Origin of the sequence: Paraplanobispora takensis (assembly GCF_016863195.1) — a bacterium.
GTDB classification, from domain to species: domain Bacteria; phylum Actinomycetota; class Actinomycetes; order Streptosporangiales; family Streptosporangiaceae; genus Planobispora; species Planobispora takensis.
The window spans coordinates 57,672-113,087 of the sequence record NZ_BOOK01000001.1 but is presented as its reverse complement, the minus strand read 5'-3'; the positions used below and the strand labels follow the sequence as shown (position 1 = coordinate 113,087).

Here is a 55,416-nt window from a genome sequence, read left to right as displayed (position 1 = left end):
TCGCGAGCGGATCATGCCCGCCGACGTCCGCACTCGGGTCAAGATCATGCGGGCCCGGCAGATCGAGCGCGCTCCCATCCCCGCGCCCTCGGGTGACGACCCCGTCCGCTACCGGAAGGAGCTGCTCACCAGGATCCAGGCCATCGCCGACGGCAAGCAGGTCGGCCTGGCCATCACGCGCGGCGGCAACTCCCGGCCCGCTCCCGCCTTCCTCGACGCCCGCGGTGACCGGAACCCGGCACGGCTCGACGCGCTGCAAGTCCGCTGCCCCTGGGAGCCCTGCCACGCGGCCGTCGGCCGCCACTGCGTCAACCCCGACGGCGGACCCCTCCGCAGCTCCCCCGCCCACCCCGGGCGTATCCAAGCCGCCAAGCAGCAGCGCGGAGCGGCATGACCGAGACCCTGTGCGAGGTGCCCGGCTGCGACAGGCCGAGCCCGGACGGCGCCCCGGTCTGTGCGAGCTGCGGCACCGAGCTCCACCAGCACCTGGTGGAGGTGGTCGACGGCCTGGCGGCCGACCTCGACGCAGCCCTGGCCCGCCAAGCCCGGCTCGGCGGAGTCGGACGCCGCGGCGCCGAAACGCCCCTGCCGTACGGCGAAGCCTCCGCCGAAGCGATCTGGGTGCTGCGCACGGCTCTGGTCGGCTGGGTGCGGATTCTGGAGGCGGAGGACCAGCCCTTCGGTCCGACGTGCCCGGGACGGTGTGAGCACGGATCCTGCACGTGGGTGACCACGCAGACCCTGCCCGACGACACGCTGCCGTCGATGGCGAGCTGGCTTGCCCGGCGCGTCCAGGGCATCCGCTGGCACCCGGCGGGCGGCGAGGCGGTCGACGAGCTCATCGACGCTGTACGGCAGGCGCGTCGTGCGATCGACCGCAGAGCCGACCTGGTCTACTGCGGGCCGTGCGGCTCCCCCGACGAGGACGGGCAGACCTGCATGGCCGACCTCTACGCCCGCCCCGACGCCCCGGTGGTCAGGTGTCGATGCGGTGCGGCCATCGACGTCCACGACCGCCGCATGTGGCTGCTGCGGCAGGCGGAGGAGGCCCTCGGTACCGCGGCCGAGATCGCTCGGGCTCTGACCCGTCTGGATCAGCCGGTGACCCCTGAGCGCATCCGGCAGTGGAACCGGCGCGACCGGCTCATCCCGCGCGACCACGACGCCCGCGGCCATCCGCTGTACCGGGTCGGCGATGTCCTGGCCCTCCTGTAGGACCTCGAACGCTTGGTCTCATGCCTGCCCTGCACTGTGTGCAGGGCAGGCATCCTCCTCGCCGACCCGGAGTTCGTCTCCGTCCGAGCTGAATGGCGGAGGCTGGATAGACGCCTTGAGCTGCGCGCTTGCAAAGGAAGATCGCCACCTGTCACACTAGAGATCTGCGGGGATAACTGTGCCCGCGATCAGAGAAGCCCCGCCATGTGCGGGGCTTTCGCATGTTCTGGGGATGTGAGAGGGACGTTCTCCATGTCGCCATCCCAGCCCGGAAGACCATCGGCAAGCAGCAGTCGGCATCGGTCGGGGCGGCCGTACCTACGAGCCCGACGGCAGATGTTCGCCATGTTCGGCGACCTCTGCCACCTGTGCGGGCACCACGGCGCAGGCGAGGCCGACCACCTGGTGCCCGTCGCCATCGACGCCGACCAGCCCATCGACCCGTACGGCATGCGGCCGGCGCACGGTTCCAGTTCGCCCTGCCCGGTGTGCAGCCGCAAGTGCAACCAGGAACGCGGCACAGGCACGATCATCGCTCCGCTGTACACATCCCAAGACTGGTAGCCCTCAGGGAACGAGCAGGTTGATAGCAACGCCGATCGGGATGGACGCGAGCACGCCGAGGGCGAAGAACATCCACTGCTGACGACGCTCGGCGCGGATGGTGGCCTTGGTCTCGCCGACGAGGATCTGCCGGATCTTCTCGGCCTGCTCCTGGTTGAACTCCAGGAGCCGCTCCTGTTCCTCAGCCTGAGCGAGGAGCGCTTCCCGTGCGGCCTGCTGGGCGGCCAGGTCGCGCTTGAGGTCGTCCATGAGACGGGCAGCCTCAGTAAACGCCGTGTTGACCGCGTCGATGCGGTAGCGAAGCGCTTGGCGGGGGTCCTCGGTTCCTTTGTCGACTTGGGCAAGACGCTGCCTACCCTCACGTCTCATGCCTTCGGCGATCAGTACACCTATACCCAGGCTTAAGAGAGTAAGGACCAGTTGTCCAGGAGGCAGAGAACCCCCGTCCTCGTAGATGGCGGCATTCACAAGTACCAAGAGGAGGATCGTGATGCCTCCAACGACGAGGATGGTGACTCGGATCTTGGTCCAGAGCGAGGTACGCGGTGGCAGCTTCTTCGGATCCATCCGGCTATTTCACCCTCGTGCGGCTTTAGCCAGTAGGCCTGTGATCGAATCGCGATTCACTCTCGGGTGATCACGAATTGAGTTCAAGCCTCAGCTCAAGATCATTAAATCATGGTCATAATTCGAGTTATATTCCTGCACAAATCCCCCGGCCTCGACGACTGGCCTCATTTGAAACCGCCCCCATTGGATCGGAAGACACCCAAGAAGCGTCACGGATTTTTAGGGCATGCGCCCGACTCACCCCGCGCCCCCCTTTCCGCCTCTCTCTCCGCGTCATGTGAACGAAGATCATCGGGGGTGCCTGGTGACGGAGGACCTGCTCAGCGCCGTACGGAGCGGCGATCGGCGTGCGTCGCTGGAGGCGATCCGCGACCGCCTGGCCGCTGAGCTGGTCGAGGCGGACGGCAAGAACGCGGCGAGCATCGCGAAGGAGTTGCGGGCCACGCTCGCCGAATTGGACGCCCTGCCGGGCGGTGAGGAGTCGAAGCTTGATGACCTCGCAGCACGGCGTGCGGCTCGGCGCGCAGACGCCACGGGTCGGGAGATGGCCTGACTATGTCTCGTCGGCCAACGCCGAGGTGATCGAACTGGCGGAGTCCGCCGGGCTGGTCCTGGACCCGTGGCAGCAGTTCGTCCTGACACACGGGCTCGGCGAGCAGCGCGACGGCCGCTGGTCGGCCTTCAAGGTCTCCTGCTGGGTGCCGCGCCAGAACGGCAAGGGCGGCATCATCGAGGCCCGCGAGCTGGGCGGGCTGTTCCTGCTCGGCGAGAAGCTGATCCTGCACTCGGCGCACGAGTACAAGACCGCGCAGGAAGGGTTCCTCCGGATCAGGGGCCTGATCGAGGGCACTCCAGACCTGGACCGGCGGGTGAACCGGTACTGGCAGGCCAACGGCGAGCAGGGTGTCGAGCTGACCCGCGCCGCGGGCGGCGGCCGGCTGCGGTTCATCGCCCGGTCCAAGGGTTCGGGCCGGGGTTTCTCCGGGGACTGCAACATCCTGGACGAGGCCCAGGAGCTGACCGGCCCGCAGATGGCCGCGCTCCTGCCGACCATGTCGGCCCGGCCGAACCCGCAGCTGTGGTTCTTCGGCACCCCGCCGGACGACCCGGCCGCGTGGGCGTACGGCCTGCGCGAGGACGGCGAGGCCGGAACACCGCGCATGGCGCACTTCGACTGGGGCGCCGACCTGGACCTGTCGAACCCGGAAGACCGAAGGCGCGCCCTGGTCGACCGGGACCTCTGGTACGCCTGCAACCCCGCGCTCGGGCGGCGCATCACCGAGGACTTCGTCACCGACGAGGCCAAGCCGTCCGGCCTGGGCGACCGGTTCGCCGTGGAACGGCTGGGCGTGTGGCCGCCGCGGGCCGCTGATGGCCCGTCCGTGCTGGACCTCGCGGCGTGGGAGGCGCTGGCTGATCCGGAGTCGCGCCGTACCGGCGCGGTCTCCTTCGCCATCGACATCACCCCGTCGCGGGACTGGGCGTGCATCGCAGCGTACGGCCTGCGCGACGACGGCCTGGGCCACGCCGAGGTCATCGACCGGCGGCCGGGAACCGACTGGCTCGTGGAGCGCCTGGTCCAGCTCGCCGACCGGTGGCGGCCGGTGGCGATCGGCCTGGATCTCAAGGGCCCGGCCGGATCACTGCTGGTGGACCTGGAGAAGGCCGGGATCGTCCGGCCTGACGACCCAGATCGTCCGGCGCGCGGCCAGCTGGCCATCCCCGGCGCCCAGGAGGTCGCGGCCGCCTGCGGGCAGCTCGCCGACGCCGTCACCCAGGGCTCTCTCCGGCACATCGGCCAGGACGTGCTCACCGAGGCGATCCGCGGGGCGAAGACCCGACCGCTGGGTGACGCCTGGGGCTGGGGCCGGCGGATCTCCTCCGTCGACATCTCGCCGCTGGTGGCGGTGACGCTCGCCCGGTGGGCGTATGAGACCCGCGCGCACCTGGTCAGCACCGACTATGACCCGCTCGCCAACATTTTCTAACCCTGGGAGGGCCCATGGAGTCGTGGCTGTTGCGTGCCGCCGAGTTCGGGGGCACGGCGGCCCGCAACGCCCGCGCGGTGCTGCCGGGCCTGGCCGGGGCCGCCCTGGTGTGCTGGGGCGTCGCCCTGATCTACGTCCCGGCGGCACTCATCCTCGCCGGGGTCTTCCTGCTCCTGCTCGACGGGAGGGCCTGATCGTGGGCGTGTTCTGGCGTCGCCGGTCCTCACCGGAGCGGCGGCAGGTCATGCTGCCGCCCGCGTTCGTCCGATCCAGCTTCGACCAGGTGGACCTGTCGCGGACGGAGACCAGCCTGCAGAAGGTCGCGGTCTGGTCGTCGGTGGACCTCATCGCCTCGCTGGCGTCCGAGCTGCCGATCGACGTCTACCGGGGCGAGGGCACCGACCGGACGCTCCTGAAGACCCCTACCTGGCTGCTCGACCCCGGCGCCGATGAGCACGGCGTGGAGGACTGGCTGTTTCAGCTCCTGATGTCGCTGCTGCTGCGCGGCAACATCTACGGCATCATCAGGGACCGCAACCGGCGGGGTGATGCCTTCCCTACGGCGGTGGAGCTGCTGCATCCCGACCACGTGACCGTGCGCCTGGTCGACGGGGAGCCGGTGTTCGCCTTCGACGGCCGGGACATCCCGAAGGCGGACCTGTTCCACCGCCGCGCCTACCCGCTGCCGGGCGTGGTCCTGGGCCTGTCGCCGATCGCGAACCACGCCACGACGATCGGCCTGGGCATCGCCGTGACCCGCTTCGGCGCGCAGTGGTTCACCGACGGCGCGCATCCCGGCGGGATGCTGACCAACACCGAGGTCGACATGACCCCGGACCTGGCGCGCACCGCCAAGGAGCGGTTCATGGCCGCGCTGCGGGGCACCCGCGAGCCGGTCGTGCTGGGCAAGGGCTGGAACTACCAGCAGATCCAGATCGCGCCGGAGGAGTCCCAGTTCCTGGAGACCCACCAGTTCACCGGGGCCGAATGCGCCCGGATCTTCGGGCCGGGCCTGGCCGAAGTGCTCGGCTACGAGTCGGGCGGGTCGATGACCTATAGCAATGTGGAGTCCCGCAGCACCCACCTGCTCGTCTACGCGCTGAACCGGTGGCTCCGGCGCACCGAGCGAGTCCTGACGGCGATGCTCCCGCGCGGCCAGTACGCCCAGTTCAACCGGGACGCCCTGCTCCAGACCACGACCTTGACCCGCTTCCAGGCGCACGAGATCGCGCTGCGCAACGGCTGGTCGACGGTCAACGAGGTCCGCGCCATCGAGGACAAGCCCCCGGTCCCCTGGGGCGATCAGCCGATCCCGGCGGGCTCGCCGGCCGCGGGCGACGACAGCGAGAGCGAGAAGTGATGGAGACGTTGCGGGACCTGGACGTCGTGCGCGCGGCCGCGGGCACAGTACGGCTGACCAGGGCGGAGGCGGACGGCGCGATGCCGACCATGGTGGTGCGCTTCTCGCCGTTCGGCGTCTGGTACGAGATCAACTCCTACTGGGAGGGCCGGTTCCTGGAGCGCACCGAGCGCGGCGCGTTCACCAAGACCATGACCGAGCAGGGCTCGCGGGTGAAGGTGCTGTTCAACCACGGCGGGGACTTCCAGATCGGGGACAAGGTTCTCGGCATCGCCGAGAACCTGCGCGAGGACATCGACGCGGCCGCCGGGGACGTGCCGCTGTTCGACACGAGCTACAACCGGGACCTGCTGCCTGGCATCGAGGCCGGGGCCTACGGCAGCTCGTTCATGTTCCGCGTCATCAAGGACGAGTGGAACGACGAACCCGGCCGGTCCGAGCACAACCCGGACGGCATCCCCGAGCGCACGATCCGGGAGGTCCGGCTGTTCGAGTTCGGGCCGGTGACCTGGCCCGCGAACCCGGAGGCGACCGCCGGAATCCGCTCCCTGACTGACGACTTCTATGCGCGGCTGCGTGACCGTGACCCCGGACGGGTCGCCGACCTGGAGGCCCGCGTCCAACGACTTCGCACTCCCGATCTGGGAGCCGCACCCACACCATCCGGCGAGCCGGCCGCGGGCCACTCGGGCGGACTGACGCCACGCGAACGGCGCTGGCGTCGCTACCCGTACCTCAAGGAAGGAGTGTCACGATGACGCTGGAGGAGATCCGGGCTAGGCTCGCCGCCATCGAGGACGAGCGCCGGGACCTGGACGAAGCCGCCGGAGACGCCGCCCTCGGCGAGGAGGCGCAAACCCGCTGGGACGCGCTGGACACCGAAGAGACCGACCTGCGCGGCCAGCTCGACGAGGCCGAGCGGCGCGAGCGCGTCGCCGAGTCCCGCCAGCGCTGGCAGACCGTACAGATCGGCCAGCCGGTCACGCCGTTCGACGGCACGGACGTCACCCGCATGGGCGGCCGCGAGCTGGTCGACCGGGCCCGCGCGGTGCTCGGCGACGACGGCGCGGGCGGCCACCTGGCCGACGCCCAGCGGACCCGCCTGGAGCGGCTGCTGCAGACCCGCAACGACAACGTCGACGGCGCGCTGCTGGCCCGCCGTCTGCTGGTCACCGAGGACCCGGACTACCGTGAGGCGTTCATGCGGCTGGTCAGCCGGGCGACGCCGGTCCTGACCCCGGAGCAGTCCCGCGCCGTCCAGCGGTTCGAGGAGTTCCGCGCCATGTCGATCGGCGTGGACGCGGGCGGCGGCTACGGCGTGCCGGTCCTCATCGACCCGACGATCATCCTGACCGCCCAGGGCAGCCCGAACGACTTCTTCAACCTGGCGCGCATGGAGACCATCACCACCGAGGCCTGGAAGGGCGTCTCCTCCGCCGGGGTGACCTGGCAGTTCCGGGCGGAGGCCGCGGCCGCGACCGACAACTCCCCGGCGCTGGCCCAGCCGACCGTGCCGGTCCACCGGGCGGACGGCTACATCCCGTACTCCCTGGAGGTCGACCAGGACTATCCGGGGTTCGCCGCGGAGATGTCCCGCCTGCTCGGCGAGGGCTACAGCGAGCTGCTGGTCAGCAAGTTCACCACCGGCACCGGAGTCAACGAGCCGACCGGCATCGTCACCGCCCTGGACGCGACGCCCGCCTCGGAGGTCGCGACCGGCGTGGGCGGCACCCTGGCCGCCGGCGACATCAACAAGGTCTGGGCGGCGCTGCCGATCCGCTACCGCAACGCCCGTTGCGCGTGGATGACCTCCACGAACGTCAACAACCTCATCCAGCAGCTCGGCGCCGGCGGCAACGACAGCGCCTTCACCGTGTCGTTCACCGAGGAAGGCGTGATGGTCCTCAAGGGCCGCCGGGCCTACCTCAACGACTACATGGCGGCCATGCCCGCCGGAACCGCCGCCGGGAACATCGCGGTCGTCGGCGACTGGTCCAACTACCTGATCGCGCAGCGCGCGGGCATGTCGGTGGAGCTGGTGCCGCACGTCTTCGACGCCACGAGCAACATGCCGACCGGCCAGCGGGCCTGGTTCGCCTGGGCGCGCGTGGGCGCCGACTCCATCAACGACGCGGCCTTCCGGCTGCTGCAGAACAAGACCACCTGAGAAGGGGTGACCCATGGGAGTCGTCTACGCCACGACCGACTGCGTGGTGGCCTGGTCTCAGGGCCAGTCGCCGCTGTCCAAGGGCGATGTGTGGGACGAGAGGGCCCCGCGCGTGCGGGAGCGGCCGGACCTGTTCTCCTCCGAGCCGACCCGCGTCCGCGGCCGCCAGGCCATTCCCGAGGTCGGCGACGGGCCGCCCGTGGAGACGGCGGCGGCCGCGCCCGGTACGGCCCGCGCCACCAAGCGCCGGATCACCAAGGAATAGGCGGGTGGCCTACATCGAGCTGGCCACGCTGAAGACCGCGCTGGGCGTCACGGACACCTCCCGTGACGCCCTGCTCCAGCAGGCCATCGCCGCCGCGACCTCGTCCATCAACGAGCGGTGCGGCCGGACCTTCGGCCGGACCGGCATGGCCTCGCCGCGGCTGTTTCGTCCCTATGGCCGGGCCACGCGCACCGCGTGTGGGGAATCGCTGGTGGTGGATGACATCGCCACCGATGCGGGCCTGGTCGTGGAGGTCGGCGACGGCACGGCCTGGACGGAGGTCCACGCGAGCAGGCTGGAGACCGAGCCGGACAACGCGCTGGCCAAGGGCCGCCCGGTCACGGCGCTGACGCTGCGCTACTCCTGGTGGAGCCTGTACCGGCAGGTGCGGGTGACCGCCGAGTGGGGATGGCCGGCTGTACCGGACGGCATCGCCCAGGCCACGCTGATCCAGGCGTCCCGGTTGTACCGGCGCAAGGACTCCCCGGAGGGCGTCGCCGGGTCCTCCGAGTGGGGCCTGGTCCGCCTGCCGCACCTGGACCCCGACGTGCGGGCGCTGGTCGACCCCTACCGCCTGCCGGGCTTCGGGAGCGCGTGATGGATATCGGCGCCGTCCGCGACGCCATCGCCGAAGCAGTCCGGAACGCGATCCCGCGCCTGAACTGCTTCGGCTACTGCCCGGACTCGATCCCGGAACCGTGCTTCTACGTCGGCGAGGTCGACATCGACTTCGACCAGGCGTTCGGCCGGGGCCTGGACGAACTCATGGTCACCTGCCGTCTCCTGGTCAGCCGGTCTGACGACCGCGCCGGGCAGGCCGCGCTGGATCGGCATCTGGCCGGGTCCGGCCCGCACTCCATCAAGGCCGCGCTGGAGGCCGCCCGCGGCGCTCCAGGGGAGATGGCGCTCGGCGGCCTGGCCGACGACCTGCACCTGCAACGGGTCCAGGGCTATCGCATGTACCAGGTCGGTGACACCTACTACTACGGCGCTGAGCTGGTCGTCCGCGTCATCGGGGGAGGCTGAGCATGGCCACGCTGGTGCTGCTGGACACGCGCATCTTCGCCGGAGCGGCGGACCTGACCGGCTACGGCAACCGGGTCGAGCTGACCGCCGAAGTGGAGGAGAAGGCCACCACGCCGTTCGGCAACGGCGGCTGGCGGACCGTCCTGGGCGGGCTGTTCTCCACGGCCGTCTCGGCTGCGGGCCAATGGGAAGCCTCCAGCGTGGACCTGCACGCCTGGGCGGACCTGACGGGGCTCTCGCCGAAGCCGTGGACCTTCTGTCCGGAGGGCGCGGACGTGAACGACCTGGCGTGGTTCACGTCCGCACTCCGCACGTCCTACACGCTCGGCGATGCCGTGGGAGAGGTCGCTCCCTGGGACGCTTCGGCGACCGGCTCGGCGCCGCTGCTGCGCGGCCGCGTGGCGCATCCTCCGGGGACGGCACGCACGGCCAGCGGGTCCGGCACGGCGGTCCAGTTGGGCGGCCTGTCGTCGGCTCAACGGCTGTACGCGGCGCTGCACGTCCTGTCGGTGGCGGGGACCGGTTCCCCGTCCATCACGGTCCGGGTCGAGTCCGACGACTCCGCGGGCTTCGCCTCGCCGACCACCAGGGCGACGTCCTCGGCGGCCACCGCATCGGCCGGCCGGGGCCAGTTCGTCTCCGTGGCGGGGCCGGTCACCGACTCCTGGTGGCGCGTCGCCTGGACCGTCTCCGGCACCTCACCGTCGTTCCTGTTCCTCGCGGCGCTCGGCGTCGCCTGACGTCGTGACGTCACGACGCCATGACTTCACAAGGAGGCCACCGTGCCCAAGATGGTGCTGCTCGCCAGCCACCTCACGATCGCCGGGAACGACGTCAGCGACCGGTGCGCCAAGATTGAGCTGACCGCCGAGGTCGAAGAAAAAGACGTCACCACCTACGCCTCCGCGGGCTGGAAGGAAGTCCTGGGTGGCCTCGCATCGGGCACGCTCTCGGTGCGGTTCAAGCAGGACTACGCGGCCGCCGAACTGGACGCGACCATGTGGGCGCTGTTCCTCACCCGGTCGCCGCAGACGTTCGCGGTCCGCGCCGACCAGGCGGCGGTGGGCGCGTCGAATCCCTCCTACAGCGGCCAGGCGCTCGTCAAGCAGTGGAAGCCGCTGTCGGGCAACGTCGGCGACGTCGCCGAGGTCGACGTGTCCTGGCCGACGTCGGGCGCGATCACCCGCACGACGTCCTGATGGAGATCCGCGCCGACGTCGACGGGCTCAAGGCGCTGGGCCGCGCGTTGAAGAAGGACGCGGACGGCAAGGCCCTGCGCCGGGACCTGATCCGGGAGCTGAAGAAGCCGCTGGTCCCTGCGGTCGCCGAGATCAAGGCTGGGCTCATGTCGATGGGCGCCGGCGGCCTGCGGCCCGGCGGTGAGGCCCTACGCACGGCCGTGGCGCGGCGCATCCGGCCCGAGGTCAAGCTGTCCGGGTTCCGCGCCGGAGTGCGGGTGAAGGCCCGCAAGGTCCCGGCGGCGCGCGGGTTCGCCAACGCCCCGAAGCGCCTCAACTCCTCCAAGGGATGGCGGCACCCGGTGTTCGGCCACCGCGACCGCTGGGTGGTCCAGTTCGGCCGCCCCGACTACTTCGATGCTCCGCTGCGCGACCGCCGCGACGACTTCCGCCAGGCCGTGACCGAGGCGATGGAGGCCACGGCCCGGCGCATCACCGACAACGCAGAAAGAGGCTGACCAGAGTGTTCGTCACCTACCGCCCCGAGGACGGAACCGAGCAGCGGTGGACGTTCGACCCCGGCCGGGTCCGGGCGTCGCAGGCCGAGGCGATCGAGAAGCGCGCCGGGGAGCCCTGGGATGCCTGGCTCTTCGCCGTCCAGGCCGGGAACATGCGGGCACGCCGGGTCCTGCTGTGGCACCTGCTCCGCCTCGACCACCCCGCGCTCAAGTTCGAGGACACCCCGGACTTCTACGCGGGCGAGCTGGTCGTGGAGCACTCCGTCGCCGAGCTGACCGAGATCCGCGGCCGCGTCGCCAAGGCCACCCTGCCCGCCGTCCAGCGTGACCAGGTCCTGGCCGCGCTGGACACCGCGCTGGCCGAGGCCCGCCAGCGTGAGCAGGGCACCGAGCCCGAGGGAAAAGCCCGCTCGCTCAGCGCCGCGAGCGCTACGCCTTCGCCATAGCCGAAGTCCTGGGCATCCGCCCGTGGGAGCAGCGCGAGCTGCTGACCGCTGACGAGCTGGTCGCCGCGTGCGACTACATCGACCAACTGAACAGGCGAGCCGAAGAGGCAGCGCAGAGAGCGGGGTGACCTCGTGGCATCGGACACCTCGCTCCTGTTCAACATCCTCGCCAGCTCGAACCTGGGCCCGGTCCTGGACAAGGACGCCGAGGCCACGAACCGGCTCCGGGGCTCCATCGCGTCGATGGCCGGCGGCGGCACGGCGGCGCTGGGCGGCCTGTCGACGGCGATGCTCGGGCTCGGCGTCGTCGGCGCGGCCGTGTTCGCCGGGCTCGGGCTCGGCGTCGCCGCGCTGGGCCTGGGCATCGTTGGGATCGGCGTCGCGGCGGCCGCGCAGAGCGCCCAGGTCAAGAGTGCGTTCTCCGGTCTGGTGGCGGAGACGAAGACGGTCCTGCAAGAGGTCTCCGCGCCGCTGGTACCGGTCCTGACGAGCCTCGCCGCGCAGGCCCGGACTCTGCTCGCACCCCTGGCGGCATCGCTCGGGCAGGCGTTCTCCGCGCTGGCGCCCGCCCTGTCCAGCTTCTTCTCCTCGGTGATCCTCGGTCTGCAACCGGTGATCACCTCGTTCGGGCAGATCGGCCAGGCCGTCGCGCCGCTGATCGTCGTGCTCGGCACGGGCCTGCAACCGGTCCTGGCGGCCGTGTCCGGCGTGCTGGTCCTAGTCGCGCAGACCGCTGCCCAGTTCGCACCCCAGCTCGAACAACTGTTCGTGGGGGTCGGGCAGCTCGTGACCGCCCTCGGCCCGCTGCTGGCCGGGCTGATCCAGCTCGGCGCACCCGTCCTCGGCCCCCTGCTCGGCCTGGTCGCCCAGCTCGTCGGGCAGATCGGAACCCAGCTCCAGCCGATCCTGGCGCAGCTCGGGACCATCCTCGGCGAGGTCCTGGTCTCCCTATCGCCGTTGGTCCCCGCGGTCGGGCAGCTCCTCACCGCGCTGCTGCCACTGCTGCCGCCGGTCGCTGAGCTGATCGCCGCTCTGGTGTCCGGGCTGGTCCCGATCCTGGTCCCGGTGATCGAGCTGGTCGCCCGGCTCGCCGGGCACCTCGTCTCCCTGCTCGTGCCCGCTCTCCAGGCAGTGACAGGCGGCTGGCAGTCCGTCGCCTCCGGAGCCGAAGCGCTGTGGCGAACCGTGACGGGCTGGTGGGACTCCCTGGTCACGTTCGTCTACGGCCTGCCAGGACGGATCGCTCAAGCCGCCTCCGGCATGTGGGACGGCATCGTGAACGGCTTCAAATCCGCGATCAACTGGATCATCGCCGGGTGGAACCGCCTGTCGTTCACCCTGCCCCGCGTGGACATCCCCTACGTGGGCAGCTTCGGCGGCTTCACCGTGGGCGTCCCGCAGATCCCCTACCTCGCCAAGGGCGGCCACATCGTCGGCGCGGGTCTGGCCGTCGTCGGTGAACGCGGCCCCGAGCTCGTCAGCCTGCCGCGCGGTGCCCAGGTCACCCCGCTCCAGCCCGCCGCCGGCCGGGCCGGGGCGGCGACCGTCATCAACGTCACCGTCAACGGTGCCGTCGACCCGATCGCGACGGCGAGGGAGATCGAGAAGGTGCTCAGGAAGTACAGCCGGGAGACCGGCCGCGTCGCGCTGGCGTTCTGATGGCCGAGGACTTCACGGTGGTGGTGGAAGTCGACTTCACCGCGGACGGCACCTGGACGGACATCACCGGCTACGTCCGGCTGGACGACCGGATCACCATCACGCGCGGCCGCGGCGACGAGCAGGCCGAGGTACGGCCCGGCACCCTGTCCCTGGTCCTGGACAACCGGGACGGCCGGTTCACGCCGGGCAGTCCGGCGTCGCCGTACTGGCCGAACGTGAAGAAGGGCCGCCCGATCCGGGTCCGCGTCGTCCACGACGGCGGCGAGTCGACCCGGTTCCACGGCTACGTCAACGAGTGGCCGGTGACGTGGGACGGCGGGACCGCGGTCACCCTGTCGCACGTCACCGCGACGGACGTGTTCAAGCGGCTCGGCAACCTCGCGGCGAAGCGCAGCCTGCTGGAGCTGGAGATGCTGGCGCATCACCCGGACGCCTACTACACGCTGGCGGAGCAGTCCGGGGCGCGGTCGGCCGGCGACTCCTCGGGCAACGGGCGCCCCTCGATGGGCCGCTACCAGTACGGCGGCGGCGGGACGGGAGAGGTGGACTTCGGCGACGGCACCGGGCCGGGCACCGATGGCCTGCCCGCGGTGGTGTTCCGGCCGGAGTCGTCCAGCGTCGGCTGGTTCCTCGCTACGCCCAGGAGCACGACCGCGACCGGTAGCATCGTGCTGGCGTGCTGGATGAACACGACCGTCAAGGGTCGGGTGTTCATGGCGCTGTGGGGCGGCGACAGCATCGCTCTCACGGTGAAGACCAACGCCGCTGACGGGAAACTCAACGTCGCCGTCAGCAACGGCGGAACGGCCACCATCTCCGGAGGGCTGGCCGGCTCGCCGAATCTGGCGGATGGACAGACGCACCTCGTGACGGTGCTCGTCCAGCCGGGCGGGCCGACCTACGCCAGCGTGGACGGCGGTCCGCTGGGAATGGTCGGCAGCTTCGCTCCCAGCCCGGACTTCGGGCCGTGGGTGAACATGCCCGCCTACCGGTGGATCTTCGCAGGAGCCGGGCCGTCCTTCGCCGGGCCGGTCGCGCCGGGATCGCTGTTCGACGGCATCCTGTCCCACCTCTGGTACGCGCAGCGGGAGACGATGCCGGACTGGACGGAAGTTTGGGAAGCCGGGAACCCGGAGACGACCCCGGACAGGTTCGAGCGGGCCTGCCGTCTCATCGGGGTCACCGGCACGACGGTGGGCACCAGCGAGACCGACATCGGCGGCCAGGCCGTCGCAGGCCGGGCACCGATCCAGGTGCTGCGCGACGTCGCCGGGGTCGAGTCCGGTCTCGTCTACGCCTCCCGCTCCGACGCCTCCGTGGTGTTCGAGTGCCGCACCCACCGCTACAACCGGCCGTCGTCGCTGACGCTCACCGCCGACCAGCTCGCCGAGGGCGGCCTGGCCTGGTCCGACGACGACCAGCACCTCGTCAACGACGTCACCCACAAACGGGACGGCGGCGCCGACCAGCGGTGGACCGACATGAGCAGCACCGCGGCTTACGGCACGTACGCCGACGACGTGACCCTGCCCTGGGCCAGCGACACGGATGCGCTGCTCGCCGCTCAGTGGAAGGTGTCCAACGGCGCGGACCCTCCTCCGAGGATCACCAGCGTGTCCGTGGTGGCGAACACGCTGGACACCTACGGCGACGTCCTCGTCCTGGACCTGTCCGACGTCGTGACCCTGACCGGCCTGCCCGCCGGGTCACCGCAGACCGAGACCGCCGTCCATATGGAGGGCTACACCGAGGTCATCGACTACCGCCACCACGCCATCACGTTCAACACCTCGCCCGCGGCGGTCTCGCGGGTCTGGCGGCTCGGTGTCGCGGGTGAGAGCGAGCTGGGCGTGAACACGAAACTCTCCCTGTAGGAGGCGGCCGTGGCCGATCCCGTCAGCCCGGCCACCGGGCAGTTCATCGACAAACCGTTCTGGGACGCCGAGGTCTTCGACCGGTGGGTCGACCTGTACGACTCGTGGGACCTCTACACGCCCGAGTGGACCTCGACCGGTGCGGCCCCGGCCATCGGCAACGGGACGTTGACCGGCCGCTACAAGAAGATCGGCAAGACGGTGTTCTTCCACATCCGTCTCGTCTACGGCACCACGACCACGTCCCCCGCCGGGGTCGTCTGGTACCTGAGCCTGCCGTTCCCTCCCGCCGTCGACAGCGTCGCATCCGCGCGCGGCAACCCCGGCGGCGGCAACCACATCCCGCTGACCGCGTCGCTGCTGACCAGCGGCAAGGCGTGGTTCACCCGCTACGACGGCTCGGCCACCGGCCCGACCAGTCCCGGCACCTGGGCCAACGGCAACAACCTCACGGTGTCCGGCGTGTACGAGACCGCCGCGTAGCACCACCCACCTGCCGCATCGCGCGGCCGCACCTCTGAAGGACGAACATGACCGGCATCGTGGCCCTCGACATCTGCATGGCCGTGGGCCTCCTCACCGGAGGCGCGGCCGCGCTCTGGAAGCTCTTCCAATTCCTCAAGCGCCTGGGCGACGTCTTCGACGACTGGAACGGCGAACCCGCCCGCGAGGGCGTCCCCGGCCGGCCCGGCGTGATGGCCCGGCTCGCGCAGATCGAAGAGCAGCTCCACCCCAACCACGGCACGTCGTTCCGCGACGCCGTCGACCGGGTGGCCGCCAGCGTGGCGCGGCTGGAGGACCACTTCCACGAGCACCTGCGAGAGCACCCGAAGGGATAAACGTTGCCGTACCTGACGCAGCTCGCCCAGGTCGCCCGCCGGACGGGCTACCCGGTGACTGAGGTCAACGGATGGAAGACCAGGGGCCACGGCCCGCAACCAGCGGTGGAGGGCATCGTCTGCCACCACACCGCCGGATGGCACGGCATGCACGTCGTCTGCGACGGTCGGCCCGGCCTGGACGGGCCGCTCAGCCAGTTCTGGCTCCGGCGCGACGGCCGGATCTTCGTCGTCGCCGCCGGACGGTGCTGGCACAACGCACCGTCGACCAGCTCGCACCACGACAACTCCAGCAGCATCGGCATCGAGGCGGAGAACGACGGCCGTACACCGTGGCCGGTCACGCAGCTCGATGCCTTCCACCGGTTGTGCGCCGAGCTGTGCCGGGAGTTCGGTCTGCCCGCGAGCAGGGTGAAGGGCCACAAGGAGGTCAACCGCGGCAAGGTCGACCCGCACAGCATCGACATGGGCGGCTTCCGGTCGACGGTCGCCGCGCTCATCAAGGGCGGCGCCTCGGCCCCGGCCAAGGGCAAGCCGTACAAGCCGCAGGTGGAGAACGGCGCCGTGCCAGGGTTCCGGCGGACGCTGCGCGTCGCCATGCCCCTGGTCGAGGGGAACGACGTCGCCACCTGGCAGCACGGGGCGCGCCGGTTCGTGCCCGGCCTCGCCATCGACGGGCTGTACGGCCCCGCCTCCCGCAAGGCATGCGAGCAGGTCCAGCGCACGGTCGGCATCCCGGTCAACGGCGTGGTCAACGCCGAGACGTGGCTCCTGACATGGATCTGGGAGCCCGGAACGAAGGAGAAGAAATGAAGAAGCCCATCCTGGTCGCCCTGGCGGCCGGCCTGCTCGCCGTCACCGCAGGCGCGGGCGCCTACGCCACGGCGGCCGCCCCGCCGAAGGCCGTGGGAGTGTGCGCGAACACGAAGAACGGCGGCTACGTGCGGATGCTGGAGGCCAAGAACCCGGCCAAGTCCCCGTGGGGCAAGTGCCGCAAGAACGAACAGAAGGTCCTGCTCCCGACGACCACGGGCCTGCCCCGCGGCCTCGACGGCGGCCCCTTCAAGCTCACCACCCCGGCGGGCGCCTGGTCGTGCTCCTGGACGGCCGGCATGAGCACCCTGGCCTGCGTCACGCCTTAACGCCCTGATCGTCCGGCTCCTCAGCTCATCGGGGGTAGCTGAGGGCCGGGAATCCCCCAACGTCCACCCCCTCCCTACCGACCCGCTCACCGAAGGGTGCACGCGGCCCAGGGAGCAGCAACCACATGTCCACCTGGACTCTCCACGACGGCGACGCGCTCGCCGTCCTTCCCACAATCGAAACCGGCTCCGTCGACCTGGTCCTCACCGACCCGCCGTACAACTCAGGCGGCCGGACTAACACCGAGCGAGGCCTCCAGACGACTCGCGGCAAGTACGTCTCCAGCGACGCAGTACACCAGCTCGCCGACTTCCCCGGCGACAACCGCGACCAGCGGTCTTACGCCTACTGGCTGATGCTCGTGCTCGTCGAGTGCCTGCGCACCAGCCGGGCCGGCGCTTCCCTCCTCGTCTTCACCGACTTCCGGCAGGTGCCTGCCACCTCCGACGCTCTTCAGGGTGCCGGGTGGACCTGGCGCGGCATCATCCCGTGGCATAAGCCGATCACCCGCCCGCAGCGGGACGGTTTCCGCCGGGAGTGCGAGTACATCCTGTGGGGCAGCAACGGCCAGCCGTACCGGCACGCCGAGCCAATCTACCTGCCGGGCCTGGTCAAGGGTTCCCAGCCGCGCGGTACCAACCGCAAGCACATCACCCAGAAGCCCGTCGAGGTCCTGCGCGAGCTCATTCGCGTGTGCCCGCCCGGTGGAACCGTGCTCGACCCGTTCGCGGGCGCGGGTTCCACCGGTGTGGCCGCGCTCCTCGAGGGCCGTTCATTCGTCGGCGTCGAGCTGACCCGGCACTACGCCGACGTCACCCGTGAGCGCCTCGCTGAGGCCCTCGCCGGAGTTCAGAGCGATGCCCCGGCCGTACTTCCGGAATCGCCGCAGGAAGCGGCCCCGACCGCTCTGTAACCGCCCGCGCGGCGGTCCCTATCCCAGCGAGGGGACCTCCATGTCTCAGCCCTTCATAGGCCAACTCGTTCACGCACGAGGTCGTCTCGGCATTCGCAACGGCGCTGAGGTCGTCCCCGCGGTCGTCACCCGCGTCTGGCAGCGGGTGACCATCGGCAGCCACGACGTGTGGCTGGTTAATCTCCACGTCTTCCACGACGGTCCGGAGACCGTGTGGCGCTCCAGCGTCTACCTGTTCAACACCGAGGTCGAGGCCCGGTCCTTTCCCGGCTGGAACGCCTGGCGTGTACCAGCCTTCCCCTGATCTGCTCGAACGACCCCGAGGAGGGGCCATGTCCAACGACACCAAGCGCAGCCTGCGCACGATCCTCCAGACCCTCGTCGCCATCGCGATCATCTTGCCTTCCGTGGTCGACGCGGCCGGAATCCCGAGCGCTCTGCCGTGGGTCGCCGGAGCTCTCGCCACGGCTGGTGGCATGGCGCGCGTGATGGCGCTGCCGGGCGTGCAGGCGATTCTGCCGGGCTGGCTGAGGACGGATCAGCCCCAGCGGTAACCACTAACCACCCTGCAAAAGAGGAGCGGCCGTCACACCGAGCCCGCTCCCCCGCGGCCGGCGACCGGGCCGTACCGGTTTGACTTCCCCGGCCACCGGATGGAGGGGGTATGGCCGATCATCGCCCCTCCCCTACGCCCAAGGTAGCGAGGTCTCTGCCGCTTGCTCGATGTCACTCTCGACACGCATATAGTTACCGAGAGTTCTTTGGAGTTCATCGTGCCGACCTCAGTGGAGGGCCTCCTGGGGAGGGATATCGTTGATGAGTTGCCTGCGCAGGGAGTACAGCGTCTCGCGTATTCACCCTGTAGGACGCACCCGGCACATACATGCCGGGCGTACCTGAAAGCGGGTAACCGATAAAAACGCCAGGGCCTTCGGGTCGCCCCCTGTTGACGAGCAAGGAAACCCCCGACTGATGGCAGTGACACAGCAGGAGATCGAGAACCGGTTGTGGGATGCCGCCGACGAGTTGCGCGTGGCGATGCCCGAAGCGCAATACTCCTCCGTCGTCTTCCCGCTGATGTTCTGGAAGTACCTGTCGGACACCTGGGAGCACCGGCACAAGGAGTTCCTGGCCGACAACGAGGGCTTGGCCGGCCTGTCCGCCGAGGAGGCCCATGAGATCGAGTATCGCGACTACCAGTCGTTCGAGATCCCGTTCATCCACCCCGGTACCGTCCAGCAGCGTCGTGCCTCCTGGTCATCCATTCTCGCCACCATCACCCAGGACGGCCTCGGCCAGCGCGTCCGTCTCTCTCTGCAGGGCATCGAGACGGCCAACCCTGACAAGTTCTCCCGCCTGTTCGGGTCCATGGCATGGACCGCCGAAGAGGTGCTGCCGCGGGAGGTGTTGGCGGCGGTCATGCAGGCGATGGACCGCACCCCGAAGATGCACGAGGGCAACATGTCCCACGACGTTCTCGGTGGGGCGTACGAGTATCTACTGAAGCGGTTCTCCGACGGGTCCGGCACCCGCGCCGGCCAGTTCTTCACCCCGCGCGAGGTCGTAGAACTGATCGTCGAGGTCCTCGACCCCAAGGCCAACGAGTCGGTGTACGACCCGACCTGCGGATCGGGCGGCATGCTCATCGCGTCGGCGAACCTCCTGAAGGCCCGCGGCGGGCGAGGCTACACGCTCAAGTTGCACGGGCAGGAGGCCGTACCGGACACCGCAGGTGTGGCACGCATGAACCTCTTCATGCACAACCTCACCCAGTTCCAGGTCGAGGTCGGCGACACCCTGAAGGATCCACGCTTCAAAAAGCCGGACGGATCCGTCAAGCAATTCGATGTGATCGTCGCCAACCCTCCCTACAGCCTCAAGTGGAAGCCTTGGACCAAGGACCCGCGTGCCATCGGCGGGGTAGCTCCGCAGTCGTCGGCGGACTGGGCATTCGTGCAGCACATGATCGCCAGCATGGACCCGAAGAAGGGTCGCGCCGGCGTCGTCCTACCGCACGGCGTCCTGTTCCGCGGCGGCCAGGAAGCAGCCATCCGCCAGCGCATGCTGGACGACGACCTGCTCGAAGCGGTCATTGGTCTGCCCGCCAACCTCTTCTATAACACCAGTATCCCCACAACGATCCTGGTGTTCCGCGCCCCTGGCACCAAAGCCCCGGAGCGGCAGAGCGGTGTGCTGTTCATCGACGCCTCCAAGCGGTTCGCCAAGGCCAAGAACCGCAATATCCTCACCGACGCCAGCATCGCCGACATCGTCACCGCCTACCACTCGAAATTCGACGCTGACGGCAACCCGGTGGATCCCGACGGAGACGGCGGACTCGCAGTGCGGTTCGCCCCCACCACAGAGATCGCGACAAACGGGTACGACCTGAACATCGGGCGGTACATCAAGCAGGCCGCCACCGAACGGGATGACCTCGGTACCCTCATCGAGGCCTACAACCTCGCTCGAGCCGAGCGGCAGAAGACCGAGCAGCGCATGCTCGCCGCCCTCGCTGATGCTGGAATCGAGGGCTTTGATGAGTGAATGGCAGTACGTCCCTGCTGGGAAGATCGCGCGCCAGCGGCGGGAGATTGTTCATCTGGAGCCGGGGATCGAATACCGCACGATGGGTGTGCGGTGGTACGGCAAGGGTGCCTACGACAGAGGGGTCGTAACGACTGAGACAGTCAAAGCCAAGTCTCTCTACCAGGCGCGGGAAGGAGACTTCACGTTCAATCGGATCGACACCCATAAGGGTGCATTCGATGTCGTCTCCGCCGATCTTGATGGGGCCCTAGCAACGAACGAGTTCCCCCTCTACGAAGTGAACGAAGAGGATGTGGACGCCCGCTTCCTGCTCCTCAACTTCCAACAACCAGAAGTTTTGCGACAGATCAGCGCTATGCGTGCAGGCTCCGAGGGGCGTGCTCGATGGAAAGAAGCTGACTTCGAGGCGTGGATGGTTCCAGTGCCGCCATTGTCGGCGCAGGAACGGATCGTCGATATCATCAGTGTGATAGATGCGCAGGCCTCAGCACTCAACGTCGAGGCAAGCAGCCTCCTTCGAGTTCGTGATGCCGCTCTGGGAGACATGCTCTCCCATGGTGGCGAAGGATGGCGGTCTGCTCCTTTGGCGGAAACCGGAACGCTCACCCGCGGCCGCCGGTTTGTGAAGAGCGACTACGTGGATTCAGGCCTGGGATGCATCCATTACGGTCAGATCTACACGGACTATGGGGCGTCGGCTACGCGCACGATGACCTACCTGCCTGAGAGCTTCCGCGGTTCAATGCGTCTGGCGCGACCCGGTGATGTGGTAATCGCGGGGACAAGCGAGAATGTCGAGGACGTCGGCAAGGCTGTCGCTTGGTTAGGTGATGACGATGTGGCCGTCCATGACGACTGCTTCATCTTCCGCCATAATCTTGACCCGAAATTCGTCTCGTACTTCTTCGCCTCGCCCCTATTTCAGCACCGGAAGCGTCAGTTCACGAGCGAGACCAAGGTAGTCCGCATCTCCGCCACGAACCTCGCGAAGATCATTATACCAGTGCCTCCTCGTGATGATCAGAAGCGCATCTCAGAGATGGCCGAAGCAGTGGATATGCAGGTCATCGCCCTCCATACCGAAGCGGAACGCCTCCGTGAGGTCCGGGCGGGGCTGCTGGCGGGGTTGTTGAATCGCACCATCGACATCGAATCCGCTTAGTTGGAGGTCTGAGTCGTGGCGAAGGGCATTCGGGAACGCGAGTTCCAGAACCTGATGATCCAGTGGTCCCTCCCCATGGGCTGGGCCTTCACAGCGGGCCGGTTGTTGCCGCGTGAGATGACGCAGACGGTGGTCGTCGGCGAGCTGCGGGACGCCATCGTCCGGCTCAACCCTGGGGTGATCGGCGGGTTCGACGTGGATGCGGTGGTCGAGGAGATCGTCGCCACGGTCAACGCCGTCGAAGGCGGGCCGGTGCGGGCCAACGAGCAGGTGCTGCGCCTGCTGCGCGGGCGCAAGGAGTTCCGGGACGCCGACGGCGTGTGGCACGCCCTGAAGGTCATCGACTTCGAGCAGCCGACCGCCAACACGCTGGTCGTGTCGGACGAGGTGACCATCACCGTCCCCGGCAAGACCTCCCGCCGGTTCGACCTCGTGTACTGGGTCAACGGCATGCCCCTGGTGGTGGTCGAGGTGAAGTCCCCGACCGCGAAGTCCGGGTGGGCTGACGCTGCCCGGGAGATCAACGACGTGTACGCCACCGAGTACCCATGGTTCTTCACCCCCAACGTGTTCGCCGTCGCCTCCGACGGGCTGAAGCTGCGGTTCGGTGCGGTCGGAGCGCCCACGAACCTGTGGCAGCCGTTCCGGTCCACCGCCGACGATGAGAACCTGTCCGGTCAGGCCGACGTGCAACGCTCCATCGAGCTGCTGCTCAACCCGGCGACTGTCTTGGACATGCTCGCCAACTTCGCCCTGTTCGACACCTCCGGGGGCGGGGTGGACAGGAAGTACCTGCCCCGCTACCCGCAGATGGAGGCCGCCCACTTGATTCACGAGCGGGTCCTGGGCGGCGGGTCGAAGGGTCTGATCTGGCACCACCAGGGGTCCGGGAAGACGCTGCTGATGGTGTTCGCCGCCTCGCTGCTGCTGTCCGACACTCGTACCGAGTCGCCCACGATCATCCTGCTGTCGGACCGGACCCAGCTCGTCCGCCAAACCTCCGGGGTGTTCACCTCTGCGATGGGCAGCTCCTACTTCCACCAGCCCGCCACCAGCGCTGAGCTGCGGGCGCTGCTGGCCGACGACGTGCGCGGTGTCATCTCCACGACCGTCCACAAGTTCGCCGACGCCGGCAAGAACCTGTCGATGCGGGACAACATCATCGTGCTGGTCGACGAGGCGCACCGCACCCAGTCCGCCCAGTCGAAGTCCCTGGCCGGACAGATGCGCGCAGCGTTGCCGCACGCGAAGTTCTTCGGCATGACCGGCACCCCCGTCCGCAACCTCGCCACCGACACCTTCGCCCTCTTCGGCGAGGAGGGCGACCCGGGGCGGGTGCTGCACCGGTACTCGGTGTCCCGGTCCCTGCTGGACGAGGCGACCGTCCCAGTCATGCTGGACCCGCACCCGGTCGCCTTCGAGATGAACGATCAGGCGTTGCAGGCCGAGTTCGACCGGTTCGCCGACGACTTCGACCTCGACGATCCCGACCGTGAGGCCCTGTCGCGCAAGTTCGGGCGCCTCACCTCGGTGTTCAGCAACCCCGACCGCATCCACACGGTCTGCCAGGACATGGTGGACCACTACCTGGCCGGCGCCTACCGCAACGGCCTCAAGGCCCAGGTCGTCGCCTTCAACCGTGAGCTGGCCGTGGCGTACACGGACAAGATCAACGAGTTGCTGGCCGGGTTCGAGGCATCGCAGGTGCTCGCCGAGGTCGGCAAGCATGAACGGATCACCGCCGAGGTGAACATCTCCGTCTCCGACTCCAAGGACGAAGACCCCGCCCTGCGCCGGTTCCGGCTCTCGGAGGCCGAGGAGGAGGAGCAGAAGCGGCGGTTCCTCGCCCCGGACGACCCGCTGTGCTTCCTGGTGGTGACCGCGAAGCTGATGACCGGGTTCGACGCCCCCAACGAGGGCGTCCTCTACCTGGACAAGCCGCTGAAGGCCCACACCTTGTTCCAGACGATCACCCGCCCGAACCGCACCTGGGTGTCCCCGGCCGGGTTCGTGAAGACCTCCGGCGTGGTCGTGGACTACGTCGGCCTGGCCGAAGAGGTCCAGCGGGCCGTCGTCGACCCCACCGCGGCGGGGGCAGGCAAGGGCGGCGGGTTCGTCACCGACGTGTCGGAGCTGGTCGCCGAGTTCCGCACCGTCTTCGCCCGCATCGAAGACCTTTTCGCGGACGTGGACGACCTGGACCTCAACGTCCACGGGTACGAGTCCGTGCGCGCCATCAACGTCTTCCTGGACGCACACCCGGGCTCCGCCGAGGTGTTCACCAAGGACTACCGGCTCCTGGCCCGCCTGTATCCGCTCATCAACACCGACAGGCGGGTCACCAAGTATCGCGACGGGTTCGCCCTGTTCGGGTCGGTGTACACGACCCTATTCAAGAAGTCCTCTGAGGAGGAGAGGAAGGAGCGGCTGAGCGAGCTGGGGCCGATGGTCCTGGAGATCATCAATGCTCACGTCCACTCCTTCTCCGTGGTCGCCTCCCAGGAGGAAGCCCTCGTCCTGGACGCCCAGGGCATCGCCATCCTCAAGGAGCTGCTGGCCCTTGTCCGCCCCAAGCCAGACAAGGACGACGTCGAGGACAAGCGGCCGCCGTCCGCGGCGGAGATCCTAGAGCACATCAAGGCCGCCCTCGAAAGGGATGTCGAACCGGGGTCGGTGAAGTACACCGCCCTGGCGGAGCGGATCAAGCTGCTGCGGGACCGGATCATCCAGAATGCCCAGGATGCCCTGGAGTTCCTGGCCGAAGCACTGCGGATCGCCCGCGCAATCGTGGACGCCGGCAAGCACCCCAACGAAGCCGTCGTGCTGGACGATGACCACGTGGGCGTCTTGTCGCGGATCATCCACGACCACGCGCCGTCCGGACTCACCGTCACAGAGAGGAACCTGGCTGAGGAGATCGACCAGGTGGTCACCCGTACCCTCGCCCAGTCATGGGACAACGCCGACGCTCGCAACCGAGGCGTCCGACGAGCCACCGCCGCGGTCTTCCGCCGGTACATGTTGAAGCCGGTGGGAGAGCCGTACGACTCCACCGTCGCCTACATCGAAGCCCACTACCTGGTCGACTGACGAACGGAGCCGGCAGGGGGCTCGCGCCTCGCGAGCAAGGATGTCCAAATGTTCCGGAATCTGTTGGGGCGCGTCACCCGCGGGCGAACGCCGCCACGCCTTCTTCCGAGGCGGCCTGACAGGCGACCATGATCTTCTCTGCGTCCTCGGCGGTGTGCCCGCCCGCAATCAGCCGCAGGATCAGGTCCAGTCGCTGACGGTCCACCGCCGCCGCTGGTCATGATCACCTACATGACCGAGCACACTGTGCGGCCGAATCTGCCGCTCGACCGGCGATAGTTATCTCTGATCATCTGCAGTCCCGCTTACTCTTCGGAGGCGAGCGGGGCCGCTTCGTCGTGTCCGGGGCTAGGCGGATCGTGCGTGAGCACGTCGGCAGGATGCGGGTCCTCTACCGGCTCGACCTGGCTGATACCCCACGCGAAGTCCTTGTCACGTGTCAGGACTGCAGCCGTCTCACCAGCCGAGAATGCCTCGGCCTTGCCATACAGTCCCAGACCACGCCGTTCTTTAGAACCACCGGCTCGCCCGTGGATGAAAAAGACTCGCTGCTGCCCTATTCTCGCAGGCCAGCCCTTCAAAGCGATTCTCATCCTTCAGCTTCGCGAAGCGAGATGAAAAGCACTTACCAGAACATGGCTATCCGTGACTGCGGCCAAACATCTCTTGTCATGAGCGACAAGAGACAGTTAGCATCGTCCCACCCAGCACAAAAGGATCAAGCAAGGAGGGGTTTGGGAAAGCGACGGAGGAGCGGATCCTACTACAAGGTGAACAGTAAAGCCACAGGCGGGCGCACCTGCCAGTAACCCCCGCCCGTGGCTACATCAACTCGATGCGAGGAGCAAGTTTAACCCATGCTACGAAGAAGAGCCAGCCTAGTCGCGACCGCCTTTGCGGTAATGATTAGCACGATGGCACTGGTGATGCCCTCATCGGCGCAAGCCTTGCAGATGTCAGCACATGGCGCGAGCATTCAGTCGCCCATCCGCGTGGTCATCGACGCCAGCAACTCTAAAGATATCACGAACTTGGCCTCCGGAAGGAAGGCCCTGGACAGCTACGCACAGAGAGTAGCTGGCAGAGGCTTCGGAGAAGCCGCTTCACAAATGCGTGCCGGCCAGTATCGGGTCCTCAGCGTAGACACTCGGAAGATTCTACCAAACCCTAAGTGTCGTCGCGGTACCGAGACTGTAATATTTCCAAAGGAAACCACGCAAGTACGATACGTCAGCGGGCCACGTTCCGCCGAGGACGGTACCGACCCTTGCCTGATCACTGTGGAATGGGACGACGCCGGTCCCGATCAAAAGGCACAGGATGACCCCCAGTCGGCCGATGGAGCTGTAGCCGCACTAGCAGAGCCGTATATCGAGATGTATCACAGCTACTGCGCTGCAAGAAAATATGAAACAACATGGTGGCAGGAGCCGTGTTATAAGCGATTTGTTCTCAAGAATGACGGGAATAGTTCATGGAACTATTACTCTTTCGAGGCATGGAATGTCTGCCGCTCAGATGATCCCGACGTACCCGGCACTCACTACCTCATCTCCTGCGGCCGCGGCCAAGAGGCTGGAGCGGACTCTCCGCCACTCTATAGCGTAGATTACGCACCCCAGCAGGGTAGCTATGGGAACTGTCGCCCAGTTAGTGTGAATGTCGAACTGGGACTTAGTCCATGGACTGTGGGCGGATCGTACACGCACTGCGATGAGCTGCGGGTGTACGACTATCCCGAGGCCGGCAAGATGAGCACATATTTTAAGGGTCAAACTGACCAGCAGCGCGTGACACGGCACCAGGTTTCCGTGAGGGTCGGCCAGAATAATGGTCGACCCACGTGGAGCAATTGGTTCAATGGAGAGACCTGCGCCTTCGCTTGGGAAGACGGCTGGTGCTACTAGAAAATATCGATGCGTGACCATTGCAGGGACGGCTGCTCACCGGGCTATCCGTCCCTGCAGTGAGGCGTATCGTTCGGTTGTGTCCCGTAGAGTGGTGTAGTTCCAGACCGGTTTGGTGCTATCTCGGGACCCAAGGGGGCCATCGCGTGAGTCTCTGCGTGGACTGTCAAGTCGCACGTGGGGAAAGGACACACGATGGCCCTTTGGATCAGTCTGTGTTGTTAGAGCTTCCGGAGGCACTCCAAGCCTCCGAGAGAACCGATTGGGTATGGCAGGCGCCGAAACGATCTATCAGGAGCGCCGATCGAAGCGGAACTAACCGCGGTGATCAGATTGGCATCCGGCCATCGACGCCCTGGAAGCGAAGTATCCAGCCATACATTTGGAGGCTTCGCGAGGGCCTACTGCCCCATGCCGCCTTCCCACGCGAGGTCTGGAAGCAGCCCTGGTCCAACGATCCAGGGACCGTTGAACAAGGAGATCAGCCGCCGCAGCGGCGTGGTCGGCATCTTCCTCTATCTCGAGGCGCTGCTGTGCCTCCCGGTGCTTTCTTGATCGAAGTTCATGACGAACCGATCCTAAGAAGGTGGTGCATCCTGAACTACTCACGGCATAGTGTAAACAGCAGAACCCACGCGAGATGAGCTACGCCACCTCGCGGGACGTGACCCACTGTTCAACGAGGTGCGATTACTGCCATGATACCCGTAAGACCTGTACTCATAGTCACAGTAGCCTCATTGCTAGCCGCGGGGTGTACACACTCAAGTCAGTCCACAAGTCCGCAGACCTTCACTCAAGAGATGGCTGAGGGTGTACTGACTAAGGTCGTGAATGGCGTCGCTCAGAATGGTGTTGTAGATTTTTGTAAAAGGCATGTCCGCAGTACGGAGAATTGCGACGCCCTTCTCCAGGATGCGCTGCAATGGTGCCTAATACCAGGCGACACACCCAACATCACGCGAGCGGCCTATATTGCGCCGAGGGATAACACCGAGGGAGGATGGCTTCTAGAAGTTAAAGGCCACACCTTGGACAGACAGGCCTTCACTTCAGAGTTTTTCGTCGTCCGCCCAGACGGGGAATCAGCACAAGCATCTGTCGGTATTTACTGGACTGGCCAAGGCCTCGAAGGATCACCCTTTGGGCCTAACAACACTCTCATACCACAGAATGCATGCCCAGGCAGCCCACCTCGCAACCGTTGAGTTCGACCGCCAACCTCGATTCGTCAAGGGCCCATTTCGGAGGGCTCATGAGGCGACGACCAAGGCGGCTTCGGGGGAAAGATGCGGGGCAGGCTCCATGCCGTGCAGCCGTACCACCATCTGCGTAGCCAGCGCATACGGCAGGATCGCGAACTCCTCCCAGCCAACGAACACGTTGCGCTCGCCCGCGAAGACCGCTTGCCCACCCGGGCCCGGCTCGTACAGGTCGGCCAGCACGCCAGCGAACTCGACGCCGCCCACGGTGTAGACGGTCGCGGACTTGCGCAGCTGCGGGCAGAACCGCAGGGAGGCGGGGATGCACGCCGGGCACGTCGGTGGCGCGTTGGTTAGCCCGCCGGCGGACTCCGTGGCGCGGAACCCGGTCTCGGTGATCACCCACCACAGGCGGCCGGTGGCCGGGTCGGTAGCCGGGCCCGCGCACACCTGACACAGGTGCCTGATCATGCACTGCCACTGGCGGTGGCGGTTCAGCATCCGCCACATCACCTCGCCCCGCTGATGGGTGCGGATGCGGGCCAGCAGCACGCCACGGGTCCAGTCCGAGCGCGGCCGCGGGGCCCGGTGGGACAGGCGCAGCATCCCGGACATGGGGTCCTCGGCGAAGCTCAGCCGCTGGGGGACGGCCTCGCCGGAGTAGGCCAGCACGTAGGGGACGGGGATCTCTGGGCTGATCATGCGTGCTCCGCTTCGGCGAGCTGGCGGCACAGCTCACCTGCGTTCGGGTCGTGCAGCGTGCGTGCGCAGCTGCACTCGGCTCCGGTGCAGGAGCACCGCTGGGTGGCGTACCAGGTGCCGTGGGCGTGCCAGATCGTCCAGGGTGGGAAGGACCGACCGATGCAGTCGGCGAGCATCGCCTGTTGCTCGTCGGGGAGGAGCGGCGCGGGCCGTCTCGGGTCGCTACCTCCAACGCCCGGCCCGCGCCCGCTCATGGCTGGCCTCGCCAGGTCCCGACGCCGCCGATGATCTGCGGGGTCGGGTGGTGCAGCTCGTGGTCGGGTCGCCACTGCGAGACCGCGATCACGCCCGGCTCATTGAGGTCGAGCCCGGAGAACAAGGCGCGGATCTGGCGGTAGGGGCGTGGCGTGATCGGGGTGTCGGTGTCGGCCAGGACCCGCGCCAGGTGCTTGCCGGCGGCAGGAGAGAGCCCGTCGAGGCACAGGTGCGTGAGGACGAGTTTGCTGCCCGGGGCGAGTTCGGCGCTGAGGTCGGCCACGATCGCGGCCGGGTCGCCGGTGAAGTGCAGCACATCGACCAGGAGCACGATGACCGGCCGGTCGAGGTCGAGCAGGTCGCGCACGGCCGGGTCCGTCAGGGCGGTCTGCGGGGCCTGGAGGTCGCCGGCCACCGCTGTGGTGAGGCCATCTACGGCCAGCAGTGCGCGAGCGTGCGCGAGCACCATCTGGTCGTTGGAGACGTAGACGGTCCGGGCGTCCGGGGTGAGTGCGGCCGCGATCTCGTGAATGTTCCGGGAGCGGGGCAGGCCGCAGCCCAGCTCCAGGACCTGGGTGACGCCCTCGGTGCTGATGATGTGGCGCACGGCGCGTTCGGCGAACTCGCGCTGCTCGCGCAGGCCGGTGGCGACCGTGGGAAGGATGTCCTTCATGCGGTCGGCGGCGATCCGATCCGGTGGGAAGTGGCTCTTTCCGCCGGTCAGGTACTCATGGATGCGGGCCCAATTCGGGGTGAGGGGATCGAAGGCGCCCGCAGGGGTGGCAAGGGAGCGCATGCCTGACGGTAGAAATCCGCTGGTCAGCGACTCAACGAGGTTGCTGCGCTTTGCTTGTGTTCTCCTTCCTGGGAGCTCACTCAGATTGATCAAGCAAATCCGAGCAAACTCCTTGTACGGCTGCACGTGCCCAAGCACACTCAAGCAATACCGCTGCCCATGATCGAGAAAGAGACCGTCATGGCCCTTCGATTCCTCGGCAAGGATCCCAACAGCCCCGATGGCGAATCCGCGACGGTGTGGGAGGACACCGAGACCGGCGAATACGTCCTGCAGGGCTACGTCAGGAACGACCCGGCTGCGCTCGCCGAACTCGGCCCCACTCCCGAGGGAGAGATCCGCATCCGCTGGCCCCGGCAGATGATGCAGTTCTTCCCGGAGGTGAACGGTGGTCGAGCGGACGCTTGAGCAGTACCTGGCCGCCTGCACCCGCTCCGCGATCCACCTGGAGATGCGCGACGGCTACACGCTCAACGATCCCGCCTACCACGCCTGGCAGGCCGGCCACCGTATCGACCTGAACGACCGCGCCTCCTGGTGGCGGCCGTGGCTGCAGAACATCGTGAACGCGACCGCCCGCGGCGTCGTGATACGCCGTGCCCGCATCGTCTCGGAGCCGGTCAGCTCCTACATCCGCTACGAGTACGACGTCACGGTGCCCAACGTGCGCGCCGGGGAGCAGGTGCGCTGGCTTCCCCGGCGCCGGGCGACCGATCTGGCGTTGCCCGGTAACGACTTCTGGCTGTTCGATGAGGAGGTGCTGCTGGTCCACCACTTCAGCGGGGACGGCGACAAGGTCGACTCCGAGATCATCACCAAGCTTTCGGTGGTGGGATTTCACGTAACGGCGTTCGGGGCCGTGTGGGAGCGCGCGATCCCCCATGACCAGTACCGGCCCGAGTGAGCAGGTACTGGCGGGCCCGTGCGTTCCTCATCCTCCAGCGCGCACCAGGCGCTTGAAGCCCTCGGCCGGCGGCTCCGCGAGATCCGGGAGGAGGCGGGGCTGACCGGCCGGGCTCTGGCCGAGCGCACCGGCTGGCACTCGTCGAAGATCAGCAAGGTCGAGTACGGCAAGCAAACCCCGAGCGCCCGAGACATTCGCGCCTGGTGTGAGCACTGCGGCGCAGTCGACCAGATCCCTGACCTGATTGCCTCGCTGCGCGCGGTAGAGGGCATGTTCGTCGAGTGGCGGCAGATGGAACGCACCGGTCTGCGCCGGGCGCAGGAGTCGGTGCTGCCGCGCTGGGAACGCACCCGGCGCTTCCGGATCTACTCGCCCCGGGTGATCCCGGGGCCGTTGCAGACCCGCGCCTACATCTCCGCCGTGCTCACCTCCGTTATGCGGCGCCGTTCTCTGCCGGACGACGTGGAGGAGGCCGTACAGGTCCGGGTGGGCAAACAGCACGTCATCTACGAGGGCGACCACCAGTTCGCCGTGCTGCTGGAGGAGAACGTCCTGCGCCACCCGATCGGCGGGCCGGAGACCATGTCCGGACAGCTCGGCCACCTGCTGACGGCCAGCACACTCCCCTCGGTGTCGCTGGGCATCATCCCCCTGGGCGGAGACCGGTCGACGATCTGGCCGGTGGAGGGCTTTTGGATGTTCGACGACGCCGAGGTGACAGTCGAGCTGGTGTCCGGGCACCTGACCATCACCCAGCCCCGGGAGATCGCCATGTACGCTGCGGCGTTCGCCGAGCTGGCCGATCTCGCGGTGTACGGCAAAGCTGCCCGCGTGCTGATCACCGCGGCGATTGCCGCGCTGAACGCCTGAGCCAGTACAGGCCGAACGCGACGATCTCGAAGAGGCTCTCGGCTAAGGGTCACGGCCCCAACGTCCTCGACGCCGGGGCCGCCCTACATGCCCGTCCGGATATCCGACCCGGACGCGGTGTGCTGCCGGTCAGCCGGCCGCCGTGGTCGTCTTCGGCTTGCCGCCCATGACCTGGTCGACGACGTCGACGGCGCGCTGGTCGGCTTCCGGCGACAGGTGGCTGTAGATGTTGGCCGTGACCATGATGCTCTCGTGGCCCAGGCGCTTGCTCACGGTGTCGAGCGAGACGTTAGATGCAAGCAGCTCGGTGGCGTGGGCGTGCCGGAAGGCGTGCAGGGTGGGTGACTTCCTGATGCTTCGCTGCCTGGCCAGCTCGGTGACCTTCGACCAGATCCGGGACCAGCCGTTGGAGTGCAGGATGCCTCCCTTCGGAGCGGTGAAGATCAGCTCCTGATCGGGCACGTCCTTCGTGCGGCGCTTGAGCATGAGCACGACGCTGTCGGGGATGCGGATCGTGCGCAACGCCGCGTCGCTCTTGCCGTACGGGGCGATGTAGAGCCGTCGCGGCTCACCGTCCTCCTTCACTGCCCGTGCCACGGTGAGCAGCCGCCGCTTGAGGTCGATGTCACACGGCCGCAACGCCGTGATCTCGCCATAGCGCAGCCCGGTGCCCATGGCCAGCGTGATGACGTCGCCGGCGAGCTGAGACACCTCGTACCCGAGGGCGATCCACTCGGCGATCTCCTCTCCGGTGGGCACCTGGTCCATGGTCACGGTCCGGGCGGGCTTGGCGGGGAGCTGGACTCCGATGGACGGGGAGACGTCCAGAAGGCCCCTACGGGCCGCGTAGGAGAGCGCCGGGGCGATGACCCCGCCGTGGATGTTGTGGACCGTCTTGGGCGCGTACGGGGCGAGCTCGCCGCGGAACCGGCGTCGCTGCTGGCCCATCCAGGTGACCCACGCCTGGATGACGTCGGTGGTGATCTCGGTGATCGGCAGACCTCCGAGAGGACCGATGCGGACGCCGTCCTCCAGGAGGACGATCGCGGGCCGTACGTGCCGGTCGAACAGCCGCCGGTAGTTGGCGAGCTGGCGGGGTTCGGCGCGGTGGGTCGGGAGCGCGAGGTACGCCTCGACCACCGCGGCGAAGGTGGGCGACTGCTCGGGGCTCTCCTCCTCGGGCTCGGCGGCCGCGAGCTCCAGGCCCCGGCACCGCTTCGGGTAGCCCTCGGGGCGGCGCTCCCCCGCGGCTTCGACGAGGGCCTTGAAGCGCTTGGCGATCCGGAGGGTGTCGCAGGTTTCGCTGTCGCGGCCGCCGCCACGGGCGCCGCCGATGACCCAGGAGACGCGGTAGGTCGTGCGTCCGCCTGTGCCGGTTCTCTTCTCGATCGATGCCATGTCTACCTTCCCGTTTCGGAAGGTGAGCACCACCGCCACCGGGGCCGCGTTTCAAGATCGGGAACGGGGCCGTTCCCCCACGGTTCCCCCATGATCTTGATATGCGAAGGGCCTCTGACCTGCTTGCACAGGTCAGAGGCCCTTTTTAGCGGCGGTGGTGGTGGGATTTGAACCCACGGATGAGTTGCCCCATCACACGCTTTCGAGGCGTGCGCCCTCGGCCACTAGGCGACACCACCGCCGAGCAGCTTACCGGATAACCGCTATTGCTCGCGCGATCGGCGGAGCGCGAAGAACCCCGTCAGCGCCTCGGCGCACTCGTCCGCCAGCACGCCCATGACGACCTCGGGGCGGTGGTTGAGCCTGCGGTCCCTGACGACGTCCCAGAGCGAGCCCGCGGCGCCGCCCTTGGCGTCCACGGCGCCGTAGACGATCCTGTCGACCCGGGCCAGCACCGCCGCCCCGGCGCACATGGTGCACGGCTCCAGCGTGACCACCAGGGTGCAGCCGCCCAGCCGCCACTCGCCCCGCTCGCGCGCCGCCGTACGCAGGGCGAGCACCTCGGCGTGGGCGGTCGGGTCGTGCAGGGACTCGCGGTCGTTGCCCGCCTGGGAGAGCATCGCCCCGCCGGGCCCCAGGACGACCGCGCCGACCGGCACCTCCCCGCGCTCACCGGCCCGTACGGCCTGCGCCAGGGCGAGCCGCATCGCGGGGACGTAGGAGTCCGGGGATCGGTGGTCGGTCAACGTCCGTCAGCTCCCGGTGGTGCCGTCGCCGGCGCGCCCGTCAGCGCAGCCGGTCGAGCTCGTCGGCGAAGCCCAGCCGCTCGGCGATGACGGAGAGCGTGTCCGCGGGGAGCGCGCCCTCCTCCATGCTGAGCTCGATGAGCTCCTCGGGGCTCACGCCCAGGTCGGTCAGGAGCTCGAAGTCACCCGCGGGCCGTACGCCCATCTCGGGTGTGTCGGTGTCGGGCGCGACCCCCGCCAGCTCGCCGAAGAGCGCGCCCAGATCGTCGGTGTGCCCCGCCTGGGCGTCGGACAGGAAGGCGCGCGGCTCCTCCGCGTCCTGGTAGCGGACGATCGCGAACCACTCGTCCTCCACCTCGACGCACAACAGGGTCAGTTCGTCGCCGTCGAGGGCGAGGTGCTCCTGCACCGCGTCCGAGAGGTCGTCGACCAGCTCGACGTCGCCGAGGTCGACCTCGGCACCGTTCCAGCCCTTGGCGGTGCGGGCGAAGGCAGCGGAGAAGACACTGTTGCCGGAGCGTCTGGAGGGCATGACCGATCTCCCCGAGATCAACCGAACACGGAGTCGATGGCGCGTTCGAACGGCTCGGAGAATCCCAGCCGCGCGGCGATGCTGGACAGCACATCCTCGGGAAGAAGGTCGATGTCCCCGGACAGGACCCCCAGCTCCATCTCGTCGAGCCCCAGGTCGGCGAAGATCGACAGGTCTCCCGCGGGGAGCGCCGTCTCCTCGTCCTGCAGGATCGCCTCGAGTTCGTCCTCGTCCGGCACCGGTACGTCGAGGTATTCGAGCACCTGCCGGGCGAGCGGGAAGTCCCAGGACGCGGCGATGTCGGAGAGGAAGACCTCCACCGTCTCGCCGAACACCCGTAGCGCCACGAAGAACTCATCCCCCACGGCGACCAGCCCAATCGCGCCGCTCATGCCGGGTTGCTGGCGCAGGGCGTGGATCAGGCCCTCAAGATCGGTCGTAAGCGCGACGGGAAGCATCTCCGCTTCCCAGCGGTCATCTTCGCGATAGACCACGATGGCGAAGTCGAGCGCATCTTCGTCTGTCATCGTCATCCCCACCGAGCGGCCTGTACGGAGGTCAATGCTTCCAGAAGCGCGGCATACCCGTATGCCTCTCCGTCTAAATTGTGATCAAATCCGCCGCCGCGCGTGTCGGGCCCGATCCGCTGTCCTGGTCGGGCGCGGTCCGGGATACCGTTGACGGCCATGGAGACCCTGGTCGTCGACCACCCGCTGGTGGCCCACAAGCTGACCGTCCTGCGGGACGCGAACACCGACTCGCCGACCTTCCGGCGGCTGGCGGACGAGCTCGTGACCCTGCTCGCCTACGAGGCCACCCGGCACGTCCGGGTCAGCGAGGTGACGGTGCAGACCCCCGTCGCCCCGGCCCGCGGCGTACGGCTGGCGCACCCGCACCCCCTGGTGGTCCCGATCCTGCGCGCCGGCCTCGGCATGCTCGACGGGATGACCCGGTTGCTGCCGACCGCGGAGGTCGGCTTCCTGGGGATGATCCGCAACGAGTCGACCCTCCAGGCCGAGACCTACGCCACCCGGCTCCCCGACGACCTGTCCGGGCGCCAGGTCTACGTGGTCGACCCGATGCTGGCCACCGGCGGCACGCTGGCGGCGGCCATCGAGTTCCTCTTCCAGCGCGGCGCCGACGACGTGACCGCGCTGTGCCTGCTGGCCGCGCCCGAGGGCATCGCCTACCTGGACAAGGCGTTCGCCGGCAGCGGGAGGCCGATCCGCCTGGTGACGGCCGCCCTGGACGAGCGGCTGAACGAGCACGGCTACATCGTCCCCGGCCTGGGCGACGCCGGAGACCGCCTCTACGGCGTCGTCTGAACCTTCGGCAGTCTTCTGCAGCCCTTCATGGCCGCCTGAACGACCTCTGCGGCGTCAGAACAGCCTCCGCGGCGCCGCCGGGACAGCGCGGCGAACCGCCGGAACCCCCCGGCGGCGTCCCGCCTCGCCGCTTTCCGCCCGTCGATGGGCTATTTCCCCCCTTCTATCGTTACAATCTGTCGTTGTATGGGTACGAAGAGTGCCGAAGCATCTCTTGCGCGCCATCGTGCCGAACGGCCGTGGGCGCACGTCGGGGGAACAGTGAGCGAGCGAAGCAACCCGGTGCCGGAGCCGGATCCCTACGCGGAGGTCAGCGCCGCGCTGCGGGAGGAGTTCTCCGCGATCCACCCGGCCGCCACGGTGACCCGCTGCATAGACGCGGCGCACTACGGCGCCCTGGAGATCACCGGATACGCCCATCCCGGGCTCGTCGAACGGATCGCCCGCAAACACCTCGAGGTCCTCGCGCTGGTCGTCAGCGGACACGAGTGACCGGAACCGCCGGCCCGGCGGGCTTCGCACGGACGAAGACCCGATGGGCCGACACGCTTTACCCCGCCGGGGGCGTGGGTAATGTATACGTCGGGTGCAGTGGGTGAGTGGTGGCAGGAGGCCGCAGTGCAGGTCAAAACGATTTTGAAGTACAGCGCCATCGGTTTCGCCGCGTTCTTCCTGTTCAAAAGACCGGATGACGCGGCAGGAGCGGTGAAGGGCGCTCTCGACTCCGTGTTCGACGCGGCCGACTCCCTGGCCCAGTTCGTCTCCCATCTGTCATGAGACTAGTGACCCACGGGGACTCAGCCCCCTCGTCGGTCAACCGCTACCTGCTCCCCCACGAACACCAGGTCATCATGGTGCGGCGTCACCCGGCCGTACTGCTCCGCCCCGTCGCCGAGGTCTTCGGCGGTCTGATCATCGCCGGTCTGCTCAGCACCTGGCTCAGCCGGGAGAACGTCGACGGCGGCATCGTCATCGTCTGGTGGGCCTGGCTCCTGCTGCTCATCCGCTTCGTGTGGAAGGTGGCGGAGTGGTCGGTCGACTACTTCGTGGTGACCTCCAAGCGCATGCTGCTCACCACGGGCCTCATCACGCGCAAGGTCGCGATGATGCCGCTCACCAAAGTCACCGACATGAGCTTCCAGCGGTCTCTGCTGGGCCGAATGCTGGGATACGGAGAGTTCGTCCTGGAATCGGCCGGTCAGGACCAGGCATTGTCGACCGTCCCCTACATCCCGTATCCCGAGACGCTCTACCTCGAGGTCTGTCAGATGCTTTTCCCCAGCACGGACCCCTCGGATGATTAATGTCCCTATGGCCGCTATGGCATAGGGAGGGGAGAGAGTCCGGCCTGGGATTCTTCTCTCGGGGTTACCCTATTCGACTTCTTCATGCAATCATGGCGGAGACATTGACCATCCCCCGCCCTGAGAGATCAGATGCCGAGTCAGGGAACCATCGGTGACCGTGTCCGCGGACTGCGGCTGAGCAGGCGCATGTCACAGGCGCAGCTCGCCGGGCCCGACCTTTCCGACAGTTATGTCTCGCTCATCGAGTCGGGCAAGCGCACGCCCACCCCCGTGGTCGCGCGCCTTCTCGCCGAGCGCCTGGGCTGCACCACCGAGTTCCTCCTGCACGGCATCGAGCCCCGGCAGCGCATCGACACCGAGCTCGGCCTGCGTCACGCGGAGCTGGAGCTGCACCACGGCGACGCCGCGGTGGCGGCCGAGCGCTTCACCGAGATCGTCAAGGTGGCGGGCGAGGAGAACGCCATCCTGGCCGCCCACGCCCGGCTCGGCCGGGCCCGCGCGCTGGAGGCCCAGGGCAGGATCGCCGCCGCGGTCGAGTCCTTCGAGAGGCTCCGCCGGGAGGCCGCCGCCCATCCGGAGCGCCTGGCCGACCTGCCCCTGACGGTCGCCCTGAGCCGCTGCTACCGCTACGGCGGAGACATCCTGCGCGCCCGCGACCTGGCACTGGAGGCCCTGACCCAGGTCGACCGGCTCTCGCTGGTGCAGGGCGGCATCGCCGTCGACCTGGCCGCCTGCCTGCTGGAGACCGAGGCCCCGCACGGGCCGCACTCGCCGGGCCTGGCCTACGTCCGGCAGGTCATCCTGGCCAACGGCGTGCCCTCCGTGACCGACCAGGACGAGCAGGTCCACGCCCTGTGGCAGGCGAGCATCACCGCCGCCGACGGCGAGGACTCGGCGCTGGCCGTCCGCCTGGCCGACGACGCGATCGCGACCGGCCACCAGGCCCGGATGGCCGTCAAGCTGGCCCACATCGCGATGGAGTGGGCGCGTCTGGCCTGCTCCTTCGACGGTGAGCCGATCGAGGAGGCCCGGCGTCTGGCGACCACCGCCGGCGAGGTCTTCTCCTCCTTCTCCCGCCACGTCCACGACCACGCCAAGAGCCTGATCGTGCTCGCGTCCGTGGAGCTGAAGAGCGGCGACCTGGACGCCTCCGAGCGCCTGGCCTCCGCGGTCCTCGACATGCTGGGCAGCCGCTCCGGCGCCACCGGCGCCACCGCGCGGCTGATGCTCGCCGAGGTCGCGCTGGCAGGCGGCGAGAAGAACGTCCTGTCCCTCCTGAACGGCGCCCGGGAGCTCCTGGCCGACCCGCAGCCCACCTTCCCCGGCTTCAACCGCGACGCCGCCCGGGTGTGGCGCCGCCTCGGAGACCTGTACGGCAGGGCCGGGGCCACCGAGGAGCAGATGAGCGCGTATCGTAAGGCGCTGGAGACCGTCGGAGTCCGCGACGCGCTCGTGGGCATGACGGTCGACCCCGCGCTGGCCCGATAAGGCCGCCGCGGTAAGACTTTCCTTGCTCCTGGAGCTCCGGATTTGGTTTTATGCCTCTGGAATAATTAGGGTCTATCAGTCATTGACTCATAGGATGATTGGTTCCCCAGAGGAGGCGGACTGTGAGTCTGCGTACGGCGCAGCGAGCGTCCCTCGTCGACCAGGTGATCGATCAGCTCAAAGAGCAGATCACTTCGAACTCCTGGAAGATGAACGCGAAGATCCCCACCGAGACGGTGCTCGCCGAGCAGCTGGGGGTCGGACGCAACACCGTCCGCGAGGCCGTACGGGCCCTCACCCACGCGGGTCTGCTGGAGTGCCGCCAGGGTGACGGGACCTACGTCCGCGCCACGAGCGAGCTGTCGGGGGCCATGCAGCGGCGGCTGCGCACCGCCGAGCAGCTGGAGATCCTGGAGGTACGGCGGGCGCTGGAGGTCGAGGCCGCGCGGCTGGCCGCCACCCGGCGCACCGACGACGACATCGCCCGCATCGAGAGCGCCCTGGCCGCCCGGGAGCAGGCCTGGGAGCTCGGCGAGCCCGGCACCTTCGTCGAGGCCGACCTCGCCTTCCACATGGCGGTCGTGCACGCGACCCACAACCGGGTCCTGATCGATCTCTACGAGGACTTCTCGACCGCCCTGCGCGCCAGCATCACCGCCGCCGGCACCTCGCTCAACAGCAGCTACATCCCGCACGACGCGATCGCCCGCGCCATCGCCGCCGGTGACGCGAGCGCCGCCGAGCGCGCCGGCCACGCGTGCATGGAGCACATCCTGATCGCCCTGACCGACGCGCAGGACCTGCCCTCCTGACCTCGCGCGCCGGCCCCTCCCCGTGTCCCGCCCGCCTCAGGTCTGGCGCAGCGACATCACGAGATAGCGGAAGGCGGGGCCGGCGTCGCCGGGGACCTCGGCGATGAGGGCCGGACGGGTGGAGGACTCCATGTTGAGGCGGACCAGCTCGGTCTGCACCCCCGCCAGGCCGTCCAGCAGGAACTGGGCCTGGAAGGCGATCTCGATGTCGTCGCCGGTCAGATGGGCGGCGACGGCCTCGGTTCCGCGGCCGATGTCGCCCCCGCCCGCCTGGAGGACCACCCTGCCCTGGGTGAACGACAGGCGGATCGCGGTGTTGCTCCCGGCGACCAGCGCCACCCGCTTGATCGCCTCGATGAACGGGGCCGTCTGCAGGTCGGCCCGGATGGACCAGTCGCCGGACAGCCGCGAGCGGTAGTCGATGAACTGCTCGTCGAGCAGGCGGACCGTGGTGCTCCTGCCGACGCTCTCGAACCCGGCGATGCCCTCGCCCAGCGCCACCGACACCTCGCCGCCGCGCAGCGACCGGGCCACCTCGACCAGCACCCGGGCCGGGACCATGGCCGCGGCCGCGGCGTCGGGCCGCTCGGGGCGCCACTCGAAGTCGCGGGAGGCGATGCGGTAGCGGTCGGTCGCCGCCATGGTCACGCGGTCGCCGGAGACGTCCATCCTGACGGCGGTCAGCATGGGCAGGGCCTCGTCGCGGCTGGCGGCCGGGGCGACCTGGCCGACCGCCGTGGCGAAGACCCCGCCGCCGACCGCGCCGATCACGGGCGGCATCCCGGGCAGCGTCGGGAAGTCCTCCACCGGCATGGTCAGCAGGCCGAACTCGGCGCTTCCGCAGGTCAGCACCGCCTCGGATCCGGTCGTGACGACCTCCACGGGCTCGTCGGGCAGGCTCCGCGTGATCTCCGCCAGAATCCGGCCCGGGATCAGCACCCGTCCGGGGTCCTCCACGTCGGCCTCCACCGACGCGCGGGCGGAGACGTCGTAGTCGAAGGCCGACAGCACGAGATCCTCGCCCGTCTCCAGGAGCAGGCCGGAGAGCACCGGGACGGTCGGACGGCTCGGCAGCACACGAGCGGACCAGGCCACGGCCTCGGCCAGGACATCGCGGTTGACCCGGAACTTCACCTGGAGATCCCTTCTGGAGGAGGACGGCGCATTCCACCAGAACCGTAACCGGTGGCACCGACATAAGGCTCGCCCGCGCCCCTGACGGACGAACCGCCCAGCGCCCTGCGCAGACGGGCCGCCTGGAGCCGACCGGCCGCCGGGAAACATCACCTCCCGTATCCCTCAGCTCCCCGGCGGTCCCGCCGATGCTTCGACGGTGAACACCGGGATGAACGCCATGCGCCGCAAGCTGGCGCGGATGACCATCGGAAAGGCCCTGCACTTCGGCTTCGCCGTCGTCACGGTCCTGTTGCTGCTGCCCGCGGTCACCTCGGCGTGGTATCTGTGGCAGTCGTCGAACGCGGTGAGCCACTTCGCCGAGACCGGCATGCCCGCCTCGGAGCTGACCGGCGAGATCGACGGGCTGATGAACAAGTACCGCAAGGAGCAGTGGGAGTACCTCGCGCTTCCCGCGGACGACGAGGAGCGGGTCCCGACGGTCGAGTCCATGGCCGAAGAGGACGCCGAGATGAAGTCCCTGTTCGCCGGCCTCAGGAAGCTGGCGCTGGACGAGGAGCACCTCGCCGCGCTGACCGGCTACGAGAAGAACTGGAACGACTACGTCCGCGTCACCGGCCCCCTGGCCGAGCTGGCCGACGCGGGTGACATCGCCGCCGCCCGGGCCACGTTCGACACCGGCGCCGGCGGCGAGCTGTGGGACGGACTCAAGGACGGCCTGAAGACCCTGCGGGCCCTGGACGCGCAGGACTCCGCCGAGAGCCGCGACGAGGCCCGGCTCGACGTCATCATCGGGTTCTCCGTCCTGGGCGTGCTGCTGATCCTGGCCGTCGCGGTCGCCCTGGCCGTGCGCAGGATCCTGGCCCAGCGCATCTCCACCGGCCTGCGGAGCCTGTCCGTCGCCGCCGACGGCATCGCCCGCGGCGATCTGGACCAGCGTGTCGAGACGACCTCCGACGACGAGATCTCCGAGGTCGCGGCGTCGTTCGAGCGCATGGTGGAGTACCTGAACACGATGGCGGGCGTGTCGCAGCGCATGGCCGAGGGCGACCTGGCCGTCGACGCCGCGCCGAAGTCGCAGGACGACCGGCTCGGCCAGGCGTTCTCCGCCATGGTCACCACCCTCAACGACTCGATCGGGCAGGTGCGCTCCTCGGCGGGCGCGCTCGACACCGCCTCGCGCGAGCTGTCCGGCGTCTCCGACGGCGTGCGCACCGCGGCGGGAGAGGTCGTCGGCAACGCCCAGCGCCAGGTCGGCCTCGTCGACGAGGCCCAGCGGGCCGCGCGGCAGACCTCCGGCCTCGTCGACGAGGGCATCGGCACCGTGCAGCAGCTCGCGGACGTGATGCGCGACCTCGACGGGAAGTCGGCCAGGATCGGCGACATCGTCGAGACCATCGCCCGCATCGCCGGGCAGACGAACCTGCTGGCCCTCAACGCCTCCATCGAGGCCGCCCGCGCCGGGGTCCACGGCTCCGGCTTCGCCGTGGTCGCCGGCGAGGTGCGCACGCTCGCCGAGGAGAGCAGCAAGGCCGCCCAGTCGATCGCGGACGTGGTGAGCGAGATCCAGCAGACCAGCGCCGAGGCCGTGCAGGTCGTCGACCAGCACGCCCGCGGGGCGTTCGAGCGGATCGCCGGCGGCACCACGACGCTGCGGACGGCGCTCGACGAGGTCGGCTCCTTCGCCGGGGCCAACATGGCCTCCACCGAGCGCATGGCCGCCGCCACCGACGCCGTCACCGCCTCGGTCCGGCAGCTGTCGGCCACCGCCGACCGGCTCCGCGAGATCACCGGCCGGTTCAGGACGTGACGGCTCAGGACGTGACGGCTCAGGACGTGACGGCTCAGGACGTGACGGCTCAGGACCGGGCGGCGTTGAGGTAGGCCAGGACCGCCAGGACGCGGCGGTTGTCGTCGTCGGAAGGGGACAGGCCCAGCTTGCCGAAGATGCTGGCGGTGTGCTTGCCGACCGCGCTCTCACTGAGGAAGAGCCGCTGGGAGATGGCGGTGTTGGAGCGCCCCTCCGCCATCAGCTCCAGCACCTCCCGCTCGCGTGGCGTCAGGGCCCCGAGCGGCTCGTGCCGGGCGGTGCTGGCCAGCAATTTGGCGATCACCTCGGGGTCCATCGCGGTCCCCCCGGCGGCGACCCGGCGCACGGCGTCGACGAACTGCTCGCTGTTGAACACCCGGTCCTTGAGGAGATAGCCGATCGCGCCGGACCCGTCGGCGAGCAGCTCGCGGGCGTAGAGCTGCTCGACGTGCTGGGAGAGCACCAGGACGGGCAGGCCGGGGATCGCCCGGCGGGCGGCCAGCGAGGCCTGCAGGCCCTCGTCGGTGAAGGTCGGCGGGAGCCGTACGTCCACCACGGCCACGTCGGGCCGCTCCTCGGTCAGCGCCTTCAGCAGCTCGGGCCCGGACTCGACGGCGGCCACGACCTCGAAGCCGTGGGCCCGGAGCAGGTGGACCAGGCCCTCGCGGAGCAGGTGGAGGTCTTCGGCGATGACGACGCGGGTGCTCATCGGCCCGGCCGGGCGGTGCGGGAGATCACCGGTCCAACCATAGGCGGCGCGGAGTGGCCTCGGCCATCCACCGCCGGCGGGAGTGCTGGATCGGGATCAGTATGGCCGCGCCGTACATGACGAGGCCGAGAGTGATGTTGAAAACGATCATCGGCCACTGCAGCGGCTCGGGCAGGTAGAGGACGTAGAACCAGCTCTTGTTCTCCGGATCGAAGATCTTCATGATCGCCGCGACGATCCCCTGCGGGAAGAGGGGCAGCCAGGCGAGACCGTAGCCGAGGATGACGATCGCCCACTTCCAGCGGGGCATCTTCGCCGTCGTCTCGGAGTCCTCCTCCCAGACCAGCGCGTGCGGCAGGTCGATGGTGGCGATCGTCGGGCCGTCCGGCGGGCTGCTGACGGCCAGCACCCCGTCGAAGGCGGCCAGCCGCCGCTCGATGCCGCGCAGACCGCTGCCCCGCGACGGGTCCGCCCCGCCGGAGCCGTCGTCGGTGACGGTGATCCGCAGGTTCTTCTGCCGGCTGCTGATGTCGATCCAGACGCGGTCCGCGCCGCCGTGCCGGACCGCGTTGGTCAGCAGCTCGCTGATCGAGAAGTAGGCGGCCGACTCGACGGGCGCCTCGGGACGGGTCTTCAGGTCCACGGTGACCTTGACCTTCAGCGGGCTGTCCAGGGCCAGGGCCCGTACGGCGTCGCCCAGGCCGCGCTCGGACAGCACCGGCGGGTGGATGCCCCGGACCAGATCACGCAGTTCGGTGAGCGCCGTGGAGGAGGCCTCGCGCGCCTTGGCCAGCAGCGCCTTGGCCGCCTCGGGGTCGGTGTGCACCAGCGCCTCGACGGCGCCGAGCGTCATGCCGATGGCCACCAGCCGTGCCTGGGCCCCGTCGTGCAGGTCGCGCTCGATCCGGCGCAGTTCGGAGGCCTGCGAGTCGACCGTCTCCAGGCGGGCCTGGTCGAGCGTGTGGATCCGGCTCGCCAGCAGGGACTTGGCCGTGGGACCGAGCAGCAGCTCGTTCCACCAGCCGTAGAAGCGCAGCAGCCAGGGGGTCTCGGCGATCGCGGCGAGGGCCACCGCCCCCAGGAGCAGCGCCACCGGATGCCCCTGCCACGCCATGGCCACGGCGTACGCGGCGGCGATGAGGGGCAGCAGCAGGGCGCCGCCCAGGACCGGGTTGAGGATGACCCAGCCCAGCTCCCGCCAGGTGGCCGGGTCGCTGAACATCCACTTCCAGCGGTTGTTCCACTCGGGCACGCGGGGTGTCTTGTAGAGCTGGCGTTCATGGCGGTACCACCCGTCGGGCTGGCGCCGGACCGGGGGCGGGGGCGGCAGGTAGGACGGCCCGATCTCGCGCCCGAGCCACCTGCCGCTCAGCCTCCTGGCCAGTGCCGTACGCCGCCGGAGCATCCCGACCGCCGGGGGGAAGCAGAAGACGAGCCCCATCGTGAACGAGAGCAGGATCATCGGCAGGGTCACGATCACCAGGAACAGGTCCGTCAGGGCCAGCAACCCCAGGGCCAGGGACCGGCCCGTGGCCGCCGCGTATCGCCTCATGTCATGAGTCTCGATGACCGGCCCCCGCGTTGCCCAGTGGGGCCGCGCGCCCCATCGGGGTGGAGCTAGCCACACCCCCGCCCGGTGCCCGGGCCGACCCCCGCTCGGTACCCAGGTCGATTCCGCCCGATCGCCGTGGTTTCTAGCGTCGTTGCCATGAAGGTGATCGAGGTAGACAACCTCCGCAAGCGGTACAACGACCGGTTCGTGGTGGACGGTGTGTCGTTCACCGTCGAAGAGGGCGAGATCTTCGGCGTTCTCGGCCCCAACGGCGCCGGCAAGACGACCACCGTCGAGTGCGTCGCCGGCCTGCGCACCCCCGACACCGGCACCGTGAAGGTGCTCGGCGGCCTGACCGGCGAGGTGCTCAAGGAGAAGCTCGGCGTGCAGTTGCAGAGCTCCGCGCTGCCCGAGCGGCTCAAGGTCTGGGAGGCGCTGGACCTGTACGCCTCCTTCTACAAGACGTCCGTCGACCCGATGGCGCTGATCGAGCGGGTCGGGCTCGCCGACAAGCGGAACACCCGCTACGGCAAGCTCTCCGGCGGCCAGCAGCAGCGGCTGTCCATCGCGCTGGCCCTGGTCGGCAACCCCCGCGTGGCCATCCTCGACGAGCTGACCACCGGCCTGGACCCGCAGGCCCGCCGGGACACCTGGGAGCTCATCGAGCAGGTCCGGGCGGACGGCGTGACGATCGTGCTGGTCACCCACTTCATGGAGGAGGCCGAGCGGCTCTGCGACCGGATCGCCCTGATCGACTCCGGGAAGGTGGTCGCCGTCGACAGCCCGGCCGGGCTGATCTCCCGGATCGAGCACCGGCAGACCGTCAGGTTCCGGCCCTCCGGCCCGCTCGACGACACCGTGCTGAAGGCCCTCCCCGAGGTGACCGGGGTGCACCGCGACGGCGACCGGGTCGAGGTCACCGGCGACGGCAACCTGCTGCTCGCGATCACCACCGCCCTGGCCGCGGCCGGGGTCGTCCCCGCCGACCTCCGCGTCGAGCAGGTCACCCTCGACGACGCGTTCCTCGCCCTCACCGGCAAGAAGATCACCAATGGAGACGCCCGATGAACAAGATGATCCTGACCGAGGCCAAGCTGTTCCTCCGCGAGCCGGGCGCGCTGATCTTTGCGATCATGCTCCCCCTCGGCCTCCTGCTCGTCCTGGGCATGATCCCGGACATGCGGGAGATCAGCCCGGAGATGGGCGGCCAACGGGTGATCGACAACCACCTGCCCGCGATGATGACGATCCTGGCGGTGGTGACGATGGCGCTGACCGTGCTGCCCGGCACGCTGGCGGCCTACCGCGAGACCGGCGTGCTGCGCCGGATGTCCACCACCCCGGTCAGCCCGCTCCGGCTGCTGGCCGCCCAGCTGGTCAACAACCTCGTGGTCGCGGCGGTCGCCACGGCCCTGCTGATCGGGCTGGGCCACCTCGTCCACGGCACTCCCTTCCCCAAGAGCCCGCTGGCCTTCTCCGCCGTGTTCCTGCTCGGCACCGCCTCGATGTTCGGGCTGGGCCTGCTGATCGCCGCGCTGGCCCCCACCGCCAAGTCCGCGCCGGGCATCGGCTCGATCCTGATGTTCCCGCTGATGTTCATGGCGGGCATGTGGATCCCCCGGGAACTGATGCCCGACCTGGCCCGGCAGATCGGCGACTTCCTGCCGCTGGCGCCGTTCGGCCAGGCCCTGCGGGACACCTGGGCGGGGCACGCGCCGCAGACGCTGAACCTGGTGGTGATGGCGGCGACCCTGGCGGTCACCGGCGCCCTGGCCGCCCGGCTGTTCCGCTGGCAGTGACGGCGCCCTCGGCGGGGGCGGAGAGCCGCCCCCGCGCCGCAGGCGCCGATCAGGATTGCGCCGCCCGTGCGTCGTAGGACGCGCGGGCGGCCTCGACCTGTTCGATGTGCGACTCGGCCCAGTCCTTGATGGCGCGCATCAGCGGGAGCAGATCCTCGCCCAGGCCGGTGAGGGCGTAGTCGACGCGGACGGGGACGGACGCGGTCACCGTACGGGAGACCAGACCGTCGCGCTCCATCGAGCGCAGGCTCTGCGTGAGCATCTTCTGGCTGACCCCGGCGACGATGCGGGACAGGTCGCTGTAGCGCCTGGGCCCGTCGGCGAGGGCGGTCAGCAGCAGGCTGACCCACTTGTCGCTGATGGTCTCCAGCAGGTCCCTGGCCGGGCAGGCCGCCAGGAAGGCGTCGTATTCGGCGCGGGCCTCCTGCCGCCGCTGCGCCGCCGTCCGCGTGGCCATAACGCTCCTCGGCGTACGGTACGCACCTCGGAGTGCGTACTTACCCATAGAGAGTAGCTCTTCGTAAGTTCGTTGCATCCCACCGCACCGTTACTTGGAGGTAGAGATGCGCGCCGTAGTGGTCCGTTCGTTCGGCGGCCCTGAAGCACTGGAGATCGCCGATGTCCCGGTCCCCCAGGCCGGTCCCGGTCAGGTCCGGATCCGGGTCGAGGCCGCGGGCGTCAACCCGGTGGACCTCGCCACGCGGGCGGGCGTGCTGGCCGGGTTCGGGCTGATGTCCGCCCGCGAGGTCCAGGGCATCGGCTGGGACGTGGCCGGGGTGGTCGAGGAGACGGGACCGGGGGTGGACGCCTTCACGCCGGGCGAGCGGGTGATCGGGATCAGCGACCGGCTCGACGTCTCACTGGCCGGTTACGCCGAGCAGGTCGTCCTCGACGCCGACGCGGTCGCCCCCGCCCCCTCCGGCGCCACCCCGGCCGAGGCCGCGACGATCCCGCTGAACGGCCTGACCGCCGTCCAGGCCCTGGACCTCGCCGATCTGCGGGAGGGGCAGACGCTGCTGGTGACCGGTGCCGCGGGCGGCCTGGGCGGCTACGCCGTCGAGCTGGCCGCGGCCCGGGGGCTGCGGGTGGTCGCCGTGGCGGGCCCGCAGGACGAGGAGCCGGTCAGGAAGCTGGGAGCGGAGTTCTTCGTCCCCCGCGGGGCCGAACCGGCCGAGGCCGTGCGGGCGCTCGTGCCCGGCGGGGTGGACGGGGCGATCGACGCGGCCGTCCTCGGCCTGCCCGCGCTGGCCGCGGTGCGCGGCGGCGGCTCGTTCGTGGCCGTGATCGGCGGCGCGGCCCCCGTCCCCCTGCGGGGGATCCGGGTGGTCAACGTCTGGGTCCGCGCGGACGGGACGCAGCTCGCCGAGCTGTCCCGGCTCGTCGGGGAGGGCCGGCTCACCCCCCGGGTGGCCGCCACCCTGCCTCTCACCGAGGCCGCGGCCGCTCACGAGCGGCTGGCCGCGGGCGGCCTGCGCGGCCGCCTGGTCCTGCGGCCCTGACGGGGGACACCGCCCGGGACCCGGCGGCGGATCGGCGGCCGGGCTCCGGGCCGATAGCCGAACTCCGGACCGACAACCGGGTTCCGGGTCGACGGCCGGGCCGGGTCAGCAGTTGCAGTCGCAGCCGCAGCCGTCACCGCAGCACGAGCACGCCTCGCAGCAGCCCCGGCACGCGTCGCAGCACTGCCCGCAGATGTCGCAGCCGCCGCAGTCCAGGCGCTCCCCGCAGGACTTGTAGCGGTCCTCGTCCCACGGCGGCCGGTAGATCCCGCAGGTGCAGGCCATGAAGCCGAGGGCGAAGCAGAGCCGGGGCCCGCAGCCGGGCTCCGGCTGCAGACGGGGGTCGCGGGGGCCGGCCGGGCCGGGGTCGTGCGGGCTCCGGGTGGGAGTCCCGTGGCCCCGGGCCGGAGTCCCCTGGGCGACGGGGCCCGCGCCCTCCCGGGGGCGGCACCGGTCCGCCGAGGTCTCCTGACCGAAGACCCGGTCCACCGAGCGGCGGACCTCCTTCACCATCAGCGCCTTCACCAGGCCGCGCTCCTCCAGGTCGAGGTCGGCCACGGCCAGGCGCAGGCCGAGCAGCGCGTCGTCGCAGAGGCGGCGGGCCTCGGCGAGGTCCGTCCCGGTGGCGGGCAGCGGGTTGTAGGCGCCGGTGGCGCGGTCCTCGGCGAGGTCCTCCACGGCGTCCACCAGGTGGGCGATCCGGCCGAAGCAGCGCCCGGCCTCGGCCAGGAGATCGGCGTTGTGCGGCTTGCCGGCGAGGATCGCGGTGTGCGCGAACGCCGCGGCGACGGCGTCCTCGGTCGGCGCGGTCAGTTCCAGCAGGGTCAGGCCCCGCTCGGTCTCCAGGCGGGTCTGCCGCTCCACCGCGTCCGTCAGCACGGCGGGGTCGAACCCGACGGCGGCGGCCGTACGGGCTCCGGCCGACTCCCAGCGGCCGGCCACCCGGCCCGCGACCGCGGCGACCGGCCGCCGCGCGTAGATCCCGTCGCCGTCGGCGATGTGGTCGCGGACCTTGCCCGAGGCCAGGATCAGCGAGGTCGCCGCCGCCAGCCGTACCCCATCCGCCCGGGCGCCGACCACCTCCGCGCCGGAGAACCCGCGCAGCGCGCACGGGGCGGCCTTGCGGCGGGGGGAGAGCGCGGGGGACTGCGCCTCGGTCAGCACCGAGACCAGCAGCCCGTCGTAGTTGGTCACCAGGCGGGCCGCGTGACCGTGCTCGTCGCGCAGCGCCAGGCAGAGCCCGCACAGATGGGCCATCCACGCCGCGAAATGGCTGCCGCACATGCCGTGGCGGCACGGCCGAACGATCCCGAACATCTTCCCCCCGCAGTTACGCCGTACAGGTGCGACAAATGTGCCATACGCGACTTAAGAATGACTTGCAGACTTTATGCGGTGACCTGGGGGAATCTCGCCCGGCCCTGACGCCGCGCGGGGCGCCGTGGCACCCTGAGGGCATGCTGACACTGGCGCACGTGAGCGACACCCACATCGACGACGCCCCCCGCAGCGCCGAACGGACCCGCGCCGTCATGCGGCACCTCGACCGGATGCCCGGCCCGCTGGACGCCGTCATCGTCACCGGGGACATCGCCGACCACGGCGCGGCCGAGGAGTACGAGATCGCCCGGGAACTGCTGGACTGCGGCCGCCCGACGATCGTGTGCCCCGGCAACCACGACGACCGGGCGACCTTCCGCAAGGTCCTGCTCGGAGCCGAGGGCGACGGCCCGGTCAACCAGGTCCTGCACCTCGACGGGCTCACCGTCGCGCTGTGCGACTCCAGCATCCCCGGCCGGCCCGAGGGCCTGCTGGAGGACGAGACGCTCGCCTGGCTCGACACGGTGCTCTCCGCCGCGCCCGGCGTCCCCGCCCTCGTGGGCATGCATCACCCCGCCGCCGCCCTGGGCATCCCGTACGTCGACGGGATCGGCCTGCGCGAGCCCGAGCGGCTGGAGGCGGTGCTGGAGCGCCATCCCCAGGTCGTCGCCGTCCTGGCCGGGCACGCCCACACCCCGGCCGGCACCTGGTTCGCCGGGCGCCCCCTGCTGGTCGCCCCCGGCGTCGTCAACACCGCGCTCACCCCCATGGAGACGGCTCAGCGGATCCCGGTCGACCGCGACATGCCGCCCCAGTTCTCCCTGCACGTCGTCGACGGCGGCCGCCTCGCCACCCACACGCGACCGGTCCTCTGACCGGCCGGGACCTGTGGATTTCCGGCCCGGTTGAACCGCACGCGGGTCCGGCTCCGTACTGCCTGCCGACGGCGGAATCGCCCGGCGGCCCCCCACACCGGCGACCCCTGCGGTCACCGGCCCGGGGCCACCGGGCGTTGTCGCGGATCGAAGGACGCAGGCCATGATGCGGCAGAGCACCTGTCCCCCTCCTCCGTCCGACCCCCTCGGAGCGGAATCCATGTCGAGCGCTTCCCACCACGGATCCCGGGGGCGGCAGAACTGGCTGCGCCGCCTGTGGCCGGCCGACGAACCGGACGGCGAACTGATCGTCTCCGCGCTGTACCGCGAGTACCACCGGCCGCTGCTCGCCTTCGTCTCACGGCTCACCTGGGGGGACCTGCAGTGGGCCGAGGACGTGGTCCAGGAGACCATGATCCGCGCCTGGCGCGGCGCGGACCGGCTCGATCCCGGTGCTCCCTCCCTGATGCCCTGGCTGGCGACCGTCGCACGACGTATCGTGATCGACGACCGACGCCGCAAGGACGCACGCCCCCACGAGGCCGACGAGGGGGCCCTGGAGAGTGTGCCGATGCCGGACCAGATGGAGAACCTCCTGCGCCAGGTGGTCGTGTCGGACGCCCTCAGCTCCCTGTCCCCCGCGCATCGCGAGATCCTGAACGAGACGATCCTGAAGGACCGGTCGGTGAACGAGGCCGCCGAGATCCTCGGCATCCCCGTGGGCACCGTCAAATCCCGGGTCTACTACGCTCTGCGCGCCTTGCGCGTCGCGATGGAGGAGAGGGGGGTGACGGCGTGAGCCCGCAGGTCGAGCACACCGACGTGGGCGCCTACGCCCTGGGACTGCTGGAGGAACCCGACAGGCGCGCCTTCGCCGCGCACCTGGCCGGCTGCCCCTCCTGTACGGCCGAGCTGGCCGAACTGTCCGGGATGGCGGTGATCCTCGACGGGATCGAACCCGTCGGCGACGACCGCGGCACCCGCACCGGCCCGGTCCCCGCCACGGTCATCGACATGGTCCGGCGGGAGAGGGCCGCCGACCGCCGCACCCGCCGGGGCACGCTCGTGACGGCCGTGGCCGCCGCCGTGGCCCTGGTCTCCGGCGGGGTCGTGGCGGGCGCCGCGATCGGCGGCGACCGGGTGGCCGTCCCGATCACGCACCCCGGCCACGACGACTCCGAGCGGGGTCCCGCCGAGGAGTTCTATCACCGGGGCACGCCCGTCGCGGGCGACGGCGCCCCCGGCGTCTCCGGCGGCCTGGTGCTGGAGGCCAAGGAGTGGGGCACCCACGCCGCGATGGAGCTCAAGGGCATCAAGGGCCCGCTGGAGTGCGAACTGGTCGCCGTCTCCGAGACGGGCGAGCGCAAGGTCATCGCCGGCTGGTCCGTGCCGACCAAGGGCTACGGGGTGCCCACCTACCCCGAACCGCTCTACATCCACGGCGGGACCGCGCTCCCGACCGCCGACATCGACCGCTTCGAGGTCATCGCGAACGACGGCCGGACACTCATCACCTTCGAGGTCTGACCCCGCCCGGGGGCTCCGTGCCCGGACCGGCCGACGATCGAGCCGGACCGGGCCGGGCCGGGGCCGGGCCGGGGCCGGGCCGGGAGCGCCGCGCCCTCCGAGTGAGTAAATATACGGATTCGCCGGTTGAACCCCTCCCGGCTGCCCCCCGTACAACCGGACGGCGGACACGACCGGCACCCCGACGGGAGAGCGCACGATCGGCCGCACCCCCGGAACGCTTCACGGCGTCCGCGTGCGAGGGCCACGCAGACTCCCTGAAACGACGGCGCCCGCCGTACGGAATCCCCATCCCGTACGGCGGGCGCCCTGCCGTGGACCACCGGCCCGGAGGCTCAGTGGGTGGCCATGTCGACGAAGCGGCTGTAGTGACCCTGGAAGGCCACGGTCACCGTGGCGGTGGGCCCGTTACGGTGCTTGGCCACGATCAGGTCGGCCTCACCGGCCCGGGGGGACTCCCGCTCATAGGCGTCCTCCCGGTGAAGCAGGATGACCATGTCCGCATCCTGCTCGATCGAATTGTGGACACTTATTCCGTTTGCCACGAAGTTGTGAGTGCCGAGAACAGTGGCGTCGTAGACGGGCTGTTCTCCCCGGCTCTCGATGGATACGACCTCATCCCAGAAGACATCATTGGTGGCCAGCATCTCCAGCTCGGCGTCATCCAGGATCGCCGCGACCCTCCCGAGCCGTTCACGGCTGGGAGCGCGCTTCCACAGGGCGTTCCCGCAGAACTGGGTGCCCAACTCCGCCGAGAACTCCCGGTGGGTCATGTCCCTCTCCGAGAGCGCCGTACGGACTCTCGTCCACACCTCGCGAGGAACGGTGTCCACGTTGGTGTTCCCCTTGAGCAGGCGCAGTTCCGACGTGCAGCGCTCCGCCTGGACCGACCGCTCACCGTGCACCCCGATCTCATCGAGGAACCGGAGCTGGTTCTCCGCACCGTAGATGAACAGCTGGTAGCCCGGACGACAGTCCCCCTTGCGAACTTCCTTGATCCGGGTCATCACGTTGAAACGCAGCAGGAGCCGGGCCACATCGTCGATCAACCGCCGGCTGGTCGATGCGTAATAGATCCGCGCCCGGCCGTTTCTCTCATCCCACCAGACGCAACCGTCCGTGGCCCAGAGATGCTTCAGGAACAGGCTGGTCTGCGCCTTCGGCAGCGAGAAGACCCTCTCGGGGACGAACTTCTCATGGCTCCGCATGCCGAAGAGCCCCAGGGAGTCCATCCATGCCGCGATGGGGTTCCGCTTGCCGTGAGTCAGGCGGTACGGCGCAGGCAGCCGCAGGGTCGTCACCCTCGCCGCCTCGTATTCGTCCCGGATCGCCGTGACGCCGAAGTGCCTGGTCGCCTCCGTCATCGCCTCAAGGCAGGCCTCGTCCTTGCTCTCATAACGGATCGGCTGCCTCTCCAGGCAGGAACCGTCGCCGATCATGTGCGCCAGCAGGACGATCTCATCCTCGGGAAGGCCATTCAGTCGTTCCGGCGCCGGAACGTGACGCGGAACCGCCAGCCGAACCCCTTCGTGAAGCTCGCCCAGCGGACGCCAGCCGTCATAGGTCATGAACGGGTGATTCGCCGTCGCATTGATCTCACGGCCGGACTTCAACTTCAGCCGGAAGACTTCCTTGGTCCCGCTCGGGAACACGTGCGTCATGGTCCGGGGAATGAGACGCAGTCTCTCGTCGAGAGACCACACGGGGACATCTCGCTCTCCGCTCTCCAGCAGTTCCCCCAGGGAGACCTCCGCCCCCGTGTCGGCACGCAGAATCCGCGTGTCGGCAGTGAGGCATCCCGACTCGCGAAGGTCGCTGACCATGGGCCTTTTGTCCGTTCGCTGCTCGGGGCCACGGTTCAGCTGGGAGATCGCGATGACCGGGACCTCCAGCTCCTTGGCGAGCAGCTTGATCGCACGGGAGATCTCCGAGACCTCGTTCTGACGGCTCTCGGTCTTCTTCGGCGACGACATCAGCTGGAGGTAGTCGATGATGACGAAGCGCAGGTCGTGCCGTTGCTTCAGGCGGCGGCACTTGGCCCGGATCTCCATCATCGACATGTTCGGCGAGTCGTCGATGTAGAGCGGGGCCTCGGCCACCTCGCCCATCCGCCGGGCGAGCTTGGCCCAGTCGTCGTCGGTCATCGACCCCGACCGCATGGCGTGCAGCGCCACCCTGGCCTCGGCCGACAGCAGTCGCATCGTGATCTCGTTCCTGGACATCTCCAGCGAGAACACGACGGTGGTCATGCCATGCTTGATCGCCGCAGACCTGGCGAAATCGAGTCCAAGTGTCGATTTGCCGATGGCCGGGCGGGCGGCGACGACGATCATCTGGCCGGGGTGGAGGCCGTTGGTGAGGGCGTCGAGGTCCTGGAAGCCGGTGGGGACGCCGACCATCTGGCCGCTCCGGCCGCCGATGGCCTCCAGTTCGTCCAGGGCGCCCGGCATGATCTCCGACAGCGGGACGTAGTCCTCGGAGGTGCGGCGCTCGGTGACCTTGTAGATCTCGGCCTGGGCCCGGTCGACGAGGTCGTCGACCTCCTCGTCCTGCCCGCCGTAGCCGTAGGAGACGATGCGGGTGCCGGCCTCGATGAGGCGGCGCAGGATGGCCTGCTCGCGGACGATCCGCGCGTAGTAGCCCGCGTTGGCGGCGGTGGGCACGACGGCGGTCAGCGTGTGGAGGTAGGCGGCGCCGCCGACCCTGGCGACCTCGCCGCGCTTCTGCAGCTCGCTGAAGACGGTGACGGCGTCGGCGGGGTCGCCGCGGCCGTAGAGCTCGGTGACGATCTCGAAGACCAGCTGGTGGGCGGGGCGGTAGAAGTCGTCGGAGCGCACGATCTCGACGACGTCGGCGATCGCGTCCTTGGACAGCAGCATGCCGCCGAGCACGGACTGCTCGGCCTCGATGTTGTTCGGCGGCGTGCGCTCGAATCCCGACTCGAAGACCGGTGGCTCCGCAATGCTCACCGCGCACCCCCTTCCTTCGCGGTCCTGCCACCCCCATTTGTAGCCGACCGGTATGACAGTTTCGCCGCTCTCCGGACGAGCGGCAACGCAGCCTGTCGACAACCCTGTGGATAACGTGTGGAGTTCCCCGGAGGAGGGGTGGACACGTTGTGGACAGTCCTGTGGATAATAGTTATCCACAGGATGTGACAACCGCCTCAGCAGGGAAAACTTCATCCACCGCCTGTGGAGGAAAGAAAGTCGCGCGACACGCCGAGACCGGTTCGGCATAGCGCGGGAGCCCGTCTCCCCGATCCGGTACCTTTCGCCCTCCCGGCGCGGCTCCCGGCTCTCCGGCCCCGTTCCCGGACCGCGTTCCCGGTCGTCCGCACTCCCGAAGAGAGCTTCCGAAACGGTAAGAAGCAGAATTAACGTGTGCCTCTTACCCTCCGCGCTCGCGACCGGCAGATCCTCCGGCTGGCCGTACCGGCCTTCGGAGCCCTGATCGCCGAACCGCTGTTCCTGCTGACGGACACCGTCATCGTCAGCCATCTCCCCGCGCCCGCGCTGGGCGCGCTGGGGGTGGCGAGCACGGTGCTGAGCGCCCTGGTGGGCCTGTGCGTGTTCCTCGCCTACGGGACCACCGCGGCCGTGGCCCGGCAGATCGGCGCCGGGGACGGACGGCGCGCGGTCCGCCAGGGGATGGACGGCCTGTGGCTGGCGGCCGGCGTCGGGCTGGCGGTGATCGTGGTGGTGTGGCCGCTGGCGCCGTACCTCGTCCAGCTCGTCGGCGCCGAGGGCGAGCTGGCCCGGCAGGCGGTGACCTATCTGCGGATCAGCCTGCTGGGCGTGCCGTCGATGTTGCTGGTGCTGGCCGGTACGGGGGTGCTGCGCGGCATGCAGGACACCGTGACGCCGCTGCTGGTCTCCGTGGGGGCGTTCGTGGTCAACGCCGTGCTCAACGCGGCGTTCGTGTTCTGGCTGGGCTGGGGGATCGCCGGTTCGGCCTGGGGCACCGTCATGGCCCAGACCCTCGCCGCCGGGGTCTATCTGACGATGATGTTCGCCCGCCACCGGGCCCCGTTCCGTCCGGATCCGACCGGGATCAGGGCCGCGGGGTCGGCGGGGATCGCCCTGGTCGTCCGTACGGCGTGCCTGCAGGCCGTACTGATCATCGCGACGACCGTGGCCACCCGGATGGGCGACCAGCAGATCGAGGCCCACACGATCGTCTCGCGCGTCTGGACGCTGCTGGCCTTCGCCCTGGACGCGATCGCCATCGCCGGGCAGGCCATCACCGGTCACGCCCTGGGCGCCGGCGACGCGGCGGGCGCGCGGGCCGCGACCCGCAGGATGGTCGTGTGGGGAATCGGCTCGGGTGTGGTCCTGGGCCTCCTGGTGCTCATGATCGGGCCGTTCCTGCCCGCCCTGTTCAACGCGGACGCGGTCGTCGCCGGGGAGCTGTCGGC

General features: G+C 69.3%; 60 protein-coding genes and 1 tRNA gene (2 of these 61 running past the window's edge). 45 read left to right on the top strand and 16 right to left on the bottom strand.

The window, feature by feature from the left end; genetic code table 11:
* From Pta02_RS00575 to Pta02_RS00565, 3 genes are all read left to right on the top strand, one after another.
* A protein-coding gene (locus Pta02_RS00575; protein ID WP_203872609.1) for a zinc finger domain-containing protein crosses the window boundary here: on the top strand, positions 1–394 show its 3' portion. Its footprint begins 155 nt before the window's first position; only the last 394 of its 549 coding nucleotides appear in the window; its start codon lies off the left edge, out of view; it ends in the stop codon at positions 392–394.
* A complete protein-coding gene (locus Pta02_RS00570; protein ID WP_203872608.1) occupies positions 391–1,215 on the top strand; it encodes a hypothetical protein in 825 nt (274 codons plus the stop codon). Before Pta02_RS00575 ends, Pta02_RS00570 begins: the two co-directional genes overlap by 4 nt.
* Before the next feature lie 336 nt (positions 1,216–1,551).
* A complete protein-coding gene (locus tag Pta02_RS00565) occupies positions 1,552–1,779 on the top strand; it encodes a hypothetical protein (protein WP_203872607.1) in 228 nt (75 codons plus the stop codon).
* A gap of 3 nt (positions 1,780–1,782) precedes the next feature.
* On the opposite strand, the gene Pta02_RS00560 is transcribed toward Pta02_RS00565, so the two are convergent.
* The gene (locus Pta02_RS00560; RefSeq protein ID WP_203872606.1) at positions 1,783–2,346 is read right to left on the bottom strand and encodes a hypothetical protein; all 564 of its coding nucleotides are present in this window, start codon (positions 2,344–2,346) and stop codon (positions 1,783–1,785) included.
* Positions 2,347–2,653: 307 nt separating this feature from the next.
* Between Pta02_RS00560 and Pta02_RS00555 the strand changes: the two genes are divergently transcribed.
* From Pta02_RS00555 to Pta02_RS00435, 25 genes are all read left to right on the top strand, one after another.
* Positions 2,654–2,902, top strand: coding sequence for a hypothetical protein (locus tag Pta02_RS00555; protein ID WP_203872605.1), 249 nt, complete (start codon positions 2,654–2,656; stop codon positions 2,900–2,902).
* On the top strand, positions 2,841–4,337 hold the full coding sequence (locus Pta02_RS00550; RefSeq protein ID WP_203872604.1) for a terminase large subunit domain-containing protein: 1,497 nt from the start codon (positions 2,841–2,843) through the stop codon (positions 4,335–4,337). The genes Pta02_RS00555 and Pta02_RS00550 overlap by 62 nt, the downstream gene beginning before the upstream one ends.
* Before the next feature lie 14 nt (positions 4,338–4,351).
* Positions 4,352–4,531, top strand: coding sequence for a hypothetical protein (locus Pta02_RS00545; protein WP_203872603.1), 180 nt, complete (start codon positions 4,352–4,354; stop codon positions 4,529–4,531).
* An 8-nt stretch (positions 4,532–4,539) separates the two neighbouring features.
* The gene (locus Pta02_RS00540) at positions 4,540–5,697 is read left to right on the top strand and encodes a phage portal protein (protein WP_203872602.1); all 1,158 of its coding nucleotides are present in this window, start codon (positions 4,540–4,542) and stop codon (positions 5,695–5,697) included.
* The gene (locus Pta02_RS00535; protein ID WP_203872601.1) at positions 5,697–6,455 is read left to right on the top strand and encodes an HK97 family phage prohead protease; all 759 of its coding nucleotides are present in this window, start codon (positions 5,697–5,699) and stop codon (positions 6,453–6,455) included. Before Pta02_RS00540 ends, Pta02_RS00535 begins: the two co-directional genes overlap by 1 nt.
* A complete protein-coding gene (locus tag Pta02_RS00530) occupies positions 6,452–7,864 on the top strand; it encodes a phage major capsid protein (RefSeq protein WP_203872600.1) in 1,413 nt (470 codons plus the stop codon). The genes Pta02_RS00535 and Pta02_RS00530 overlap by 4 nt, the downstream gene beginning before the upstream one ends.
* Positions 7,865–7,877: 13 nt before the next feature.
* On the top strand, positions 7,878–8,129 hold the full coding sequence (locus Pta02_RS00525) for a hypothetical protein (protein WP_203872599.1): 252 nt from the start codon (positions 7,878–7,880) through the stop codon (positions 8,127–8,129).
* Positions 8,130–8,133: 4 nt separating this feature from the next.
* A complete protein-coding gene (locus Pta02_RS00520; RefSeq protein ID WP_203872598.1) occupies positions 8,134–8,727 on the top strand; it encodes a phage head-tail connector protein in 594 nt (197 codons plus the stop codon).
* Positions 8,727–9,155: a hypothetical protein gene (locus Pta02_RS00515; protein ID WP_203872597.1), complete on the top strand. Its 429-nt coding sequence runs from the start codon at positions 8,727–8,729 to the stop codon at positions 9,153–9,155. Before Pta02_RS00520 ends, Pta02_RS00515 begins: the two co-directional genes overlap by 1 nt.
* Positions 9,156–9,157: 2 nt before the next feature.
* A complete protein-coding gene (locus tag Pta02_RS00510; protein ID WP_203872596.1) occupies positions 9,158–9,895 on the top strand; it encodes a hypothetical protein in 738 nt (245 codons plus the stop codon).
* A gap of 51 nt (positions 9,896–9,946) precedes the next feature.
* The gene (locus Pta02_RS00505) at positions 9,947–10,354 is read left to right on the top strand and encodes a phage tail tube protein (protein ID WP_239129265.1); all 408 of its coding nucleotides are present in this window, start codon (positions 9,947–9,949) and stop codon (positions 10,352–10,354) included.
* Positions 10,354–10,851 (top strand): hypothetical protein, encoded by a 498-nt coding sequence (locus Pta02_RS00500; RefSeq protein ID WP_203872594.1) that lies wholly within the window; start codon positions 10,354–10,356, stop codon positions 10,849–10,851. Before Pta02_RS00505 ends, Pta02_RS00500 begins: the two co-directional genes overlap by 1 nt.
* A 5-nt stretch (positions 10,852–10,856) precedes the next feature.
* The gene (locus Pta02_RS00495) at positions 10,857–11,297 is read left to right on the top strand and encodes a hypothetical protein (protein WP_203872593.1); all 441 of its coding nucleotides are present in this window, start codon (positions 10,857–10,859) and stop codon (positions 11,295–11,297) included.
* Positions 11,298–11,429: 132 nt separating this feature from the next.
* On the top strand, positions 11,430–12,956 hold the full coding sequence (locus Pta02_RS00490) for a phage tail family protein (protein ID WP_203872592.1): 1,527 nt from the start codon (positions 11,430–11,432) through the stop codon (positions 12,954–12,956).
* The gene (locus tag Pta02_RS00485; RefSeq protein ID WP_203872591.1) at positions 12,956–14,833 is read left to right on the top strand and encodes a hypothetical protein; all 1,878 of its coding nucleotides are present in this window, start codon (positions 12,956–12,958) and stop codon (positions 14,831–14,833) included. Before Pta02_RS00490 ends, Pta02_RS00485 begins: the two co-directional genes overlap by 1 nt.
* Positions 14,834–14,842: 9 nt before the next feature.
* Positions 14,843–15,316, top strand: a complete 474-nt coding sequence (locus Pta02_RS00480; RefSeq protein ID WP_203872590.1) for a hypothetical protein — start codon at positions 14,843–14,845, stop codon at positions 15,314–15,316.
* Between the two features lie 47 nt (positions 15,317–15,363).
* Entirely contained in the window at positions 15,364–15,672 is a 309-nt protein-coding gene (locus Pta02_RS00475) for a hypothetical protein (RefSeq protein WP_203872589.1), read from the top strand.
* A gap of 3 nt (positions 15,673–15,675) precedes the next feature.
* Positions 15,676–16,485, top strand: a complete 810-nt coding sequence (locus tag Pta02_RS00470) for a peptidoglycan recognition protein family protein (RefSeq protein ID WP_203872588.1) — start codon at positions 15,676–15,678, stop codon at positions 16,483–16,485.
* Positions 16,482–16,814, top strand: coding sequence for a hypothetical protein (locus Pta02_RS00465; RefSeq protein WP_203872587.1), 333 nt, complete (start codon positions 16,482–16,484; stop codon positions 16,812–16,814). Before Pta02_RS00470 ends, Pta02_RS00465 begins: the two co-directional genes overlap by 4 nt.
* A gap of 125 nt (positions 16,815–16,939) precedes the next feature.
* On the top strand, positions 16,940–17,728 hold the full coding sequence (locus Pta02_RS00460; protein ID WP_203872586.1) for a DNA-methyltransferase: 789 nt from the start codon (positions 16,940–16,942) through the stop codon (positions 17,726–17,728).
* Between the two features lie 40 nt (positions 17,729–17,768).
* Positions 17,769–18,032, top strand: a complete 264-nt coding sequence (locus Pta02_RS00455) for a hypothetical protein (protein WP_203872585.1) — start codon at positions 17,769–17,771, stop codon at positions 18,030–18,032.
* A 28-nt stretch (positions 18,033–18,060) separates the two neighbouring features.
* Positions 18,061–18,282 (top strand): hypothetical protein, encoded by a 222-nt coding sequence (locus Pta02_RS00450; RefSeq protein ID WP_203872584.1) that lies wholly within the window; start codon positions 18,061–18,063, stop codon positions 18,280–18,282.
* Between the two features lie 418 nt (positions 18,283–18,700).
* Positions 18,701–20,275 carry a type I restriction-modification system subunit M gene (locus Pta02_RS00445; RefSeq protein WP_203872583.1) on the top strand — a complete coding sequence of 525 codons (1,575 nt, stop codon included), beginning with the start codon at positions 18,701–18,703 and terminating at the stop codon, positions 20,273–20,275.
* Positions 20,268–21,440, top strand: coding sequence for a restriction endonuclease subunit S (locus Pta02_RS00440; protein ID WP_203872582.1), 1,173 nt, complete (start codon positions 20,268–20,270; stop codon positions 21,438–21,440). The genes Pta02_RS00445 and Pta02_RS00440 overlap by 8 nt, the downstream gene beginning before the upstream one ends.
* Before the next feature lie 15 nt (positions 21,441–21,455).
* Complete coding sequence (locus tag Pta02_RS00435; protein WP_203872581.1) at positions 21,456–24,530, top strand: type I restriction endonuclease subunit R; 3,075 nt, start codon at positions 21,456–21,458, stop codon at positions 24,528–24,530.
* Between the two features lie 73 nt (positions 24,531–24,603).
* Here the strand turns inward: Pta02_RS00435 and Pta02_RS41755 are convergent, their stop codons facing one another.
* From Pta02_RS41755 to Pta02_RS00420, 4 genes are all read right to left on the bottom strand, one after another.
* The gene (locus tag Pta02_RS41755) at positions 24,604–24,735 is read right to left on the bottom strand and encodes a hypothetical protein (RefSeq protein ID WP_275423542.1); all 132 of its coding nucleotides are present in this window, start codon (positions 24,733–24,735) and stop codon (positions 24,604–24,606) included.
* A gap of 2,955 nt (positions 24,736–27,690) precedes the next feature.
* A complete protein-coding gene (locus Pta02_RS00430; protein ID WP_203872580.1) occupies positions 27,691–28,341 on the bottom strand; it encodes a hypothetical protein in 651 nt (216 codons plus the stop codon).
* Positions 28,338–28,517, bottom strand: coding sequence for a hypothetical protein (locus tag Pta02_RS00425; RefSeq protein ID WP_203872579.1), 180 nt, complete (start codon positions 28,515–28,517; stop codon positions 28,338–28,340). Before Pta02_RS00425 ends, Pta02_RS00430 begins: the two co-directional genes overlap by 4 nt.
* A 74-nt stretch (positions 28,518–28,591) precedes the next feature.
* Positions 28,592–29,392, bottom strand: coding sequence for an SAM-dependent methyltransferase (locus tag Pta02_RS00420; RefSeq protein ID WP_203872578.1), 801 nt, complete (start codon positions 29,390–29,392; stop codon positions 28,592–28,594).
* A 159-nt stretch (positions 29,393–29,551) separates the two neighbouring features.
* Here Pta02_RS00420 and Pta02_RS00415 point away from each other — a divergent pair, with 159 nt between their 5' ends.
* The 3 genes from Pta02_RS00415 to Pta02_RS00405 are packed head-to-tail and all read left to right on the top strand — an operon-like array spanning position 29,552 to position 31,166.
* Positions 29,552–29,800: a 3'-5' exonuclease family protein gene (locus Pta02_RS00415; RefSeq protein ID WP_203872577.1), complete on the top strand. Its 249-nt coding sequence runs from the start codon at positions 29,552–29,554 to the stop codon at positions 29,798–29,800.
* Positions 29,781–30,296 carry a DUF6879 family protein gene (locus Pta02_RS00410; protein WP_239129165.1) on the top strand — a complete coding sequence of 172 codons (516 nt, stop codon included), beginning with the start codon at positions 29,781–29,783 and terminating at the stop codon, positions 30,294–30,296. The genes Pta02_RS00415 and Pta02_RS00410 overlap by 20 nt, the downstream gene beginning before the upstream one ends.
* A gap of 18 nt (positions 30,297–30,314) precedes the next feature.
* On the top strand, positions 30,315–31,166 hold the full coding sequence (locus Pta02_RS00405; protein ID WP_203872576.1) for a helix-turn-helix domain-containing protein: 852 nt from the start codon (positions 30,315–30,317) through the stop codon (positions 31,164–31,166).
* A 129-nt stretch (positions 31,167–31,295) separates the two neighbouring features.
* Here the strand turns inward: Pta02_RS00405 and Pta02_RS00400 are convergent, their stop codons facing one another.
* The 5 genes from Pta02_RS00400 to Pta02_RS00380 all read right to left on the bottom strand — a co-directional run bounded on the left by Pta02_RS00400 (position 31,296) and on the right by Pta02_RS00380 (position 34,369).
* The gene (locus Pta02_RS00400; protein ID WP_203872575.1) at positions 31,296–32,564 is read right to left on the bottom strand and encodes a tyrosine-type recombinase/integrase; all 1,269 of its coding nucleotides are present in this window, start codon (positions 32,562–32,564) and stop codon (positions 31,296–31,298) included.
* 152 nt (positions 32,565–32,716) lie between these two features.
* Positions 32,717–32,803 (bottom strand) — tRNA-Ser (locus tag Pta02_RS00395).
* 24 nt (positions 32,804–32,827) lie between these two features.
* Positions 32,828–33,271, bottom strand: coding sequence for a tRNA adenosine(34) deaminase TadA (tadA, locus tag Pta02_RS00390; RefSeq protein ID WP_203872820.1), 444 nt, complete (start codon positions 33,269–33,271; stop codon positions 32,828–32,830).
* Positions 33,272–33,350: 79 nt separating this feature from the next.
* On the bottom strand, positions 33,351–33,842 hold the full coding sequence (locus Pta02_RS00385; RefSeq protein WP_203872574.1) for a tRNA adenosine deaminase-associated protein: 492 nt from the start codon (positions 33,840–33,842) through the stop codon (positions 33,351–33,353).
* Between the two features lie 17 nt (positions 33,843–33,859).
* Positions 33,860–34,369 (bottom strand): tRNA adenosine deaminase-associated protein, encoded by a 510-nt coding sequence (locus tag Pta02_RS00380; RefSeq protein ID WP_373872325.1) that lies wholly within the window; start codon positions 34,367–34,369, stop codon positions 33,860–33,862.
* A gap of 159 nt (positions 34,370–34,528) precedes the next feature.
* Between Pta02_RS00380 and upp the strand changes: the two genes are divergently transcribed.
* From upp to Pta02_RS00350, 6 genes are all read left to right on the top strand, one after another.
* Entirely contained in the window at positions 34,529–35,167 is a 639-nt protein-coding gene (gene upp, locus Pta02_RS00375; protein WP_203872573.1) for a uracil phosphoribosyltransferase, read from the top strand.
* A gap of 261 nt (positions 35,168–35,428) precedes the next feature.
* Entirely contained in the window at positions 35,429–35,659 is a 231-nt protein-coding gene (locus Pta02_RS00370; protein WP_203872572.1) for a hypothetical protein, read from the top strand.
* Between the two features lie 126 nt (positions 35,660–35,785).
* Positions 35,786–35,944 (top strand): hypothetical protein, encoded by a 159-nt coding sequence (locus tag Pta02_RS00365; protein ID WP_203872571.1) that lies wholly within the window; start codon positions 35,786–35,788, stop codon positions 35,942–35,944.
* A complete protein-coding gene (locus Pta02_RS00360; protein ID WP_203872570.1) occupies positions 35,941–36,471 on the top strand; it encodes a PH domain-containing protein in 531 nt (176 codons plus the stop codon). The genes Pta02_RS00365 and Pta02_RS00360 overlap by 4 nt, the downstream gene beginning before the upstream one ends.
* Positions 36,472–36,603: 132 nt before the next feature.
* Positions 36,604–37,962 (top strand): helix-turn-helix domain-containing protein, encoded by a 1,359-nt coding sequence (locus Pta02_RS00355; RefSeq protein ID WP_203872569.1) that lies wholly within the window; start codon positions 36,604–36,606, stop codon positions 37,960–37,962.
* Between the two features lie 122 nt (positions 37,963–38,084).
* A complete protein-coding gene (locus Pta02_RS00350; RefSeq protein ID WP_203872568.1) occupies positions 38,085–38,774 on the top strand; it encodes a FadR/GntR family transcriptional regulator in 690 nt (229 codons plus the stop codon).
* 36 nt (positions 38,775–38,810) lie between these two features.
* On the opposite strand, the gene dnaN is transcribed toward Pta02_RS00350, so the two are convergent.
* On the bottom strand, positions 38,811–39,908 hold the full coding sequence (dnaN, locus tag Pta02_RS00345) for a DNA polymerase III subunit beta (RefSeq protein ID WP_203872567.1): 1,098 nt from the start codon (positions 39,906–39,908) through the stop codon (positions 38,811–38,813).
* A gap of 199 nt (positions 39,909–40,107) precedes the next feature.
* Between dnaN and Pta02_RS00340 the strand changes: the two genes are divergently transcribed.
* Positions 40,108–41,718: a methyl-accepting chemotaxis protein gene (locus tag Pta02_RS00340; protein WP_203872566.1), complete on the top strand. Its 1,611-nt coding sequence runs from the start codon at positions 40,108–40,110 to the stop codon at positions 41,716–41,718.
* Positions 41,719–41,767: 49 nt separating this feature from the next.
* On the opposite strand, the gene Pta02_RS00335 is transcribed toward Pta02_RS00340, so the two are convergent.
* Positions 41,768–42,427 (bottom strand): response regulator transcription factor, encoded by a 660-nt coding sequence (locus tag Pta02_RS00335; RefSeq protein WP_203872565.1) that lies wholly within the window; start codon positions 42,425–42,427, stop codon positions 41,768–41,770.
* Between the two features lie 25 nt (positions 42,428–42,452).
* Positions 42,453–43,979 (bottom strand): sensor histidine kinase, encoded by a 1,527-nt coding sequence (locus tag Pta02_RS00330; protein ID WP_203872564.1) that lies wholly within the window; start codon positions 43,977–43,979, stop codon positions 42,453–42,455.
* Positions 43,980–44,135: 156 nt separating this feature from the next.
* Between Pta02_RS00330 and Pta02_RS00325 the strand changes: the two genes are divergently transcribed.
* Together Pta02_RS00325 and Pta02_RS00320 are read left to right on the top strand one after the other, a co-directional pair.
* A complete protein-coding gene (locus tag Pta02_RS00325) occupies positions 44,136–45,047 on the top strand; it encodes an ABC transporter ATP-binding protein (RefSeq protein ID WP_203872563.1) in 912 nt (303 codons plus the stop codon).
* On the top strand, positions 45,044–45,778 hold the full coding sequence (locus Pta02_RS00320) for an ABC transporter permease (protein ID WP_203872562.1): 735 nt from the start codon (positions 45,044–45,046) through the stop codon (positions 45,776–45,778). The genes Pta02_RS00325 and Pta02_RS00320 overlap by 4 nt, the downstream gene beginning before the upstream one ends.
* 49 nt (positions 45,779–45,827) lie before the next feature.
* On the opposite strand, the gene Pta02_RS00315 is transcribed toward Pta02_RS00320, so the two are convergent.
* Positions 45,828–46,235, bottom strand: coding sequence for a winged helix-turn-helix transcriptional regulator (locus Pta02_RS00315; protein WP_203872561.1), 408 nt, complete (start codon positions 46,233–46,235; stop codon positions 45,828–45,830).
* Between the two features lie 106 nt (positions 46,236–46,341).
* Here Pta02_RS00315 and Pta02_RS00310 point away from each other — a divergent pair, with 106 nt between their 5' ends.
* Positions 46,342–47,277, top strand: a complete 936-nt coding sequence (locus tag Pta02_RS00310) for an NADP-dependent oxidoreductase (protein ID WP_203872560.1) — start codon at positions 46,342–46,344, stop codon at positions 47,275–47,277.
* 105 nt (positions 47,278–47,382) lie between these two features.
* Here Pta02_RS00310 and Pta02_RS00305 read toward each other — a convergent pair whose 3' ends face one another.
* Positions 47,383–48,594, bottom strand: a complete 1,212-nt coding sequence (locus tag Pta02_RS00305) for a DUF5685 family protein (RefSeq protein ID WP_203872559.1) — start codon at positions 48,592–48,594, stop codon at positions 47,383–47,385.
* A 140-nt stretch (positions 48,595–48,734) separates the two neighbouring features.
* Between Pta02_RS00305 and Pta02_RS00300 the strand changes: the two genes are divergently transcribed.
* The 3 genes from Pta02_RS00300 (at position 48,735) to Pta02_RS00290 (ending at position 50,999) form a co-directional block, all read left to right on the top strand.
* On the top strand, positions 48,735–49,472 hold the full coding sequence (locus Pta02_RS00300) for a phosphodiesterase (RefSeq protein WP_203872558.1): 738 nt from the start codon (positions 48,735–48,737) through the stop codon (positions 49,470–49,472).
* Positions 49,473–49,692: 220 nt separating this feature from the next.
* Positions 49,693–50,271, top strand: coding sequence for a sigma-70 family RNA polymerase sigma factor (locus Pta02_RS00295; protein WP_239129160.1), 579 nt, complete (start codon positions 49,693–49,695; stop codon positions 50,269–50,271).
* A complete protein-coding gene (locus Pta02_RS00290; protein ID WP_203872557.1) occupies positions 50,268–50,999 on the top strand; it encodes an anti-sigma factor family protein in 732 nt (243 codons plus the stop codon). Before Pta02_RS00295 ends, Pta02_RS00290 begins: the two co-directional genes overlap by 4 nt.
* Before the next feature lie 335 nt (positions 51,000–51,334).
* Here Pta02_RS00290 and Pta02_RS00285 read toward each other — a convergent pair whose 3' ends face one another.
* Positions 51,335–53,968 (bottom strand): replicative DNA helicase, encoded by a 2,634-nt coding sequence (locus Pta02_RS00285; RefSeq protein ID WP_203872556.1) that lies wholly within the window; start codon positions 53,966–53,968, stop codon positions 51,335–51,337.
* Positions 53,969–54,382: 414 nt separating this feature from the next.
* On the opposite strand from Pta02_RS00285, the gene Pta02_RS00280 reads away from it, so the two are divergent.
* Positions 54,383–55,416, top strand: the 5' portion of a protein-coding gene (locus Pta02_RS00280; protein WP_203872555.1) for an MATE family efflux transporter. 268 nt of this gene lie beyond the right edge of the window; the window shows 1,034 of its 1,302 coding nt (coding positions 1–1,034); its start codon is at positions 54,383–54,385; the stop codon falls past the right edge of the window.

What these genes read in the sequence shown, in the direction of transcription:
- Pta02_RS00570 (WP_203872608.1), top strand. Translation starts at nt 391, where the DNA reads ATGACCGAGACCCTGTGCGAGGTGCCCGGCTGCGACAGGCCGAGCCCG.
- Pta02_RS00565 (WP_203872607.1), top strand. Translation starts at nt 1,552, where the DNA reads ATGTTCGCCATGTTCGGCGACCTCTGCCACCTGTGCGGGCACCACGGC.
- Pta02_RS00560 (WP_203872606.1), bottom strand. Translation starts at nt 2,346, where the DNA reads ATGGATCCGAAGAAGCTGCCACCGCGTACCTCGCTCTGGACCAAGATC.
- Pta02_RS00550 (WP_203872604.1), top strand. Translation starts at nt 2,841, where the DNA reads ATGACCTCGCAGCACGGCGTGCGGCTCGGCGCGCAGACGCCACGGGTC.
- Pta02_RS00545 (WP_203872603.1), top strand. Translation starts at nt 4,352, where the DNA reads ATGGAGTCGTGGCTGTTGCGTGCCGCCGAGTTCGGGGGCACGGCGGCC.
- Pta02_RS00535 (WP_203872601.1), top strand. Translation starts at nt 5,697, where the DNA reads ATGGAGACGTTGCGGGACCTGGACGTCGTGCGCGCGGCCGCGGGCACA.
- Pta02_RS00530 (WP_203872600.1), top strand. Translation starts at nt 6,452, where the DNA reads ATGACGCTGGAGGAGATCCGGGCTAGGCTCGCCGCCATCGAGGACGAG.
- Pta02_RS00525 (WP_203872599.1), top strand. Translation starts at nt 7,878, where the DNA reads ATGGGAGTCGTCTACGCCACGACCGACTGCGTGGTGGCCTGGTCTCAG.
- Pta02_RS00515 (WP_203872597.1), top strand. Translation starts at nt 8,727, where the DNA reads ATGGATATCGGCGCCGTCCGCGACGCCATCGCCGAAGCAGTCCGGAAC.
- Pta02_RS00510 (WP_203872596.1), top strand. Translation starts at nt 9,158, where the DNA reads ATGGCCACGCTGGTGCTGCTGGACACGCGCATCTTCGCCGGAGCGGCG.
- Pta02_RS00505 (WP_239129265.1), top strand. Translation starts at nt 9,947, where the DNA reads ATGGTGCTGCTCGCCAGCCACCTCACGATCGCCGGGAACGACGTCAGC.
- Pta02_RS00500 (WP_203872594.1), top strand. Translation starts at nt 10,354, where the DNA reads ATGGAGATCCGCGCCGACGTCGACGGGCTCAAGGCGCTGGGCCGCGCG.
- Pta02_RS00485 (WP_203872591.1), top strand. Translation starts at nt 12,956, where the DNA reads ATGGCCGAGGACTTCACGGTGGTGGTGGAAGTCGACTTCACCGCGGAC.
- Pta02_RS00475 (WP_203872589.1), top strand. Translation starts at nt 15,364, where the DNA reads ATGACCGGCATCGTGGCCCTCGACATCTGCATGGCCGTGGGCCTCCTC.
- Pta02_RS00465 (WP_203872587.1), top strand. Translation starts at nt 16,482, where the DNA reads ATGAAGAAGCCCATCCTGGTCGCCCTGGCGGCCGGCCTGCTCGCCGTC.
- Pta02_RS00460 (WP_203872586.1), top strand. Translation starts at nt 16,940, where the DNA reads ATGTCCACCTGGACTCTCCACGACGGCGACGCGCTCGCCGTCCTTCCC.
- Pta02_RS00455 (WP_203872585.1), top strand. Translation starts at nt 17,769, where the DNA reads ATGTCTCAGCCCTTCATAGGCCAACTCGTTCACGCACGAGGTCGTCTC.
- Pta02_RS00450 (WP_203872584.1), top strand. Translation starts at nt 18,061, where the DNA reads ATGTCCAACGACACCAAGCGCAGCCTGCGCACGATCCTCCAGACCCTC.
- Pta02_RS00445 (WP_203872583.1), top strand. Translation starts at nt 18,701, where the DNA reads ATGGCAGTGACACAGCAGGAGATCGAGAACCGGTTGTGGGATGCCGCC.
- Pta02_RS00440 (WP_203872582.1), top strand. Translation starts at nt 20,268, where the DNA reads ATGAGTGAATGGCAGTACGTCCCTGCTGGGAAGATCGCGCGCCAGCGG.
- Pta02_RS00430 (WP_203872580.1), bottom strand. Translation starts at nt 28,341, where the DNA reads ATGATCAGCCCAGAGATCCCCGTCCCCTACGTGCTGGCCTACTCCGGC.
- Pta02_RS00425 (WP_203872579.1), bottom strand. Translation starts at nt 28,517, where the DNA reads ATGCTCGCCGACTGCATCGGTCGGTCCTTCCCACCCTGGACGATCTGG.
- Pta02_RS00420 (WP_203872578.1), bottom strand. Translation starts at nt 29,392, where the DNA reads ATGCGCTCCCTTGCCACCCCTGCGGGCGCCTTCGATCCCCTCACCCCG.
- Pta02_RS00415 (WP_203872577.1), top strand. Translation starts at nt 29,552, where the DNA reads ATGATCGAGAAAGAGACCGTCATGGCCCTTCGATTCCTCGGCAAGGAT.
- Pta02_RS00400 (WP_203872575.1), bottom strand. Translation starts at nt 32,564, where the DNA reads ATGGCATCGATCGAGAAGAGAACCGGCACAGGCGGACGCACGACCTAC.
- tadA (WP_203872820.1), bottom strand. Translation starts at nt 33,271, where the DNA reads ATGCGGCTCGCCCTGGCGCAGGCCGTACGGGCCGGTGAGCGCGGGGAG.
- Pta02_RS00385 (WP_203872574.1), bottom strand. Translation starts at nt 33,842, where the DNA reads ATGCCCTCCAGACGCTCCGGCAACAGTGTCTTCTCCGCTGCCTTCGCC.
- Pta02_RS00380 (WP_373872325.1), bottom strand. Translation starts at nt 34,369, where the DNA reads ATGACAGACGAAGATGCGCTCGACTTCGCCATCGTGGTCTATCGCGAA.
- upp (WP_203872573.1), top strand. Translation starts at nt 34,529, where the DNA reads ATGGAGACCCTGGTCGTCGACCACCCGCTGGTGGCCCACAAGCTGACC.
- Pta02_RS00360 (WP_203872570.1), top strand. Translation starts at nt 35,941, where the DNA reads ATGAGACTAGTGACCCACGGGGACTCAGCCCCCTCGTCGGTCAACCGC.
- Pta02_RS00355 (WP_203872569.1), top strand. Translation starts at nt 36,604, where the DNA reads ATGCCGAGTCAGGGAACCATCGGTGACCGTGTCCGCGGACTGCGGCTG.
- Pta02_RS00335 (WP_203872565.1), bottom strand. Translation starts at nt 42,427, where the DNA reads ATGAGCACCCGCGTCGTCATCGCCGAAGACCTCCACCTGCTCCGCGAG.
- Pta02_RS00330 (WP_203872564.1), bottom strand. Translation starts at nt 43,979, where the DNA reads ATGAGGCGATACGCGGCGGCCACGGGCCGGTCCCTGGCCCTGGGGTTG.
- Pta02_RS00325 (WP_203872563.1), top strand. Translation starts at nt 44,136, where the DNA reads ATGAAGGTGATCGAGGTAGACAACCTCCGCAAGCGGTACAACGACCGG.
- Pta02_RS00320 (WP_203872562.1), top strand. Translation starts at nt 45,044, where the DNA reads ATGAACAAGATGATCCTGACCGAGGCCAAGCTGTTCCTCCGCGAGCCG.
- Pta02_RS00315 (WP_203872561.1), bottom strand. Translation starts at nt 46,235, where the DNA reads ATGGCCACGCGGACGGCGGCGCAGCGGCGGCAGGAGGCCCGCGCCGAA.
- Pta02_RS00310 (WP_203872560.1), top strand. Translation starts at nt 46,342, where the DNA reads ATGCGCGCCGTAGTGGTCCGTTCGTTCGGCGGCCCTGAAGCACTGGAG.
- Pta02_RS00305 (WP_203872559.1), bottom strand. Translation starts at nt 48,594, where the DNA reads ATGTTCGGGATCGTTCGGCCGTGCCGCCACGGCATGTGCGGCAGCCAT.
- Pta02_RS00300 (WP_203872558.1), top strand. Translation starts at nt 48,735, where the DNA reads ATGCTGACACTGGCGCACGTGAGCGACACCCACATCGACGACGCCCCC.
- Pta02_RS00295 (WP_239129160.1), top strand. Translation starts at nt 49,693, where the DNA reads ATGTCGAGCGCTTCCCACCACGGATCCCGGGGGCGGCAGAACTGGCTG.